This window comes from Sphingopyxis lindanitolerans, assembly GCF_002993885.1.
Classification (GTDB): domain Bacteria; phylum Pseudomonadota; class Alphaproteobacteria; order Sphingomonadales; family Sphingomonadaceae; genus Sphingopyxis; species Sphingopyxis lindanitolerans.
Genome location: NZ_CM009578.1, coordinates 2,502,009 through 2,559,679, shown reverse-complemented (window position 1 = coordinate 2,559,679; position 57,671 = coordinate 2,502,009). Strand labels below are relative to the sequence as shown.

Below are 57,671 nucleotides of genomic sequence, written 5' to 3'. Positions count from 1 at the left end.
CGCAGTGTCTTCGTGACGGACAGTTCGCGGATCAGCCGATCGTCGAGCTTCGACCAATATTCGACGCGATCGGTCAGCCTGTCATCGTTGACGACAATCAACAGGTCATAATCCGACTGATAGCCCTTCGCGGTATGCGGCTCGTCAACCCATCCGCCGCGCGCATAGCTGCCGTAGAGGATGATCTTCGAAATCCGCCCCTTGCGCTTCCAGTCCTGGGTCGCGAGCGCCAGCGCATCCTCGAATTCTTCGAAGACGATCTGGACGATCCGTTCGAGTTCGCGCTGTTTGTGCGGGGGGAGATGATCGAGACTGCTGCGCATTGCGGACACCCTAACAAGGTGGCGACACCCTTGCACGCCGAGATTGAACCAGCCGCGAGGATGCCGCCGACCGCGGTCAATCTGCCGGATTCCACAGCAGCGCATAGACGTCGGGATTGTCCTGCCCGGCCGCCCGGCCAAGATTGGCATAGATGCGCCGCGGCCCGAACTCAGGCGCTTCGAGGGTCAGCGAGACATAGAGTTTGCCCGACGCCTCGCTGCGACGGAGCCACCCCGCGCCGCATTCGACGCCGCCCGACCAGACGCGATAATCGGGCTGCACCTCGCCGTTCTTGCTCGGGTTGGGGCGGATTTCGATGGGGACGCGGATCGAGATCGTCGCGAGCTGACCCACAAAGCCCTTTTCGTTCGTTCCGCTGACAAGACCGATTGCGGCCATGATATTGCTCCTGCGAAGCCCGGGGCCATCCCCGGGGCACCGGCGGCCAGGGAATGGCGTCAGGCCCGCGCACGCACCCGAAGGGCCGGAGCGACAGCGGAGGACGGCGCCGCACCGGCTTTTTGCGCGCGAAGCGCCCGCGAGGAGGCCGCCTGCGGCCGGGGAAAAAGGCGACGCGGCGCCGTTGCGCGCGCGGGCGCGCCATCCACCTCGCCGGATCTGCACCGGCTGGCTCCGTGCGAGCCGGAATGGAGATGAACAGCAAGGATTTGCTCACCGGATCACGCTATGGGTCGGGCATGAGACCGACGATCACCGCCGCCTTCCTTCTCTTGGCCCTCCCTGCCTCGGCGCAGCAGGTCAGCGGCCCGGCCCGCGCTGCCGACGGAGATTCGCTCGACCTCAGCGGAATATCGGTGCGGCTCTTCGGCGTCGATGCGCCCGAGTTGGCGCAGAGCTGCGAACGCGGCGGCGCCTCCTGGGCTTGCGGGAAACAGGCGGCGTCGAAGCTCGCGAGCCTCGTCCCTGGAACGTCGGTCATGTGCGAGCAGAAGGATATCGACGATTATGGCCGGATCGTCGCCACATGCCGCGCGGGTTCGATCGATCTCGGCGGTGCGATGGTCGACGCGGGCCTTGCCGTCGCCCTGCCCCATTTCAGCGACCGCTATGTCGCTGCCGAGGCACGCGCCCGCGCCGCCGGTCTCGGCGTGTGGACCGGCAAGTTCCAGATGCCAGCGGACTATCGCGCCGCGCATCCGAGGCCGGGGCAGCGGACACCGGGCCTTTCGCGCGATGCGGCGCGAGCGCGTGCGCCGGACCGCGCGCCATCTCCCGCTCCTTCGGGCGTCTATTTCCGCAATTGTAAGGAGGCCTGGGCAGCGGGCGCTGCCCCGCTGCGGCGAGGCCAGCCCGGTTACCGGTCCGAAATGGACGGCGATGGCGACGGCATTGCGTGCGAGCCCTATCGCGGCCGCTAGCACGTCACCTCCTTTTCAGGGCAACCACAAGGGGCGCTGCTGCCAATTCGCCGGGAACCCCATCGATCCAAAGTCCCCTTCGGGTTGGGTCGCGAGATGCGCTGCGATGTCGGCGATCCAGGTCGAGCCCGGCGCCACGGTGCGGACGACATGTCCGATCATGCAAATCGCATTATAGATCTTGGCCGGAGCCTGTGTCGCATTCTGATCGATCGTAGCCTGTAGCGATTTCGGTTTCTGCGCGAGTTTCGGCGGCGCGAGGAAGCCGCGGTTCCAGAGCCGGCCGTGGTGCGCGCAGATGTTCCGGATATCGGTCACATGGCGGACAAGCGGCACGAGAACCGTTTCGGGGAGGCCGAGCGGCACCGCGATGCGGTTGCGGAGCGCCCGGTCGGCGAGGCTCGAATACCAGCGTGAAAGATGGCCGAACGACATCATTTCGGCGACCATCCAGACCGGCGGCAACGCCGGCACATCGTAGTTTTGACGGTAATGTTTGATGTAGGTCTCGTTCGAGCGCCCGACTTCGCCGGCAAGTTTCGAGAGGCGGAGATGATAGTCCTTGCGATCGCTGTAGAGACTGGCGTCGAGATAGCTGTGGCCATCACCGAGTTCCGCGAGATGATAGGCCCAGCTTCCCCGTAGCGCGACCTCGACATGTTCGGTTCCGCGCATCAGCAGGCGCCGGAGCAGGCGATCGAAATCATAAAGGGCGGTGACGCGTTCGAAAGTCGTGCCGGGGAAAAAGCGCGGCCCCTGATGGACTTTGGGATGTTCGAAATAGAGCCAATAAGCGCTGAGACGATAATAGCTCACATGGCGAAGCCAGGCCTCGGCGGCAGGCTCGTCGGCAATTTCCATTCCGTTCGCACGAAGATGGGCGATTTGCTGCGCGTAGGTGAGGGTGGGCTTGTTATAGGATCGTGACATGAAGCCTGTTCATGCGTCAGCGGAGCCCAAAATAAAAGACCCGCCCAGTGTGCATGTCCTTGCGAACAGAGGCCGGGCGGGTGCGATTGATGCCCACATAGGGTACGGGTGCGAACAAATCAATAACAAGCGTTGCAGCGCAACACGAAATAGGACCGGCCGAGCAGGCCGGCAAAGACAAGGATCGTCGTGGCAAATCGAGGTCGAGGCGTCAAATCGAGGTCCTCAGCCAAAAAGACTCATTCTGGACCCAATTGCGTGGCGCGGGCTTGCCCTGACGTTACGTCCGGCTATGCTGGCCGGGCACCGGGCCAGAAGGCGCGCGGTGCCGGAACGTAAGAATTCTGCTCGGGCCTTTATGATATTCCCATCCGTTGCCGGGTGGCCGACGCGTATGTCCAAGCCTTCGGGCTAAAGGCGGCGGCGCATATTTTTCCGAGTATGTTCTTACCTCCCGGCATCCCGTTTTCCGGTCCGACCGGTAGGCGACGGACATGGATTTCGAGGACGAACAGAAGCGCGCGCAGGCCTTGAGCGGCAGCGACCCGATGCCGCCGTCCGACTGGACGGGCTTTGGCCAGACCGCCAGCATGGAAGCGATCTACACTGCGCATCAGCCTGCGCTGACGCGCTTTCTGCGCCGCCGCGCGCCGAAGCAAGATCTCGGCGATCTCGTCCAGGAATGCTTCCGCCGCCTTGCCATGGCGAAGGGCGGGAAGCTGGCCCTGATCGAAAAGCCCGGAGCCTATCTCGTCAGCACCGCACGCAACCTGCTCACCGATCGCGCGCGCGCCGATACTGCGCGCCTGACATCGCAGCACCATAGCTTCGAGGATGAGGATATCGCCGGCCCCGACCCCCATGCAGCGCTCGAAGCGCGCGACACGATGCGGCGCGTCGGCGAGGCGATTGAGAAATTAAAGCCCCAAACTGGTTCTATATTCGTGATGCATCGGTTCGATGGCCTAAGCTATGAGGAAATCGCGACAGCGAAAGGAATCAGCGTGAAGGGCGTCGAATGGCATATCGCACAGGCGATGATCGCAATCCGCAAGGCGCGGGCCGACATTAAGTGAGCGACCGCGACACGGAGGCCGCGCATTGGTTTGCGCGGATGCGCACGCCCGGCGCCGAGGCGGACCGGGCAGAGTTCGATGCCTGGCATGCCGATCCCGAAAATGCCGAGGCTTATGCGAACGCCAAAGAGGATTGGCTCATCACTGGCGGCGTGGCGGAAGAACATCTCGCCGCGCACCGCCAAGTGCCGTCAAAGGCGACACCCCCGTCCCGCGCGCACTGGGCGCTCGCCGCCGCGCTGGTCCTCGCAATATCGCTCGCCTTTGCCTGGGTGCTGCTCGGCAATGGCGGCGCCGAGCCGATCGTCGCTGACAATGCGACCGGCGAGCTCGTGCTCGAGGACGGCACCCGCGTCGCGCTGACGGACGGCGCCCGCGTCGAGGCGGAGTTCACGTCGGGCGAACGGCGCGTTCACCTTGTCGGCGGCCGTGCCCGGTTCACCGTCGCCCATGACAGCGCGCGGCCGTTCCGTGTTGAAGCCGCGGGAAGTGAAACCACCGCCCTCGGGACGATCTTCGAGATCGATCTGACGGGGCGGCGGCCAGTCGTCCATCTTGTCGAGGGCTCGGTCGAGGTGCGCGCCACTGCGAAGCCCGAAGCCCCGCTCCGCCTCCGTCCCGGCCAGCGCGCGGCGATCGAGAAGGACGCGCCCATGCTCATCGAGACCAAGCCGGCCGGCGAGGCCGTCATCATGACCAATCCCGTCGGTAAAGCCGGCGGGCCGCAACTTCTCGTCGCCGACGGCCTGCCGCTCGGTGCCGTGATCGAGCGCGCCAATCGCGTGAGCGGCAAGAAGATCGGGCTCGCCGACACGGCCATCGCCGGGCGGCTGGTCAGCGGACGCTTCGATGTTTCGGAGGCGCGATCACTCGCACGCCAGCTCGCGGCCGCGCTCGACCTCGATGTGAAAGAGCAAGCGGGCAGCTATGTCCTGATGCCGAAAATAGCCCACTAGGAGTTTTCCGACCCGATCCGTCTTGCCCCCTCAGACGGCCATGCAGGCCGCTGGGAGGATGGGATGAACAAGAATTTGCTGGCCGCTTTTCTGGCCACGGGATGCGCGGTCGGTGCGCTTTGTCCGGTCGCCGCGCATGCGCAGACCGAGCAGCGCGACTATGACATCGCGGCGCAGCCGCTCGGGGACGCGCTGCGAGAATATTCGGACGTGTCGGGGCGACAGATCATTTTCGCGACCGACCTGGTCAAGGGGCGGCGTTCGACATCGGTGCGCGGACGAATGTCGTCGGATCGTGCCTTATCGCGACTACTGACAGGATCTGGTCTTCAGCCGGAACTCGTCGATGGCGCGCTCGTGCTTCGGGTGGGAAACGCCCCTGTACCAGCGAGCGACGGCTCGACTGAAGCGTCCGAAGACAGCGCCATCATTGTCACGGGTACACGGATCCGGGGAGCCGGCCCGACCGGATCGCCGGTCCTCACGCTCGACCGCAGCGAGATCGAGAAGAGCGGCACGGGATCGGTCCAACAGTTGCTGCAGGCGCTGCCGCAATCGTTCGGCGGCGGTCCGAATGAAACGACGCTCGGCGCCACGACACGCAACGGCTCGGGAACCGACGGCACCTTCGCGTCGAGCATCAACCTTCGTGGCCTCGGACCATCGTCAACGCTGGTCTTGATCGACGGCGCCCGCCCGGCGCTCGGCGGCCTCGGCGGCGTGTTCGCCGATTTATCGCTGATCCCCTTGAGTGCGATCGAACGGATCGAAGTCCTTACCGACGGTGCCTCCGCCATCTACGGGGCGGATGCCGTCGCGGGTGTCGTGAACATCCGACTTCGCAACAGCTTCAAAGGGGCTGAGACAAGCGTCCGGATCGGCACCGCGGACGGGGACATGGGCGAACGGCAATTCGGGCAGATCTTCGGGACGCGCTGGGACGGCGGTCATGTGACCCTCGCCTACCAGTTCAGCGAACGCGACGCACTTGCCGCGGCGGACCGGCGCTTCGCTACCGAAGATCTTCGGCCGTTCGGCGGGCCCGACTATCGCTCGCTCTTCGCGGCTCCCGGGACGATCACGGCCGCCAACGGCCAGACGTTCGCCATTCCACCGGGGCAGGACGGCACCGCGCTGACGCCTGCGGACCTGATCGCAGGCACGCGCAATCCGGGCGACCGGCGCGCGGCGAGCGATCTGTTGCCGCGCCAGCGCGTTCACAGCCTCTATCTCGCCGGCGAGCTTGATCTGACCAGCAGCCTCACCCTCCGCACCAGCATCCTCGCGGCGCAGCGCGACTATCGCAAGGTCGCGCTCAACCAATATCTGAGCGCCGCGCGGGTGCCGGTCACCAACCCCTATTACGTCGACCCGATCGGAACCAACCAGCCGGTCACCGTCAATTACAATTTCGCCAACGATCTCGGAGCGCCGATCGACGCCGGGCGCGTGCGCGGTATCAGCGCTGCGGCCGGGCTTGAGCAGGCGCTCGGGCGCTGGCGGGTGCAACTCGGCGGCGCCTATGGCCGGCAGAAAAGTCGGTCGGACAGCATCAACATTCCGAACCGGACGCGACTGACTGCTGCGCTGACCGAGACCAACCCGGCGACCGCGTTCAACATCTTCGGCGATGGCACCGCGAACAATCCCGCCACGATCGCGGCGATCCGAGGCAGCATTGGCTCGCGCGACGATTTTGAAAGCTGGTCGGCGGCGCTTCGCGCCGACGGACCGCTGCTGCGGCTGCCGGGCGGCGATGTCAGGCTGGCGCTCGGCGCCGAATATCGTCGCGAACGCTATTTCAATCTGACAATCAACGATCTGAGCCGTGCGGCGCCGAGCATGACGCCGCTGACCGGCTTGCCAGGACCCCGCCATGTCCGCTCGGCCTATGCGGAACTGTTCGTGCCGCTGTTCGGCCAAGACAATGCAGTCCCCGGATTCCACCGGCTCGACCTTTCGATTGCCGGCCGCGTCGAAGACTATAGCGATGTCGGCCGCACGACCAATCCGAAGGTCGGTGTCCGCTGGGAGCCGCTTCGGGGATTCGCGCTGCGCGGTAGCTATGGCACCTCGTTCCGCGCCCCGGCTTTCGACGAGCTGATCGGCCCGACGGTCTCGAACTATACGACGTTCCAGCTGCCCGATCCCATGTCGCCGACCGGGACCGCCAATGTCATCGGTTTGTTCGGCTATGGTCCCGGCATCAAGCCCGAGCGCGCGACGACTTGGACCGCGGGTGTCGATATCGCGCCGGCCGCGCTGCCCGGCTTCAAGGCCGCCGTCACTTATTATGACGTCGACTATCGCGATCGCATCGGATCGGTGACCGAGGATTATCTGCGCTTCCTGACGCGGCGCGATCTCTTCGGCGGAATTGTGAACGACAATCCCTCGCCCGAGCTCCTCGCTTATTATTTCGCCTTCCCGACCTTCACCAACCCGCTCGGGCTCGCTCCCGGCGACGTCGATGCGATCGTCGACGGCCAGGTGCGGAACCTGTCGTCGGTGCGGCAGTCCGGGATCGACTTCGACATCGGCTATGCGCCGGGGCTCGCGGGCGGCACGATCGACGTCGGGCTGGCGGGAAGCCATATCTTCCGGATCGACCGGCGGCTCACCCCTGGAACGCCCGCCATTGATGTCGTGGGCACCTTCGCCAACCCTTCCAAATGGCGCCTTCGCGGACGAGCCGGCTGGTCGAAGAATGGCTTCGCGGCGACCGCCTTCGTCAATTATATCGGCGGCTACCTCAACCAGATTCCGACCGTCGCCGCGCGCGTTCCGTCCTGGACGACCGTCGACCTCAGCCTGTCGCAGCGCTTCGGCAGCGACGAGAACGAGCGCGGCCTGCAGCTCGCGATCAGCGCGCTCAACATCTTCGACCGCGACCCGCCATATGTTGAGTCCCGCACCAACAATTCGGCGCTCGCCTATGATCCCGAAAAGGCGAGCCCGGTCGGACGTTCGATCGCGGTGCAGGCGACGATCCGATGGTGAAGAAGCTTGTCTGGGCGGCGTCGCTCCTTGCGGCCGCGTCGCCGGCGCTTGCCCAGACCAGTCCCCGCGAGCTAGTCGAGATGACCGATTTCTCGGGGCTCGCGGCCTCTCCCGACGGGCGCTGGCTGCTTTACCGCCGCGAGCGCCCGTCGACTGTGAGCGGGCGCATCGAGACCGGCTGGTATATCGTGGCGGGCGATGGGACTTCTCCGCCGCGCTTTCTTGGCGATGGCGGTCCAGCGAGCTGGAACGGCACCGGCCTCGTCGAACCGGGCGCGGCCCAATGGGCGCCCGATAGCGAGCGCTTCTATGTCCGGGCGATGATCAGAGGCGCGGCGGGATTGTGGGAAGGCCGCCCCGATGGCGCCTTCGCACCCTATCTGATCGGCGACGCGGATATCGAACGCTTCGCGGTCAGCGCCGCCGGCTCCCTCATCTATGAAACCGGCCCGTCGCGCGCGGCGATCGAACGCGCCGAGGAGGCCGAACGCGACGATGGCATTCTCGTCGACGGGCGCGTTGACCTCGCCCAGACGCTGTTCCGCGGCGCGATAATCGCAGGCCGACCGGCGAGCCAACGGCTCAACGGCGACTGGTTCGACCGCGAAGCTTTGCTCGCCAAGATGCCGCGCCGGGTCCAAGCACGCCTTATCGCAACCGGCGAGGATCGCCTCGCCACCGCCGAAGAGGCTGCGCTGCTGACAGCAGCGCAGTCGGCGTTACCCCAAGCGGCAGAGCACGCGGCCGTGGCTCAAAGCATCTGTGCCACGGCCGCACGCTGCGACAGCGATAGCGGCACCAGATTGTGGACCCACGTCGCGCTCGGCGACGGGCGCTTCGGCCTTATGACGCGCGACCGGCGCATCCGCCAGAATGCGCTGCTCTGGGATCCCGCGATAGGTCTTCGACCTTTGCTGACGACCGAGGGCCTGCTCGGCGGCGGCGGCGAAAATGCGCCCTGCGCCGGAACGCGCGCGGCACTTTTCTGCGTGGCGGAAAGCGCGGCGACGCCGCCGCATCTCCTGCGCATCGCGCTTGCCGACGGCGCAACACAAATCCTCGACAAGCCGAACGATGTTCCCGACCGCGACGATCTTCTCACCGAGGCGGTCGAGTGGCGGGTGGGCGGCAGCCGTGCGTCGGGCTGGCTCGTCCGCCCGAAGATCCCCGGACGGCTGCCGCTCTTCATCACTTACTATCGCTGCGCGGGCTATTTGCGCGGAGGCCTCGGTAATGAGTGGCCGCTGCGCGCCCTCGCACGAAGCGGCATCGCGGCGTTGTGCATCAACCAGCTGCCGACATCCAATGCGACCGGCGAGGCGCGTTACGACCTCGGGCTCGCCGCGGTGCGCGCCGCGATTGCCGAGCTCGATCGCCGCGGGTTCGCCGACCCCGGGCGTGTTGGCATGGGCGGTCTCAGTTTCGGGAGCGAGGTCGCGATGTGGGCCGCGACGCACAGCAAGCTTCTCAAAGCGGTGTCGATCGCTTCGGTCCAAGCCGAGCCAGCCTATTATTGGTTCAACGCGGGGATCGGCCGCGATTTCTTCCGCCAGAATCTAGAGAAGGTTTGGGGGCTGGGTCCACCCGACACCGATCTTGCGGACTGGCGTCGCCGCTCGCCGTCGCTTCAGGTCGACCGCATCGACGCTCCGGTTCTGATGCAGCTCCCCGAGCAGGAGGCGCGGCAATCGCCCGAACTGCAGGCAAGGCTCACCGCGGCGGGCAAGGGCGAACTGCATGTCTTCCCCTTCGCACCGCACATCAAGGTCGAGCCGCGACAGAAGCGGGCCGTCTATCAGCGCAACCTCGACTGGTTTCGCTACTGGCTGCAGGGCGATATCGACCCCGACCCGAACAAGGCCGATCAATATGCCCGCTGGGCGAGGCTCGCCGGCACGCGCCCGAAGCCTTCGATCGACGCGATCCAGAGTTCGATATCGGCGAGCTCGAGCAACCGGAAATAATCATAATCGCCCGCGAGGCGCTCGCGCGCGAGATAGGCTTCGATCCGTTCGCGATCAAGCAGCCCCTCGCGGGCGAGCTGGCCTTCGAGCAGGATGGGGCGCAGTCTGGCGCGCTGCTCAATGAAGGCTCTGGCGCAGAGCGTCTCGAGGCGCCCCTTGTTGCGGCGCCAGACGACAAATTCAGGGAGGCGCGATGCGAAGGCTTGGCGTGCGACGGCGCGGTCGCTACCGCCCGCCACCCACTGCCAGCCCGGTATCGACAGGCAAAGCTCAACCACCGGCTGCGACAGCAGCGGCGCGACGACATCGCGGCCATACCAGCGCCCCGGCCGATCGAGAAAATCAAGAATGCGCTGGATCGACTGGACGTGCCGGATCTTGCCGGGAGGGATGCGCTCGCCCCCATGGTCCCAGACGTGCGGCAAGGGGACGTCGGGCAACGCCGAATGACAGGCATAATCATCGTCGCGCGGCCAACCGGCGGCTGGTGGCCGGCGCCATTGACGATACACCGAGCGCGCCGCGTGCCAGATGGTCACGTCGCACAGCCGCGCGCAATCGCGCAGCGCGGTAGCGGGCCGCCGGATTGGCTCGTGAATCTTGAGCGCATCGATCACCGGAAGGATCGAGCGGGTGATGGCGAAGACATTGTCGCCGCCGATCCCGGTGAAGATGCTCGCGCCGGGCAGCTGCGCCGTCGCGGCGCCGAGCGCCGCATCGATTCCGGCAAGCACGCCATATGTCGCCGGGCGTGGCGATAAGAACCGCGGGCCCGCAGCGAGATCGAGCTCGCTGTCATCGTGAAGATATTCGGCAAGCGCGGCGCCGCAGCGCTCGGCCACCGCGCGAGCATAGCGTCGTTCGTCACCGTCCGGGCTGGAAGTGGCAATCGTCGCCGCGGCGAACCCATGACCTTCCGCGGCAAGCGCTGCGGCGACGATCGAACTGTCGAGGCCGCCGGACAATTCGAGCATGATCTGCTTTCGCTCGCTCGCCCAGGTCGAGACGCATTTCCGGATCGTGCTATTGAGCAGCGGCACGGCATCGCGGTCGTAGATTCCCTTGCGCGTGTGCGGCCATGGCGACCAGGTCGGCCTGACCTGAGTCACATGGCCGTCGAAGGCGAGGCGCGTACCGGGCAGCAATTCTTCTACCCCCGCGAGCCCCGTCCGCGCGGTGCGACGATTGCTGTAGGCGAGCAGATGGCGGAGGAAATCAACATCCAAGCCGACCTTGATTTCGAGCCCGCGCACCAGTTCGAGATGCGAAAAGAACAGCAGTCCGCCGTGTGTGCGAAAATAGTAGAGCGGCAGACCGGTGAGCGGGGCACGACTGATTTCGACCGGCTTTCCGGGTTCCGCAGAGAATTTGAGGTAACTGCCCCAGTCAACGCTGAACGAACCATCCGAGAAATAATCGCCGAGAATGACGCTCGACGCCCGCGCGCGTGATCTCTTAAGTCCCGCGCCGGCATAAAGGGTGAGACCGTCGAATTTGTCGATTTGGTCGAGGCCATGTTCGGTCACGGCCTGTAACACCGCGGACTCAAGCCCCGGCGCGCCCGCTATCCCCAAGATGCCGCGGTCCATCATATGGCGAGCAACGGGCGAAAATTGCTCGCCTCCTCGGCGGTTCCCGTCAGAACGGCCGAATGCGACTGGAGCCAGCAATGGGCGGCAAAGGGTTGGGAGCGCACGCCGAAGACGAGGGTCGGCGCAAAGCCTTTGCGAAGTGACAGCCGATAGAGCGCGAGCGCATCGACCAGACAGCGCGGCGGGATCGGAACCCACCGGCGCGCGTCGGCATAAGCCGATGCCAGCGCGGCGAGCGCCATGTCGTCGGCGTCCCCCGCCGCTGCCCGCTTCGCCGCCGTAAATCCGTCGAGGGTGGCGGCAAGACGTTCGGGAAGAAGCGCCTTGCGCGCCCAATAGAGCGAACGCGCCGCCGCTGTGATGAACGGGAGGCCCGTCCGTGGGATAGGTGCCGCGGCCAGATCCGTTTCGGGCACTTCCATTTCGATCGGGGCAATCGCCGTAGGAGTTTCGCTGCGTGCAAAGAGCCCGGTGCCGATCAGGCTCTCCATCGCGTCGCTGTCATTTGGCTCGCGTGCGCAAAGCCGCTCGAACGCCGCGCGTCGTTCGCCGCAAAGCTGAAGATAGCGGTCGGTTCGAACGTCGAGAAAAATGAGGTCGCCGCCGGCGAGACAGAAGCCAACGCCTGGTGCCAGTGTCCATCCCATAGATATCCCTCCTCGATGCGGGTGCCGGCGCGAACGCCGACACCCGAACCGACGGTTCAGTCGAGGCTGATGCCGTTCTGCAGGTCCTTGCCGCCGATTTCGACGGGCGGACCGAAGTCGCCGGCGGTTTCGGTGCTCACCGAGCCCAGTTCGACGATGTCATTGGTTTCGCGGTTCATGTCGCTACCTCCAAAAATGCCGCGGGATTGCGGCGGCACGATCTTACGCCCTTGAAAAAAATAGAATTTATGTGCTTTCACGATACGAAGAATATCATTCGATTGTTTGCGACCGGGGCCGGAGCTCGGCGGCGACCCGTCCCGCGCGAGCTACGCGCCGGCGGTGAAAAGCCGCACTTTTCCTGCGAAGATCGGCCCAGCGTTCTTGCAGAAAGGCCGTCTCCATCGAGGCGATTTCCTCGCTTGCAACGGGGTCGGTGCGCGCCTCTGCCGCGCGGAAAAACTCGCTTCGGTCGATCATATTGGCGATTGCGAAGCGAATCTCGCGATTGCCGTTGAGGAGAGCGACGGCACGGTACAGCCGGGCGACTCGCGCCGGATAGTCCTCAATTTCCATTGTCGGAAGCATTGCCGCGGTCTCGGACTTTTGAAGTGCCGGATCGCGAAGCGCGAGCGCGAGAAGTGCTCCGGACCAACGATAAAGATCGCAAAGATCGGACTCGGCGAAGATCGGCTGGCGAAAGCCTTCCTGGTGCCAGCTATCGACAATGCGCTCACCCGACAGGCGGTGGAGCGCCTCGCGCACTGGGGTCGGACTCGCCGCGAGCCGCTTGGCAAGGTGGAAGGGATCGAGGCGCGTGCCGGGCGGATAGGCGCCGCCGACAATTCTCGCCTTGAGGTCGAGATAGACCCGCTCCATTGTCGAGCCCGCGTTCATGCCGCAAGGTCCTCGCCACCGTCTCGTTGACCGGCCACATAATCTGCAAGCAACGCGTCCTGATCGGGACGAAGAGCATCGATTGCGGCCAGAGGTTCGGTCGGATAGCCGCCGAACAGGACCGAGGGGCATTGGCCCTCGAAATTACCGAGATTGGGCCGGTGCTGGACATAGCCCGCGAGCGCCGCGAGATCTGCCGGGAATTGCTTCGCCACCTCGGGGGGATAAGCGAGCCATTGATTCTCGTAGGGCTTCAGCCAGCCAAGACAGTAGCTGACGATAATGCCGCGCCGAACCGCGCTGCTCCGGTTTTCACCCGCGCCGTGAAGGGTCGAGCCGAGAAAGACGATCGCACCGCCCGGCTCCGCCTCCGCGACGATCGGAGGCTCGGCCGGCTCTTCGACGAGCGCCTCAAGCCCGTGGCTCCGCGGCCAGATCAGTGTCGCCCCGTTCGATTCGGTGAATTCGGTCAGCGGCCACATGACATTGACGAGATATTCTACCTCGCCGAGGGACCCCTGCCACATGTCCTGATCGCGATGCGGAAATTGCGCCAGCGCGCCTGGATGGAGCTCGATCGCCTGGGCGAGGTTGAGCTGGATCCGCTCGCACCAATTGCCGAGCGCGAGTTCGGCGAGATCGAGGATCGCTTTGTGCATCACGAGCTCTCCAATAAGCGGCGAGCGGATGAGCAAGCGCCCGAAGCGCTTCGTGCGCTCGCCGTAAAAGCTGCCTTCGCAAAAGGGCGTCGCGGCGAACCGTGGTTCGAGGTCGTGCGCTACACCGTTGATCAGCGACGCGGGTGCTGCCCCGCGCAGGATGGTATAGCCATGCCGGAGCAGCTCACGTCCGGCGGTCGAATGGGGGGCGGGCCGTCCCGCCAGGTCCGTATGAACCAACATCCCAGCCTCCTCACGCTGCGCGCGCCGCGGAGACCGCGACCGCCTTGCTGATGATGCCCGCCGCCGCGAGCCGCGAGATTGTCGAACCGTCGATGTCGATGCGCAGCGCCACGAGCGCCGCGCCGCTGTGCAACTGTGGCGGGCCGAGCGGGCGGCAATCCCAACCGAAGCCCTCGACCTGACGGAACCAGGCAAGTTCGGCGACACCGGTAAAAGTCCGGATTCCATTGGCGAGCGCGAATTCAGCGAGACCGACTAGAAGGGAATCACGCGCTATCCTCCGCTGCCGCGCGCCAATCCCCGGCGAAAGGCAGAAGCGCGTGATTTCCAGGACGTCCGCGCCCCGCGGCACCGGTCCATCGACGAGCTCGGGGAACAGGCTGTCGAGAAGCGCCGGCCGCGTGGTGAGAAGCAGCCGCGCCGAGGCAAGATGCTCGCCATCGGCATCGGTCACGATGAGATAGGTGGCATCGACATCGTCGAAATGATCGAGTTCGAACCGGCCCGCGAGCGCCGGAATATCCCATTTGAGAAGGTCGATGAAGACGCGCTTTCGCGCCTCGAACATCGAGCGAAGGGCCCGATGTTCGCTCGCGCGGTTTTGGTGATCGATGATACGCAACATGGACGCCTCCTTTCAAAGAGGCGATCCAATTGAACCGCTTTTTTCGGTCGCACCATAGCATGATAGGGGGGTGCGGCGTTTTTTTAACGGCGAGCGATGTCGACGAAACTGATGTCGCCATCGTAAAGCGCCCGCACCGCAAGCATGGTGCCACCGTTGACGCCATAGCGCTGCCGGGCGTTGCGCAAATGCTCGCGCACGGTGTCGGGCGAGAGTTCGAGATGGCGTCCGATCCGCCAGATCGGATTGCCTTGGGCGGCCCGGATCAGACATTGCCGCTGCCGGCTGGTCAGGCGCGGACCAATATGCATGCGGTCGGGATTGGCGATGCTGTCCGCCGCTTCGAAGGCAGCGCCGCCGATCATGCGGGCAAATTGCAGCGCATCCGGTTCGGCAGCACATCCCGGCCGCCATGCAAAGGACACCGAGCCATGGGCGTCACCCGGAATATGCGCCGGCACCGTTAGCCCGTCGCCGATGCCATGGCGCTCGGCCTCAGCGAGGATGGTCTCGTCGCCCGGGCGCGGTGCGTCGTAGCGACGCATATCGTGCCAGAGAAAGCCAGCTCTGCTGCGCTGGCTCGCCCGGTGCACCGGATCCGATGGCCCCAGTCGGTTCTGATCGAACCAATAGGCCCATTCCTCCGGATAATTGTGAACACGCACGCCCTTGTCGGGCGCGGCGAGAAAATCCAGATGGTGACTGAGCGCGAACCAGGCGCAGCCCATCAAGGCGCAGGCCTCGCGCAGCAGATCGGCAAGCTCGGCTCGGGTCTTTGCACGCGCGAATTCAAGCTCGAAGGCGTGGGCGGCGTCGATCGTCGGCATTACGAACCATGGCGCGCCGACCGCCGTTTCCGAACCAGCCGATCCGCGTGCCCCTCGTAAGGGCCGGCAAGCCCCGCCCTCTTACAAGGCCGGCCGCCGACGGCGTGACCGCCGCTGGTCCAGGCGATCTTGGGAGGATCTCAAAATGGCGGCTAAGCGCATATATTCCTACTATATTCGAGAGATAGAACCAGATTGAGGCTAATTCTCAAAGCGGCTCGCAGCGCGGCTTCAGCTCGATCTGTTCCGAAAATCCCAGGTCGGAATTCCCATCTTGCGCGCCTTGTCGGCGAAATTGTCCTGAATGCCGGTGCCGGGAAAGATGATGACCCCCACCGGCAGTGCGTCGAGTATCCGGTCGTTCCGCTTGAACGGCGCCGCCTTTCCGTGGCGGTTCCAGTCGGGCCGAAAGGCGACCTGAACCACGCCCCGGCTTTCGGCCCAGCATGCCGCTGCACGCTCGGCGCCCGTCGGCGTCGCGCCATGCAGCAAGATCATGTCGGGATGGCGATTTCGCGCCCGGTCGAGACTATCCCAGACCGCGCGGTGATCCGCATCTGTACCGCCAGTGAAAGCGATGCGCGTGCCCTCGGGTATGAGTGACGCCGCTTTCTGCCGAAGGCGGGCGTCGAGAAAGTCGCGGCTATCGATCAAGGTGGCCGTCAGCGCCTTTTGATTGGCCCGCGAGCCAGTGCGCGGCATCCAGGCTTTGCGCAGCAACGCGCGATAATGGTCGGAAGCGGCTTCGCGGAAAAATTCCATCGCGTCGCGCCGCTCGATCAGCGAAATGCCTTCGCGGATCGCGCGTTCCAGCTCGACCGAGCGGATTTCGCTTCCATCCTGTTCGCGCTGCAGTCGACGCTGCAGTTGCTCATTGTCGTCGAGTTTCCGATCGGCCTGGGTGCCGGCGCGGTGGAAGATATTGACGAGGTTCCAGAGCAAATCGTCCAAATCGGGCTCGATGCGCGTGTGCTGCAGGCATCCCGCCAGCGCATCGAATATGTCGGCGATCGCACCGGATGCTAGCCGCGCGTCAGGCAATGGACGGGGATCGGGCTCGTCCTCGAAGGGTCGATGTCCAAAAAGCTGCATCTCCTGAAGAAGCATATGGGTCGGCCCGGTTTCGGCCTGGCAATCGTCAAAGCTGTCGCTTGCATCGGTCATCTGATGTCTCCGCTCGTTGCGCCGCGCTCTCGCGGCCTTCGCGGCGACATGGGCGGCAGGCGCTGCGGGACCGCACCACGGCGCGGGAGCGCCGGGGCCGGAGCGACAGCGGAGGATGGCGGCCGAAGGCTATTTTGCTTCGCGATGCAAAGGGACCAAGGGTCCCGGCGGAAAATAGCCGCGCGGTTGCCATTGCGGCGCCCGGGGCGCCTGCCGCAGTCGCCCTCTCGAAGGCCGGGACGCGGCCGCTGGGCGGATGAAGCGTCGGTGCGGCGCTGCCAATGCCTGCCTGTTCCGGCCCCACGAATGTCGTCAGAATTGCTCAATTCGGTCGGTTCGACACAGCTGCGCTTTGATAGCGTTCCTGACCCGGTCGTGCCCAAATGTGGTCAGATCGGCATTGAAGTCGCCAAGTTCGGAATCAAGGGGAAGCAGCTCGATGTCTGTGCCACTTGCGCGCTCGGCAAGCGTCTCGAAGGCAATCCGGCCAGCGTCATCGTTATCACGCGCAATGTAGAGGCGTCTCAGTCCATCCGGAAATGCGATCGCTGCGAGATGCGCTGCCGACAGGCCCGCGATCATCGGCATTGCCGGCAGGACCTCGCGGACAGAGAGCAATGTTTCCAGCCCCTCGCCAAATACCATCATCGGAGCGGCCCGCCCGAATCGGACGCCAGACCCGAGCAGATGCCCCATGGCGCGGCGCGGATAGGCGACGGGTGCCTTGCCGCCTGCGGGGTCGAGCCAGGTACGGTGGACTCCGGTGATCGCGCCGGCGTCATCGGTGACGGCTGCGATAATCGCAGGCCAGGCAGGCCGGCAATTGGCGGCATCGTCCTCGGAGACGCGGTAATAGCAGTTCGGGTGAAACCGAAGCGCGTCGGCGCAGGCAGCGTCCAGGAGGCGTCGGCCAAGAAAGTAGGCTTGACCGAGACTGCCAGCGACAGGTTTCGACCCGGCCCAGAGCCGCCGGGCGGCTTGGGGCGTTCCAGCCGGATGCTTGCGCGGCGCGGGGTTTCTGGCTGCAGGCGGTTCCATGGGCAGGCTCAGGAAGCGCCGTGCCTCTTCTAGCGTTTCGCGAAAGCTGGCATGTCCGCAGCTCGCTGCGATGATGTCGAGGAGGTCGCCATGGTCCCCGCTTTCGGCGTCGGTCCATTTGCCGGCCGATAGCGCTCCGTCGTGATGGGAGGGAAGCCGCACATAGAGGCTGCGACCGCGCTCATTATGGATATTGCCGACCATCCAATAATGGCCTTCGCGCCGGCCGTTGCCGAGGTAGCGTCGACAGACGGCTTCGGCATTTTCGCCGAGACGGCGAACGATATCGACAGTGGAACTGGACATGCGGGGCTCCTTTGCATCGCGGCCCGCGCGCCGGCTCTCCTTGGAACGACGTATAGCGGGCCGTCCCAGCAGCCCCTGCCGTGACGAGCATCGAATGTTCGTTGCGAGACCTGAAAATTCAAGGCTGGGGCAGAAAAAAGGGAAGTCCAGCACGCGGCCGAACTTCCCGAAAGGTTTTCAGGGGACGGGGCCTATTCGGCTGCCACGGCGTCGATGGCTTCGCCATCGTGACCGTCGGTATCAGCCGCCTCGTCGTCATTTGCCGGATCTTGATCCGCCGCAATTGCCGGTTCCGGCGTGCGGAGCGGCTTGGCGAGCCACCCCTTGCCCTGCAGGAGCTCTTCGGCAGCGCTTGCCATCTCGGGCTTCTTCATGCCGCCGAGACGAACCGCGACGTCCGCTCCGCAGGCTTCGTCAACCGCCGCGAGGATTTGCGGCTTGGTCACGCGGCCGAGATAATTGGCGACAGTCGCCGTCCAACCTGCCGCCACCATGTCGAGGTTCGCCGCCCGCGCGAGGATATGCGAGTGCTCGATGCGGTTCGCGACCGCGCGCGCCGAGACGCGACCCTGATTATGTTGGGTCGCCGGCTCCCACACCGCATCGATGCCGAACGACACACAGTGCGCGAAAATCGCGGCCTGCTCATCGGCATTGAAGGCCGTCAGTGCCGTCCAGAGTTCGGTCGTGTCGTCGGGCAGCCGCGTCGACCAGCTTTCGTGCCGCTCATGGATTGCCTTTGCCGACGCCGTATCGTTGAGGCCTGTCCCATAGCCGATCAGCCGATTGCTGCGCATTGCGATGCCAAGACAGCTCCCCGACGTCGCGTAAGTGTAGAAGGTCTCGAGAACCAGCGCGTGCAGCATCGCAGCGAAAGCGACCAGCGGGCTCGACGCCACGGCATCGCGGAGCGCAAGCGTCCGGTGTGCCGTCAAGTCGGTGACGAGCCTGTCCGGCAGCGGGCGAAGGAGATCGTCGGGATGGTCTTCGTCGGCACTGCCTTCTGCCGAACCAGCTTCTTCGTCCTCGCCCCCGCGATCCTGATCGCTCTCGCCTTCTTCGGCGGCCACCTCGGCATCGTCGGTCACCTCGGCGGGCTCGTCCTCGGGCCGAACGAAACCGCGTTCGACATGAAGCGATCCGTCCACATCGATGCTGACGAAAGCGCCTGCGATGGCAACCTCGGCGGCATCGTAGATGAGCGGCTTCGACACGAGCGGCGCGATCTCCTCATCGATCGCCTGGATGCGGGCGGCGACTTCATCGGGGATTTCGTCTTCACCGGCCCACTGATCTTCGAGCCGGTCGGCTTCCTCGCGGAGCGCCTCGAGCCGCGTCTCGTCGTCCTCGCTCGAAGCAGGCTCCTCGCCATCGAGCGGACGGAGCCCGAAGGTGTGCCCGTAGGGAAAGTCGACCGCGGCCTCGACCCACTTCCAGCCCTCCGCCGCAATCGCCGCAAGCTCTGTTTCAAACTTTTCGGTCTGCAAGCGATCGAGCAGTGCGACATCCTCGAGCCAGCCGCCGTCATCGGATTCGAAGAGATCGCGCAGGACATGACCGCCCGCCGCGAGATAGGCTTCGAGCGTCACGAAGCGCACCCGCTTGTCCGACGCGCGCACCTTGTCTTCGGTGAGGCGAGCGCGAATGAACCAGGGCTGCTGATTGTGACTCGTCTGGAGCATGTCCCAGACCTGTTCCTGCCGCGCATGATCGCTCGCAACCGAGAAGGCCATCAACTGATCGAGGGTCATGCCGTCTTCGGCATAGATGTCGTGCAGCTTCGGCGACACGTCGGCGAGCTTGAGCCGCTGCTTCACGACTGCCGGTGTGACCATGAAGGTCGCCGCGACGGTTTCGATGTCGCTGCCCTGTTCCACGAGCTTCTGCATGGCGCGAAATTGGTCGAGCGGGTGCAAAGGCTCGCGATGGACATTCTCGGCCAGCGAATCTTCTTCGGCCGACACGGCGTCATCGTCGCGCACGATACAGGGCACCGGTTCCGTCTTGGCCATGCGGCGCTGCTTCACGAGTTGCTGCAGCGCCCGGAAGCGGCGCCCGCCGGCAGGGACTTCGTAGCGCCCCGTCTCGTTGCCCTCATCGTCGCGCTGCGCCCGAACTGTCAGGCTCTGGAGCAGGCCGCGCCGTTCGATGTCACTCGCAAGGCCGTCGATCGACACGCCGGCCTTGACGCGCCGCACATTGGCCTGGCTCAGCATGAGGGCACTGAACGGGATGTCCCGCGCGCCACTGAGCGTGATCTTCGCATGTTTCGTCATGATTCGTCTCCATGACGGGCCGCCGCGAGACTCTCTCCCGGCTTTCAACCCGCCATGGCTCCGGCGCAGCCCTCTTCCTCGGGGGAAGCGGACCGCGCTCGGCTGACAAAAGCGGAAGAATCAGGCTACAGCCGCAAACCGATCTACCGCCGCGTGAATAGGCTGCGCCTTCCCCATCCAGGGTTCTGGCCGGATGCACCGGACCCAGTCGGCGAACGAAGGAATGAAGCCGAGATCTTCGCGGACATGTTGCTCGCCGATCAGCCGGACGGGGACGATACGCCCACTGGAAATATGGATTGCCGGTCCGAAGAACCGCTCGAGCATGAAGATGCCCTCCGCATGATGGCGGAGTGCTCGATGGCGGAAGTCAGCAGTGATGAGTTTGGATGGCTCATCGAACCACTGGTGCAGCGAAAGATAGTCTTCCGCTTCCCCACCCCATTTTTTCACGCTCGATAGGGCGTGATGATAGCAATGTCCCATGACGACCTCCGTCAGAATTCGTGGCTGAAGTTTTCGCTCGTCTCGTAGCGCTCATTATAATCGAGCGTGACCGTCCCCGCCGACACGTCAAAGAGGAACTGGCCAAAAGCGCCTTCATTGTTTTCCCAGCCACTGTGGGTGGACGCGAGGTATGCGTATGCGATCGCTTCGATCGCTTCGGTGAGCGAAGTGCGAACCGCCAACTGGGCCTCCTCACCGAATTGAATCTTCTGAAGCTCAACAAGTTCGTCCGGAAGCGCGCATTCCTGATCGTCAGCGAGAAATGCGGTCACCTCCTCAATTTGCCCACTGTCTCCGTATCCGTCGAAGCGGACGATGATCTTCGCGATGTCACAAGCCTTGAGTGCAGAGAAAAGCGCCGCCTTATTGACGGGTTGCAGTTCTGCTGCTCGCACTTCAAACGATTGGTAGCGCTCTAGAAATTCAAGCGCCTCGGGACGCGGCGTAAGGGCTGTCGAGGGCTTTTCATCGGTCATGACTCGTCTCCATGACGGGCCGCCGCGAGACTCTCTCCCGGCTTTCAACCCGCCATGGTTCCGGCGCAGCCCTCTTCCTCAAGGGAAGCGGACCACGCCGGACGAAGAGTCGACGCCGGATCAGCGCACCGACGCGAGCAGTTTTGCTCCCTTTCCTTCAAGCTCCAGCCGCGCGTCCTGATGCGGGCGGTCACGGGCCACAGCGTTGATGCCCTGCACGAAATCGAAAATCGACGAAGGGGGATGCCCTTCTTCCTGAAGGACGGTGGCGATGATCTTTTCGGTCTCGCCTTTCGAGAAACCCCGCTTGCGCAGGAAATTCTGTCGCTCGTCGGCATCGCGTGCAACGATGGCAGCCCGAGACGCTTTGATTCCGTCCAGGAATGAACCTGGCGATGACGACGCGAAGCGCTCAAGAGCTGGCGCAGCCTCCTGCGCGAATCGTCCCGCGGCGAACTTGCTGTGGCGGATGCTGATTTCCTCAAAGCCTTCCGCGCCCCAGATATTCCGGTTCATGCAAACAGCCCGAAGGTAGAAGGTCGCCATGCCGAGCGTTTTCGACCCAACTTCGCTGTTCCAGCAGTAGAAGCCGCGAAAGAAGAGATCGGGATCCCCGTTGGGCAGTCGCCCCGCCTCGATCGGGTTCATATCGTCGACGAGAAAGAGAAACACGTCGCGGTCGCTCGCATAGAGCGTCGTCGTGTCCTTTGTGACCTCGACCAATGGATTGTGCCGCATCGTCGACCAGTCGAGCATGCCCGGCACTTTCCAGCGCGTGTCGCCCGTTCCATTGCCCGCGATCTTCATAACCGCCGACACCAGCTCATGGTCCCAGATGCGCCCATAATCCGGGCCGGTGACGGCACGCAGTTCGGTGCGGCCGTCGCCCGTCTCGAGGGTTTTCACCAACTCGCCGCGATGCGCGAGCAACCCGTGCTGCATGTTGATCCCCGCCAGGGCCGCAGGCAGCTGGCGCAAATAGCCCGATGGTGCGCCCACAAGGCTGCAGAGCTGGCCGAAGGACCAATGGGTCGGCGCCACAGGCGCGTCGTGGTCAGGAAGCACGAGAGCGAGGCGCTCCGGATTGTCGGTGGCAGCCTCTACGCGGATCGCGCGCGTCTCGACTGTCCGGGCCGTTGCGGCCTCGGCACGCGCGCGGACGACGTCAAAAAGCTCGTTCAAGGAAAGGTAGCGCTCGTCCTCGGGGCGCGAGAACCATTCGGATGAAACGCGGCCAATGCGCTGACCGCGCGAAATATCGATCTTGTAGCCCGGCGCGTGATCGGCGGGCGCCGCTTGGATAGGGTGGGTCATGGCAAATCTCCGCGACGAGCGCCCGGAGCCTCTCTCCAAGCCCTTGCCCGTCACGGGTTTCCCCGTTCCCCTCTCACTCTATGGGCCAGCTGGCGTAGCGCGCCGGGCCCTCGGGCTGGCGCGGCGCATGCCGCGCGCGAGACAAGCTGGCCACCCTAAAGCTGCCGCGCCTATCCGTATCTGCGATATTTTTTGGAGACATTGTGGAGACAAAGCGGCGTATCATTGCCCGTGTCACCACAAAATGCGCTGACCGCGCGACACTAAGTGACTGATTTTCTGTGGAAAACTGGAGCGGGCGAAGGGATTCGAACCCTCGACCCCAACCTTGGCAAGGTTGTGCTCTACCCCTGAGCTACGCCCGCTCTGGCGGCTGGAAACGGGTGGCTCCCAGCGGGTGAGGCGGGCGATTAGCACCGGCTTTCGGAGTCGGCAAGCCCTGTTTGCGATTTTGTGCGAAGGGTTGGCATTGGCGCGCCAAATCCCACATAAGCGGATCAAGAGTCTTTTCCAGCTGCCGCCGGAAGCGGCATTCGCCCGCAACGATAAAACGATAAAATGATAAGGAGCATCACCGCCGTGGCCACTCTCGGTCTGAACCCGCAAGAGAAAGAAGCCGTCGACGCCTTTCGCCGCGATGTCGTCGACCCGTCGATGACCAAGCTCGTCATCCTCGATTTCTGGGCCGAATGGTGCGGGCCGTGCAAGCAGCTCGGCCCGGTGCTCGAAAAGGTCGCCGAGGATTATGCCGACAAGGGCGTCGTCCTCGTCAAGGTCGACGTCGATGCGAACGGCTTCATCGCCAGCCAGTTCCAGGTCCAGTCGATCCCGACCGTCTATGCGATCTTTCAGGGCCAGCCGGTCGCCAACCTGACCAACGCCCGGACCGAAAGCCAGATCAAGACGATGCTCGACCAATTGCTTGCGCAATTGCCGATCGAGAGCGAAGCGAGCACCCGCGCGGTCGAGATCGCGCCGCTGATCGAAATGGGCGAGGCCGTGCTGGCGGAGGGTGACGGGCCGCGCGCCGCGGGCATTTTTTCGCAGATCGTCGAGATGGCACCCGACAACGCCGCAGCGCACGGCGGTATGATTCGCGCGCTGCTGCTCGCGGGCGAGGCCGAAGCCGCCCAGGCAGCGCTCGACGCGGTGCCCGCCGAGGTCGCGAGCGATCCCGCGATCGCGCAGGCGAGAAGCGCGCTGGCGCTGGCCGCCGACGCACCCGATGCGGGCGAACTCGCTGGCTTCGAGGCCGCGGTCGCGGCGAACCCTGACGACCATCGGGCGCGCTTCGACCTCGCCGCCGCGCAGATCGGTGCCGGACAGCGCGATGCCGCCGCCGACAATCTGCTCCATATCGTCGCCGCCGACCGCGAATGGGACGAAGGCGCCGCGCGCGCCAAGCTGTTGTCGCTGTTCGAAGCGGTTGGGCTCGAAGACCCGTGGGTCGCGGCGCAGCGCCGCCGCCTGTCGCTGATCCTGTTCGGCTGACGCGCCATGACCGAAGCCGCACCCTTGACCATCCAGCGGATCGCGATCTTTCCGTTGCCCGGCGCGGTGCTGTTTCCGGGGCTGCACCTGCCGCTCCACATCTTCGAGCCGCGCTACAAGGCGATGGTGCAGGAGGTGCTCGCCCGCGACCGCCAGATCGGGATGATCCAGCCGCGCCAGATTCCCGGCGAAGAATTCGTCGAGCCACCGGCGCTTTATGAGGTCGGCTGCGTCGGGCGCATCGTCGATGTCGAGGCGCTCGACGAAGGGCGTTTCAACCTGGTGCTCGAAGGGGTCGCGCGCTTTCGCGTCCGCCGCGAACTCGACGTCACGACAGCCTTTCGCCAGGTCGAGGCCGAGATCGAGACCGAAGCCGAAGCGGACGCCGTGCTGGCGAGCATCGAGCGCGCGAGCCTCGAGCGCGAGGCGAAGCGCTTCGCGGCGCGGCAGGGCTATGTCGTCGACTGGGATTCGGTCGGCCAGCTCGACGATGCGACATTGGTCAACGGCATCGCGCAGGTCGCACCGTTCGACGCGGCGGCCAAGCAGGCGCTGCTCGAAGCGAGCCCGATCGACGCGCGCGCCGAACTGGTCGTCCAGATGATGCAATTCTTCGGCCGCTTCGACGGCGACGACGGCCGCGCGACGTTGCAATAATAGCTGGTGGCACCAGCCGCTTCGGGCGTCAGCCGGACAGTCAATGTGGCTTGGCGCCCACCATGCGCGCCATGTCGGCGAAGGCGCGGCGAACGATGTGGCGGTCGGCCTCGCCGAGCCGTTCGATCAGCACTTCGGTGTGGGTGAGCTGGCGGCGAACCAGCGCGCCCTCCTCGCTCACCCTTGCCGCGATCCGCCCCGGCGTCGCCGCCCCGCGCGGTGTCCGCAACAGCGCCTTTTCGCGGCGCGCCACCCAGTCGGCGACGAGCCGGTCGGCGACGAGGCCCGCCAGGCCATCGGCCGCCGCCCGCTCGGTCGTTTCCTCGGCGGCGGGATCGACGAGGCCTTCGGCGATGCCCTCGTCCACCAGCGCCTCGAACGACAGGATCGCGCCCACCGCACGGCGACCCGCGCAGCGCTGGTCGCCGTGGAGCCGCAGGCGCAGCGCCTGCAGTTCGGCGCGGATCTGCCAATTGACATAGGTGGTGAAGCGCGCCCGCGCGGGGTCGTAGCGCTCGGCCGCGCGATGGAGCGCGATCGCACACGCCTGCGCGGCGTCCTCGGCGACATCGGCGAGGCCATAGCTCCGCGTGAAATAGCGGACGCGCGGCGCGGCAAGCGCGGCGAGATGCGCAAAGGCGCGATCGACGCGCGACCGCGCGCGCGGCCCCGGCATGGCGTCGAGCGCGGTGCGCGCCTGGATCAATTCGGTAACGGCCGCTTCGAGGGCGTCGCTTTTCGCCGACATGGTCTTTTCCCCATCCTGCGCGGATCAAGCCACCCGCAGAACAAGAAATAGGACGCGATGGTTAGCGGCGACGTGCCGGGAGCCTAGGTATAAATACGCAATCGTCGCCCCTGCGCAGGCGGGGGCGACGGATAGGGGTTCAGATTTCGGTGCCCGCGAGAAGGCGCGGCAGATCGCCTGCCTCGCCGCGCGCTTCGTCCATGAAGAAGCGCTTGAGCAGCGGTAGGCGCTGGACCGCGCCAAGCCCGGCGCGGCGGACGGCGGCGGCGGTACGCCCCGGAATGCCGAACAGCCGCGTGAGACCGTCGGTCGCGAGGCTGACCATCAGATTGTCGAGCCCGCGCCAACGCTGGGAGCGCGCGAGCAGCGCCGCATCGCCGAGATCGAGCCCGAGCCGCGCCCCCTCAACCAGCACTTCGGTCAGCGCCGCGACGTCGCGCAGGCCAAGGTTGAGCCCTTGTCCGGCGATCGGGTGGATGCCGTGCGCGGCGTCGCCGACGAGTATGATGCGGTCGGCGACGATGGTCGCGCTGTGATGAAAACCGAGCGGATAGGTCATGCGCGGCGCGACGAGTTCCATGGCGCCGAGCAGGCCGCCCGCACGCTTTTCGAGTTCGGCGGTGAAGCCGCGGTCGCCGAGCCTGGCAAAGCCCGGCCCATCCTTTTCCGATACCGTCCAGACGAAAGCCGAGCGGTGCCGCCCCTGTTCGTCGTCGATGAGCGGAAGCAGCGCGAAGGGCCCCGCAGGAAAGAAGATTTCGTGCGCGACCTGGCCGTGCGGCTTTTCATGGGCGACCGCGCCGATCATCGCGTGATGGTGATAGGACCAGTTCGCGATGCTGAACCCCGCCGCATCGCGCGTCGGCGAGCGCCGCCCTTCGGCGACGATCAGCAGCGGCGCCGCAAGCCGCGTCCCGTCGGCGAGCGTCAGCGTCACGCCATGCGCGCCGACGTCGCGATCGATGACCTTGGCCGGCATGAACAACCGCACCAGCGGCGCATCGGCGATGGCGGCGGCGAGCGCGAGGCGGAGGCGGCGATTTTCGACCATGGTGCCGAGCGGGGGCGCATCGTCGGCGGTGACGAAATCGAGCTCGCCCGCTCCCCCATTTTGCTGTGGCCCGCCGTCGCTGACCTTGATCGCGCGGATCGGACAGCCGTGGCCTGCCAGCCGATCGGCGATCCCGATCACTTCGAACATCCGCCACACCGCGCTCGCGATCGCCGACGCGCGGCCATCGAAGCCCGGCGCGATCGTCGCGACCGGATCGGCGGGGTCGACGATCTGGCTCGACAGGCCATGGCGGGCCAGAGCGAGCGCCAGCGCCTGCCCGACGAGGCCGCCGCCGGAGATCAACACATCGCTGCGCAGAGGTTCGGTCATGGGCCTCGTCCTAGACCGCAGGGCGGGGAATGGGAAGCGGCGCGACGGCGTGCTCTCGCTTTTGGTTCACGCGGAGACGCGGAGACGCGGAGGTGACTTGTGCTCCCGCGAAGGCGGGAGCCCATCTCCAGCCGGTGCTATCTCGAACCGCCCGAAGATGGCCGCCGTGACACGCAGAAAGCGATGAAGCCGCCAATCTCCCGCCCTGCGCTTGACGGCGAGTCCGGCGCATGTGCATATCGCCGTGGTTAATCGATAGGGACCCGTTTCAGCATGGCCAGCCGCAAGCCCGTCGCCGCAAAGGCCGATTGGCGCACGATTTTCCGCCAGAGTATCGCCCGCTCGCTCGTGATCGCGGCGGCGGCGGCGCTCGCCCTTTTCACCCTGTTCCTGACGCTCGCCTTTGCGACCTACGACAGCACCGACGCGGCGCTCAACACCGCGGCGAACGGCCATGCCGCGAACTGGATGGGCGCGCCCGGCGCCTGGTTCGCCGACCTCGGCCTGTCGATCGGCGGCGCGCCGGTCGTGCTGTTGCTGCCCCTGTTCGCGATCATGGCCTGGCGATTGTGGATCGGCGAGCCGCAGCGCTGGTGGCTGCGCCAGCTCAGCTATTGCTTCGTCGGCATCCTGCTCGTCGGGCTCGGCGCCGAATTATGGGCGCCCGCGAGCGGCGCGCCGATGCCCGCCGGCTGGGGCGGGATCATCGCGCTCGTCGTCGGCGGCGCGATCACGCCGCTGTTCGCCTTGGCCGGCGAACCCGGCGCGGCGCTCGCGCGCTTTGCCGCGATCCTGCTGTTCGTCGTCCTTGGCCTGTGGCTCGCCTTTCGCTCGCTGCGGCTCGAAAAGGGCTGGGCCTCGCGGCTGAAGCTGCCGGCGCCCGAAAACGGCCGCGTCGTCGAACCGGCGAAGGCGGCCGATCCCGCTGTCAAGGGCCCCAATCTGATGGAGCGCGTGATCCGCCCGCGCCCGCGCGCCGAGCCGAGCGACCGCGCGCCGCCCGAGATCGCCGATCCGGCCGAGCGCAGCGCGCCGTCAAAACCAAAGCCCAAGCCGCAGACCGAGATGTTCACCAACTATCAGCTTCCTTCGATCGACCTTCTGTCCCCCGCGCCCGCGAACCGGCCGGGGCAGATCGACAAGGCGGCGCTCGAACGCAATGCCCGGCTGCTCGAATCGGTGCTCGAGGATTTCCAGGTCAAGGGCGTCGTCACCGCGGTGCGCCCCGGCCCGGTCGTCACCATGTACGAACTCGAACCCGCGCCGGGCACCAAGGCAAGCCGGGTTTCGAACCTCGCCGACGATATCGCGCGCAACATGTCGGCGCTGTCGGCGCGCATCGCCCCGATCCCGGGCCGCACCGTCATCGGCATCGAGCTTCCCAACGCGCACCGCGAGGCGGTGGTGCTGCACGAAATCATCGGCAGCGCGCTGTTCCAGGATCAGAATGGCGCGCTTCCCATCATCCTGGGCAAGAATATCAGCGGCGACGCGATGATCGCCGACCTGGCGCCGATGCCGCACCTGCTGATCGCGGGCACCACCGGGTCGGGCAAGTCGGTCGGTTTGAACGCGATGATCCTGTCGCTCCTCTATCGCCTTGGTCCCGACCAGGTGAAGATGATCATGATCGATCCCAAGATGCTGGAACTCAGCGTCTATGACGATATTCCGCACTTGCTGGCGCCCGTCGTGACCGAGCCCAAGAAGGCGATCCGCGCGCTCAAATGGGCGGTCGAGCAGATGGAGGATCGCTATCGGATGATGTCGTCGCTGTCGGTGCGCAACCTGGCGAGCTATAACGACAAGGTCCGCGCCGCGCTCGCCAAGGGCAAATCGCTCGGGCGGCGCGTCCAGACCGGCTACGACCCCGACACCGGCCAGCCGGTCTATGAGGAGGAAGCGCTCGACTATCAGCCGCTGCCGCAAATCGTCATCGTCGTCGACGAACTCGCCGACCTGATGATGACCGCGGGCAAGGAAGTCGAATTCCTGATCCAGCGGCTCGCGCAAAAGGCGCGCGCGGCGGGCATCCACCTGATCCTCGCGACCCAGCGCCCGTCGGTCGACGTCATCACCGGCGTCATCAAGGCGAATTTGCCGACGCGGATCAGTTTCAACGTCACCTCGAAGATCGACAGCCGGACCATCCTGGGCGAAGCGGGCGCCGAGCAATTGCTCGGCAAGGGCGACATGCTCTATGTGCCCGGCGGCAAGCAGATCACGCGCATCCACGGCCCCTTCGTCTCCGACGACGAAGTCCGCGCGGTCGCCGACCATTGGCGCGGACAGGGTCGCCCCGACTATGTCGAAAGCGTCACCGAGGACCCCGAAGATGGCGGCTTTGCGATGGAAGGCGCCCCGGCCGGCGGCGACAGCGCCGAAGACCGCATGTACGCCAAGGCCTGCCAGATCGTCACCGAGAGTCAGAAAGCCTCGACAAGCTGGCTCCAGCGCCAATTGCGGATCGGCTACAACAGCGCGGCGCGCCTGATCGAGCGGATGGAAGAAGAAGGGCTGGTCAGCCCGCCCAACCATGTCGGGCGCCGCGACGTGCTGACCGACCAATATGGCCAGCCGCGATAGGGGGATTGCAGCATTACCTTCCTTTAATCGTCATCCCGGCGAAGGCCGGGATCTCACCCTCGCATCATGACGCAGGGGCGAGATCCCGGCTTTCGCCGGGATGACGGAGAGATGAAACGGCAGTTCAGGGCGCGTTCAATGCCAGGGCCCCACGATTTGGCCGGACAAACAGATTGAGAGCGACATGATCTTCAAGATTATTCCCCCTATAGCCGCACTGGCGCTCGCCCCCCTTGCCGCTGCCGGGCTGGCCGTCGCGGCGCCCGCCATTGCCCAGTCGGCGAGCACGCTGGCGTCGGTGCAGGCGCACCTCAAGTCGACGAGTTCGATGACCGCCGACTTCGTCCAGACCGACCGCAACGGCCAGCGGCTGACCGGCAAGCTGACGCTGAAACGCCCCGGCAAGATCCGCTTTCAATATCAGAAGGACGTTCCGCTGCTGATCGTCGGCGACGGCAGCCGCCTGACCATGATCGACTATCAGGTGAAGCAGGTGCAAAGCTGGCCGGTGAAGAATTCGCCGCTCGGCGCGCTGCTCGATCCCGACCGCGACCTGTCGAAATATGCCAAGATACTGCCCACCGGCAGCGGCGACGTGCTGAGCGTCGAGGTCAAGGATCCCAAACGCCCCGAATATGGCACGATCACCATGGTGTTCGTCCGCGACGGGTCGGCGCCGGCGGGCCTGCGCCTGCGCGGCTGGGTGGCGCTCGATTCGCAGAACAACCGGACCCGGATCGACCTGTCGAACCAGAAATTCAACGTCGCGGTCGCCGATTCCGCGTTCCGATGGACCGACCCGCGCCCGCGCCATCGCAAGTGATCGCGGCCGCATCGACGAACGGCCTTGCAGAGCCGACGAACGGCGGCGGAGCGGCGTTTGTTCAGCTTGGCGACAGGGAAAGGCGACTATTTCAACTCTCGAAGACGCCAACGGTCTCCGGTTTTTGGGTTTCCCCCTGTTGCCCCATCCGGATGGCCCGGTGTCTTCATTCAAGAGCGTGACGAACGCTGACCTTGAACCCCCGTTCCACCGCCCCTGGAACGGGGGTTTATGATTCTGGGCGGCGCCATTGCGAACCGCACCCGGCCTCGATAGAGCCGACGGCATGACAAGCATCGCGTCCTGGAACATCAATAGCGTCCGCGCCCGAATCGGCATCGTCGAAAAATTCCTGCGCGAGGAGGCTCCCGACGTCCTGTGTCTCCAGGAGACGAAGGTCGAATGCGGCCTGTTTCCGAAGGGCATGTTCGAGCAACTCGGCTATACCCATATCGTCACCAACGGCCAGCGCATGCATCATGGCGTCGCGATCGTCAGCAGGTTGCCGCTGGCCGACGCCCGCAAATATGACTGGCAGGCAAACGGCGAGGCGCGGCATATCGGCGTCACTTTGCCGTCGGGCGTCCGGCTCGACAATGTCTATATTCCCGCGGGCGGCGACATCCCCGACCGCCGCCTCAACCCCAAATTCGGCCAGAAGCTCGATTTCTTCGGGCGGATGACCGACTGGTCGCGCGCGCTGGTCGATACGCCGACGATCCTGACCGGCGACTTCAACGTCGCGCCGCTCGCAAGCGACGTGTGGAACCACAAGGCCCTGCTCGACGTCGTCAGCCATACCCCGCTCGAAGTCGAAACGCTGGCGCGGCTTCAGGCGGCGTCGGACTGGGTCGATCTTGGCCGTCATTTCGTCGCCGCGCCGACACCGCTCTATACCTGGTGGAGCTACCGCGCGAAGGACTGGGAAGCGTCGAACCGCGGCCGCCGGCTCGATCATATGTGGGCGACCCCCCAGCTGGCGCCGAAAGCGGTATCGCATCGGGTGGTGCAGCCGGCGCGGAGCTGGGAGCGGCCATCGGACCATATTCCGCTGGTGACGGAGTTCGCCTTTTGAGCGATGCGGGCGCCCGAAGGGCGGCGCGCGCGACCGACGCGCTCCGCCGGGGATGGCCCCTGCGGATCGGCGGCGGCGACGGCACGATCGACCTGATCGCGGTCGAAAGCGCACGCGATGCCGCGCTGGCGGAATTCGGCAGCGACGACGTGCTGCTGTCGGGCGAACGCGCGGTGACGCTGAAGCTCACCAACCAGCGCGCCGCCGCGACGCCGGGGCCGGTGCGGCTGGCCGGTGCGGCCGATACGGTCGCCGCGGCACTGGCGATCGCCGACCCGGCGCTCGACCTGGCCCATCCGCTGAAAGGCCCGTTCCGCACCATGCCGACCGGCGGCGATGCGGCGGCATTGGCGGCGATGACGATGGCGCGGCACGCGGGGTTGCTGCCCGCCTTCTTCGTGCGCGAAGCGTCGGGCGAGGCAGAAACCAAAGTCAGCGCCGACGATGTCGCCGCGCTGCTCGACCCGGCGCGACTCGAAATAGCCGCCCGCGCGCGCCTGCCGGTCGAAGCGAGCGAAAGCGCCGAGATCATCGCCTTTCGCAGCCCCGAGGAAGCGTCGGACCATGTCGCGCTGATCATCGGCAAGCGCGACGGCCAGCCGCCGGTGGTGCGGCTGCACAGCGAATGCCTGACCGGCGACGTGCTCGGCAGCCTCAAATGCGATTGCGGGCCGCAACTCCACGCCGCGCTCCACGCGATGGCCGACGCACCGTGGGGGGTGCTGCTTTATCTGCGGCAGGAGGGGCGCGGGATCGGGCTGGTCAACAAGCTGCGTGCCTATGCGTTGCAGGATCAGGGCTATGACACGGTCGACGCCAATTTGCGGCTCGGCTTTCCGGTCGAGGCGCGCGATTTCGCGATCGCCGGACGAATGCTGGAACTGCTGAGCATTCCGCGCATCCGGTTGATGACCAACAATCCGGAAAAGGTCGCGCGGCTGGAAAAGGAAGGCGTCGAGGTGGTCGAACGGTTGCCGCTCGCGCTGCCGACGAACAAATATAACGAGCAATATCTGGCGACGAAACGCGACCGGACGGGGCATCAATTATAATCGTCGCCCCCGCCTTCGCGGGGGCGACGATTTGTTCAATGCGTGTTGCTCAATGCACGAACCGCGCCACGACATCCCTGTAGCTGCGACTGACCTTTACCTGCGCGCCCGAGCCGAGGACGAGGAAGCATTCGCCATTGGTGTGCGGCTTGACCTGCTTGACCTGGCTGAGGTTGACGATCGTCGAGCGATGGACGCGCTGGAAGTTCCTGGGATCGAGGCGCTTTTCCAGATCCTTCATCGTCTCGCGCAGGATCAGGCTGTTGTCGGCGGTATAGATGCACATATAGTCGCCCGCAGCGTCGATGCGTTCGATGCTGTCGACGTCGACGCGGAAGATCTGGCCGCGATCCTTGATGTTGATCATCTTTTCGTAGCGGTCGGCGGCGGGCGCTTCGGCGGCGGTTTCGGCGTCATATTCCTCGACGGCGTCGGGGGCGACTTCGGCGAGCACGATCTTGAGCCGCTCGACCTCGGCCGCGCCGCGCTTTTCGGCAAGGCGCTGACGCACGCGATCGAGCGCATCGGCGAGCCGTTCGGGCTCGACCGGCTTGACCAGATAATCGACCGCCTGCGCCTCGAACGCGCGAATCGCATGGTCCGAATAGGCGGTGACGAAGACGACGAGCGGCGGCTCGACCTCCATCAAACCCTGGATCACCGAAAAACCGTCGAACCCCGGCATCTGGATGTCGAGGAAAACGAGGTCGGGTTTGTGGGTCTTGATCTTTCTGATGGCCTCGCGGCCATTGAGGGCGGTGTCGACGATTTCGACATCCGGATGCGCGTCGAGCCGCAGTTGCAGGCCCTGGGTCGCCAATTTTTCATCATCCACCAGGATGGTTCTGATCGTCATGTGCGTTCGGTTCCAATCGTCACTTGTCCGTCGGGCTGGAACGGAATCTCGATAGTCACCGTGAAGCCGCCCTGGGCGCCCAACTGCACCTCGAACCGCTGCTGGTCGCCATAAGCCTGCGCCAGACGGTCCCTGATATTGGCTAAACCCACACCAGTCGATTCCGTTGCAGCGCCCGTGGTGGAATCACCGCTTCTCTCTGACAATCCCGACCCGGTATCGGACACGGTGATCCGGACGTTTTGACCGGCAAGCTGAGCCGACAGCGTGATATCGGCGCCATCCTCCTGCGGCGTGACGGCATATTTGATCGCATTCTCGATCAAAGGCTGGAGCAGCAGCGAGGGCAGCCGCGCCCGCTGCGCGGCGGGATCGATGTGGAAATGCGGCCGCAACCGGTCCTCAAAGCGCATCTTCTCGATATCGAGGTAAAGCTTGAGCGTCTCGACCTCCTGCGCCAGCGTCACCTGCGCGGTCGGCTCGTTGGCGAGCGTGTAGCGAAGGAAGGCCGACAGGCGCGAGAGCATGGCGTTCGCAGGTTCCGACTGTTTGAGCAGCACAAGCGTCGAAATGCTGTTCAGCGTGTTGAACAGGAAGTGCGGATTGAGCTGGTAGCGCAACATCGCGAGCTGCGCCGAAGCCGCCTGCGCCTCGAGCCGCAGCATGCGGTCATTCTGTTCCTCAAGCTGGAGGAAATAGTTGATCGCGAAATAGAGCGCCGACCAGGCGCCGAGCGAGGTCGCGTCGATATAGAAGCTGCCCAGCAGCAGCCCGGTAAAACCCAGCTCGCTCGACGGATTCTGTATCTGCGAAACCCAGGCATCGATGAACGCCCACAGCGCCGTCGCCAGCCCCGCCAAACCAAAGCTGACCCCCCACATCAGGATGGGGCGCCGACTGATCAAGGTGCGGTAACAGACCGACAGGATCAGCGTCAGCGAAAAGCCGGTGATCGCCGAGATCAGCATCGGGATCAGGAAGGTCAATGATTGGCCGTTGGCCAGCCCCGACACACCGCGCAGGCCAAGCCATGCGGCCCAGCCCAGAAACTGGAGATTCCAGAACGCGCGCACCTTGTCGCTGAAAAAGGGACCGGGCGAGGAAAAGCCGAACAGCGGGATCGATGCCGGCTGGGATGCGGGCTGGCTCGCCATGGTCAGCCTCCGGAAAGCGAAATGCGAAGCGTGCGCGCGGCGCCGGGGGTCATTCGGCCGCGACCGGAGCCATTCGTACGCGCGCCTGTCCGAGCGGCTGCAGTTCCGAGCGATGTTTCCACACCAGTTCGCCATAGCTGAGCGTCCGCCCGTCGTGCGCGGTGATCGTCACCGGGCCGATCGGCTGCTCGTCGCGCGTATCGACGAGCACCGGGGTCGATGCCACGCCGGCCCCCCATTTTTCGCCCCACTGGCGCAGCGCGATCATCGCGGGAAGCAGCTCGACGCCCTTTTGGGTGAGCTGATAGAGTATCTTGCGCCGATCCTCGGCCATCACTTCGCGCTCCATGATGCCATGATCGACGAGTTTCGACAGCCGGTTCGACAGGATGTTGCGCGCGATGCTGAGCTCCTGCTGGAACTCCTCGAAATGATGGACGCCATTGAAGGCGGCGCGAAGGATCATGAACGACCATCGCTCGCCCATCGCCTCAAGCGCGAGCGGCAGCGCGCAATGATTGCCGAAAATGTCGTTCAACGGTTCGCGTAATTTTCCCATGAGCCCAACCCTAGCTCATTATCCGCTTCAACGCCAAAATTTTTGTAACCCGGCACCCCGGTGCAAGCAGCACGCGGGGCGGTTCAGCCGGGCATCATCGCCGCGAGCCGATCCTCCAATATGCCAAGCTGATGGGCGCGCGTCAGCTCGCCCGGCACCGACCCCCGGCTTGCCATGCCCTGCTCGGCCAGAAGGGTCAGGAAATTCGCGATATCCGCTTCATTGGTCGTCGCGATCCCCAGCTTGTGCCGGGCGATGATCCGGCCGGAATCGGAATCATCATTGGCGAGCGCGATGATCGGTCGCCCCGAGCCGACATATTCGAAGAGCTTGCCGGGCAGCAGCGTATCCTCCCACGGATCGGTGCCGACCACCAGGACCGTCGCGTCGGCCTCGGCCTGCGCCCGCAGCGCCTCGGCGCGCGGCACCTTGCCGCGGTCGGCGATCGCGAGGCCGGGGAACTCGGCGGCGAGCTGGTGCACGATCTCGGGCTCCGAGCCATAGAAATCGATCGCGACCGGGCGGCCCAGCCCCTGCGCCGCACGCAGAAGCGGCGTCACGTCGCGCCGCTCGCCATACAGGATGCCGGTATAGACCAATTGGAGCCGGGGCGGCGTGCCGAGGTGGCGACCGGCGACCTCGCTCCCCTTGTCGACGCCGTTCGTCACCGTCAAAATCCTGTCCGACAGATCCGGATAAACGGTGCGGTAATAATCGCTCATCCCTTCGCTGACCGCGACGATCAGGTCGGCGGACGACAGCATCCTTCGTTCATGGCCGGGTTCGAACGGCGCATAAAAGGGGGCGGTCCATTTATAGGGATTGCGGGCCCAGATGTCGCGATTGTCGGCGACGAAGAGCGCGCCGGTGCGCCGCGCGACGGCGCGGGCGGCGGCGTGGACCGAAAAGGGCAGCGCGGTCGACAGCACGACATCGGGTCGCGGCCCGTCCCGCAGCAGCGCGAAGGCGCGCCGCTTCATGGCGTGCGCGACCGGCCAATAATGGTCGGGCCACGACATAAGGCGCAGCGCGGTGCTCAATCGCTGTGCACCAACGGTCCGTTCGCCCCTGAAGCTCGACCACCGCGTCAGCCAGCTATCGGGCACATGATGGACGGCGAAACCCGTCATGTCGGCGGCGAAGGTCTGGGGAACAGCCGATGCGGCACCGGCGACGACGGTTACCCGCCAGCCGCGGTCGGCGAAATGGCGAGCGATCGCGACCGGCCGCGAGGCCCCGACCGCATTGGCGGGCGGAAACCAGTAGCTGACGATCAGCAGATGCTTCCCGGCATCCGGGCACGGGGCTTCCCCGGCGCGGAACGGCATCGAATCAAGAGCATCGGTCCCCATTACGCCGGTCCTAGAGCGCGCGGCGGGCGCTTCCAATCGACTTTATCAAAGTTGCGGGTCGATCGCCGCGGGCGCACGCAAATTTCGCATTGCATTTACCGTGTCAGCGGCGACATTGGAGATAATGCTCAGGCAATATGAACTCGTCGAGCGTGTCCGCGCTTACGACCCCGACGTCGACGAGGCGCTCCTCAACCGCGCCTATGTCTTCACCGTGCAAAAACATGGCAGCCAGAAGCGCGCCTCGGGCGACCCCTATTTCAGCCATCCGGTCGAGGTCGCGGGAATTTTGACCGACCTCCACCTCGATAGCGAGACGATCGTCACCGCGCTGCTCCACGACACGCTCGAGGATACGCTGACCACACCCGAGGAGATCGAGCGCCTGTTCGGCGCCGACGTCGGCCGTCTCGTCGATGGCGTGACCAAATTGAGCAAGATCGAGGCGCAGACAGAAAATGAGCGCGCGGCCGAGAATCTGCGCAAATTCCTGCTCGCCATGTCGGGCGACATCCGCGTGCTGCTCGTCAAGCTCGCCGACCGGCTGCACAATATGCGGACGCTGCATTTCATCAAGAACCCCGACAAGCGCCGCCGCATCGCCAAGGAGACGATGGATATTTATGCCCCGCTCGCCGAGCGGATCGGCATGTATGAATATATGCGCGAGATGCAGTTGCTCGCGTTCGGCGAGCTCGAGCCCGAGGCCTATGCGACGATCACCGGCCGCCTTGCCAAGCTGACCGCCGGGGGCAAGGACAAGGTCGCCGAGATCAGCCGCGATTTCAAGGAATTGCTCGCGAAGCACGGGATCGAGGCCGACGTGTCGGGGCGCGAAAAGCACCCCTATTCGATCTGGCGCAAGATGCAGGAGCGCCACGTCAGCTTCGAGCAGGTGACCGACATCATCGCCTTTCGCATCGTCACCCCGACCGATGCCGAATGCTATGCCGCGCTGGGGCTGATCCACGGCAAGTGGAAGATGGTCCCCGGCCGCTTCAAGGATTATATCTCGACGCCGAAGCGCAACGGCTACAAGTCGCTGCACACGACGATCATGCACCAGCAGAATATGCGGATCGAAATCCAGATCCGCAGCCTGGGCATGCACCAGCAGTCCGAGTTCGGGCTCGCCGCGCATTGGGCCTATAAACAGGGCGGCGCGGCGCCCGACGGGCAAGCAGGGTGGATCCGTGACCTGCTCGAAATCCTCGAACAGACGCACGATCCCGACGAGTTCCTCGAAAATACGCGCATCGCCATGTATCAGGACCGCATCTTCGCCTTTACCCCGAAGGGAAGCCTGCACCAATTGCCCAAGGGCGCGACTCCGGTCGACTTTGCCTATGCCGTCCACACCGGGCTGGGCGACCGCACCGTCGGGGCAAAGGTCAACGGCCGGCTGGTGCCGCTGCGCACCCAACTCGTCAATGGCGACACGGTCGAGATCTTATCGTCGGACAAGCAGACCCCGCAGCCCGCGTGGCTGGGCTTCGCCGTCACCGGCAAGGCGCGCGCCGCGATCCGCCGTCACGTCCGATCGAAGGAAAAAGTCGAACTCGCCGCGCTCGGGCGCAAAATGTATGACGAGATCGCGCGGCGTCTTCCCAACAAGGTCGGCGACAAGGCGCGCGCCGCGGCGCTGACGCGGCTGAAGCTGGAGGACGACAGCGCGCTCTATGTCGCGATCGCCAAGCAGCGCGTGTCGGACAATGCGCTGCTCGAAGCGCTGGTCCCCGGCATCACCGCCGACATGAAGACCAAGCCCGGCAAGCTGGTCCAGGGCGCCGCGGTGTCGATCGCGGGGCTGACACCGGGGGTCGCCTATCAACTCGCCGACTGCTGCCATCCGGTGCCCGGTGACCGCATCGTCGGCCTGTCGCGCCCCGGCGAAGGGATCGAGGTGCATGTCATCGATTGCCCGAGCCTTGCCGACGGGGTCGATGCCGACTGGATCGATCTTCGCTGGCAGGAGGATAGCGAAGGCGGCAATGCGCGCCTCTGCGTCGTCATCCTCAACGAACCGGGGACGCTCGCCGAAATGTCGGGCATCCTCGCCGCCAATTCGGCGAATATCACCAATTTGCGGCTGTCGAACCGCGAAGGCGATTTCCACACCTATGACGTCGTCGTCGAAGTGCGCGACGTCCAGCATGTGATGCGGATATTGTCGGCGCTGCGCGCGTCGGACAGCGTGGTGCAGGCGGAGCGGTTGTAGGCGGGCAACTCGGTCAGCTTGGGGGTGGGAAGCGGACGTGCCTCACTTTGCCATCCCGGCCTCACTTCGTCATCCCGGGCTTGATCCGGGGTGACGATGATGGACAGACCGCTTCCAGTCGATTGCAGTCCTTAAACCTCGTCATGCTGAACTCGTTTCAGCATCCATGGCCTGAATTCTCGTCCAGCGCCGCGCTGAATGAGACGTCCGGCCATGGACCCTGAAACAAGTTCAGGGTGTCGATGTAAGGTAGGTCAGCTTCGGGCCGTTAGCTGCCTTCGCCTTCAGTTCGGATAGGCCAACGGCGGGCGCCATGCGTTCTGGTCGACCGCGTCGCTGACCTTGTAGACCAGCCCCTTGCTGGTCAGGAACAATTTCTCCATCTCGCTGCGCGTGAAGGGGCGCGAGCCGACGCGGCCGAAGATCGCGATCTGCCCCCCCGTCTCGTCGACCGCGCGGTCGCGGTCGAGACCCTTCGACAGCGCGAGCGCCGGCGACGGGGTCTTGGCCCAGGCGATCAGTTCGGGGGTCGGCTTCGGTGAGAAACCATAAAGGCCCGGATTGTCGGGGCTGGTCAGTTGCAGCACCTTGATCCCATTCCGCCCGTCGGCCACATAGGCGAAGAGCGAGGCGTTGGTCGATCCGACAATCACATCCTCGGCATCATTGAGCGCGCCGCCAAAGGTCAGCCCCGGCCAGACGATCGGCGCCGCGGGGCGCGTCACATCGACGATGACGAGCCCGTCCTGCTTTGCCGCGACATACATATAGGTGCGCGCGACATAGATTTTCCGCGCATTGGCGAGCCGCACGGTCCCGCTCGGCACCGGCACCGGCCGGTCCATGTGGGTGATGTCGAAGAGGCTGACCCCCTCGGCATCGGTGACCCACAGATAACGGAACTGCACCGCGCTCGCGCGCGCGTCGGTCAGCGGCAATTGCGCGGTCACCTTTGGTTCGAGCGGGGTCGACAGATCGACCACGACCAGCCCGGCGTCGGTGGTGATATAGGCATAATTGCCCGCGAGCGTGACGTGGCGCGCGCCGGCGAGGACATTGTCGGGGTTCCAGGTCAGCGCCCGCGTCAGCCGGTTGTTGCGAAATTCGCCGTCGGCCAACGTGTCGATGTCGACGAGGATCAGGCCTTCGACGCTGTCGGTAATCACCGCGTAGCGATAGAGCGGGTGCAGCGCCTGTTCGTGGTTCTCGGGGAAATTCTTTCGGATATTGTCGTTGCGCGCCATGCTGATCGGCTGGTTGGTGCCGATCGCCATGCAGGTGGCGTTGGCCGATTTGACATGAGTGTCGTGCCCGAGCGGCGAGAAGGGGGCGCGGATGATGCGTTCGGAGAAGCCCTTGTTGCCGACCGCCGCGACGTCATAGACGCGGAAACCGCCCTTGCCCTCGGCCACGAACATATATTCGCCGCGCTGCTGGAGACAGTTCACCCGGCCGCTCGTCCCCTGGACGATGTTGCGGAATTCCTCGAGCGCCTGGCTTTCGCCCGACAATTTCTTGTCGAAGGCCTTGCCGCGCACCCAATTTTTGAGCTCGCGGCCATTTTTGTTGACGTGCAGATCCCAATAGTCGGGATAGGCATATTTCTGCAGATAGCTGCCGATCACCGCCTGCGGCTCTTCCCATTCGGTGACGCGCGTCGCCTGGAAGCTGTCCTCCTGTCCCGACCACACGTTGAGGCCGACGAAATTGACGAAATTGGTGCCCATCAGCATCAACTGCGACATGATCGCATTATTGTCGTCGGCCACCGACAAATGGCAGTCGGTGCAGTGCTTGGTTTCCTGGCGGCGCACCGTATGCGGGAAGTGCGGCGCGAAGGCCTGGCTCGAAAAGCCCGCGGACGAAATCGGCGGCTGCTGCACATAGATGCGTTCGCGGTTGATATTCGTCGATGACAATATCAGCGCCGAGGAAGATCGGACCGGGGTGATGATGCCGCGCGGATTGCCGTCGGCGTCGGGCTCGCCAGGCTTGGTAAGCATGTGCCGGCCGAGCTGGAACATCTCGTCGCGCGCCACCTGCGGGTTGTAGGTCGCGAAGTTGCGCGATTCCTCGCCCTCGAAATGATGCGACCGCGTCTTCCAGTTCGCCTCGATCGGCAAATGGCAGCCGCCGCAGCTCGTCGTCCACGACAAATGGCAGGTGAAGCAGGTCATGCGGTCGTCGCCATGGGCGCGATCCGCCTTCGCGACGCCCGGCCCCCACGCGAATTGGCCATCCTCGGCGCCGCTGCGCGACATCAGCTTCGCGCGCGCCGCCTTGGCGTTGAAATGCGGCCCGGGCGTCACCGACTGCTTGACCAGGCTGACCTGCCATTCGAGTTTCGGATCGACGATCGATCGCTGGATCAACCCGGTGATCTCGCCATCGTCATCATATTGGAACTCGAAGCGCCGCCGCCCGTCCATATTGCGCAAAAGCGCGAGGTTGGTGCCCTGCGGCCGCGCCGCGACGTTCGAGGTCAGCAGGTTCGGATAGGCATCGGCAGTGCCGTGGCAGTCCTTGCAGCTGATCTCGATCGCATTCGCGACCTCGCCCTGGATATAGCCATTGCCGTGGCTGTCCTGCGCGAAATGGCAGTCGGCGCACTGCATGCCCTTTTCGGCATGGATGTCCATCATATGGACCGTCTTGCCGGGGTTGATGCCGGGGGGCACGAACTTGCCCTCGACCCCCGGCTTGCCGGGATCGGCGCTCGCCAGGCAAAGCCCGCGCTCCTTCGCGTCCTCATAATGGTCGCAGCTCTTGCGCCATTTCTCGGGATCCTTGGGATCGATGATATGCGCGGTGTCGGTGCCATAGGTCGACATATTGCCGTCGGCGTCGAGCAGATTGCCGTTGCGGTCGCGCTTGAAGATGCCGCGGAAGTTCCAGCCATGCCCATGATAATCGGCGAACTGGGTGTTCTGGTTCGTGTCGTTGATGTCATAGACGTCGCGCAGGAATTCGACATCGGACCACAAGCCGCGCGGGCTCGCCCCCTCGGGGTTGCGTTCGAGCGCCTTATGGACCTCGGCGGCGGTCGGATAATGTTGTTGCTTATAGGTTTTTTGATACTCCTCGTCGCTCATCCCCGGCGGGCGCGGCGCGGTGTTGTTCGGCCCCGGCCACATCTGCGGCGCGTCGGATTCATAATCCCACATCGTGTAGCCGAGGTAGGAATTCAGGAAGATGTTCGGCTGGTGCATGTGGCAGGTCATGCACTGCGAGGTCGGGATCGCGCGGGTGAAGGCGTGGCCGATCGGATGCCCCGATTCGAGCCTTTCCCTGACCGGTTTCACCTGCGGTCCGGCCGCCGCCGCGGCGGGATCGACGAGCGCGCCATGCTCGCTGGCATCGGGCGCGTGGCTTCCGGCGGCGCCGTGGCCGCCGTCGTGTCCGTCCGCATCGGGCTTCCACTTGCGCTCTGCAATCGTCGGGTCGACCGTCGCGGTCTCGCCGTCGCGGCCATATTGGGCATAGATCAGGCTGTGCCGCGGCTCGCGGTCGTTGGCGTAGATGACATGGCACCCGGCGCAGCCCGAATGGCGATAGTCGCCCGGCTGGTCGTTGGTGCCCATGAACCACATATAGGGGTCGTTGAGACGGGTCTTGTGGAGGTTGAGGATCGCGATCGCGACGCGCAGCCCGGTGCCCGGACCGCGGTTCGACTGTTTGAGGTCGGGGCGCCCCGGCTCTTCGAGCCGCTGGATGCTGCCGGTCGGGTTGGGCAGGCCGATTTCGGAAAATTGCGTGCTGACGTTGCGCCCGCCGCGTTCGAACACCCGGAACACATCGCTGGGCGGGGTCACGTTCCAGCGCGGCAGCGGATAGACTTTGGCGAGCGCGCCGCGCTTTTTCTCGGCATCGGTCAATATCTTGTCGAAGCCGAAGGCCGGATCGCACGCCTGCTTATATTGCTCGGCGGTCAGGCGCGACGAGGGGGAGAGCAGGCAAGCCGCCTTGCCGTCGCGCGTATAGGCCTCGCCGAAGATCGAATTCTTGAACGGGACGATGCCATTGTTATAGGCGCCACCCGCCCAGAACATCGCCGCCGTCGACATCAGCGAGCGCTCGGCCGCCTCGATCACCTCGAGGTGGCAGGCGCCGCACGCCTCACGCGCGACGCGATAGTCGCTCGGGTTGACGAAGCGGACATATTCGGGCGCTTCCTTGTTGAGCAATGTATAGCTTCGCTTGGGATTCGCGGGACTGTCGCCCCACGCGCCGGGCAGCGTCGGCTGCGGGTGCGCGACCTTTTTTGCGGCAAGATTATAGGCACTGTCATAGCCGAGTTCGGGCTTGCCGAACGCCGCGGGCGAGGTCGAATCGCCGCCGTGGCAATCGGTACAGCCGAGCCGGACGGCGGGCGATTTGTGCATCGTCGGCAGGTCGGTGCGGACGTGGCAGCTATAGCAGCCCGCCGATTTCACCTGCATGTCCGCCTCGCTCTGCTCCTTGGGCGCGGGCGGAGTGAAGCGATAGGTCACCTGGACCGGCTTTTCCTCTTCGGAGGCGCGGACGCCCTGTGCGCCGAACGCCGCCATCATCAGGACAAAAGCGAGAAGGGCGAAGAGCTTGCGCGCCATGGTCTAAAAACTCACGATCAGATTGGCGAGGATCGAGACATAGGCCTTGTCGCGTTCCTGGTTGTCGAACAAATCCTTGAACCCCTTGCCGGGCAGGAGGACGGCGGCGCTGAGCCGCCCGACGATATTCTGCGTCGCCTTGGGCCGCCAGATGCTGGCGATCGACAGATCCCAGCCGATGTCCTTGGGAATCGAGCCTTCGACGCGCAGATTCTGGAGCGTCGTCGTATTGTCGAACCATAGATGGTTGGCGTTGACGCTGACGCGCATCTGCGGCGACAGGTCGAAATCGCCGCCGAGCCCGATGAAGACGGTGCCGGGATTGTTGAAGTTCGACTGCCCCTCTTCCTTCGACGAGCGCAGCGAATTCAAGATGCCGTTGCGGCCGTTGATCGAGATCACGCGCCCGCCGCCCGCGAAGGGGATCGTCTGGCGAATCCAGTAGCTGGTGTCGGCGCCGCCGAAGATCGGATTTTCAAAGATCGCGTCGAACCCGCCCTCGACATTATTATAAGGATCGCGGTCGCCGCTGGCGTAGAGCCCCGACAGGCGAAAGCGCATCCAGTCGTGATCATAGCTGAGTTCGGCGGCAGCGAAGCCGGCGCGAATCTTAGCCGGTTTGCTGGTGAAGAGGCTGTTCCGATCCTCGCCCAGCGCGGCATAGAAGCTGGCGGTGACGTTGATCCGCCCGATCCGCCCGTCGGCGCTATAGCCGAGATAGGTGACATCATATTCGCGCCCGCGCAGGTCGCCGAGCAGCGCCGGCCGCACCGGAAAGCCGTTGTGGTCGATCTGCACGTCGTTCTTTTCGCGGTTCATATTATAGGTCACGCTGACCTGGCTGGTCAGCCCGACGAACGGGAAATCCTGGCGATAGAGATTGCCGGTGAAGATGAAATCGTCGCGCGGGGTCTGGGTGATGTCGTTGAGGCCGCTGTTGGTGTCCTTTTCGAGCCGCCAGAAGGCCGCGAGATTATATTGGAAGCGATTGTCGTCGCGGTTGCCGAACAGGCGGACGCCAAGCTGGCTGTCGTTGAACAGGAAACCGCGAAAATCGCTCTGGAACGGTTGGATGCCGATGCGGATCGAGTGGAAGTCGTAGCGATCGCTGTCGTTGCCGAGATGCTTGTCGATGAAGGCTTCCTGCACGCCGATGAAATGATCGAAGCGATGGCTCTTCTTCGACGGGCGCACGTCGAGGACGCGCCGTTCGGGCACGTCGACATAATTGGCGTTATAGGCGAGGGTCAGGCGATATTCGACGTCGGGCGGCTTGAAGGCGGTGTTGCCCTTGATCAGCGCGAACCCGCCGATCAGCGTCTGCGACAGCACGAAGCTGCGATTCTTGCCGAAAACGTCGATGCTGCCCGGCCGCGATGTCGTCTGGACGCCGACCGGGATCGGGAAAGTGCGCGGTTCGAACACCGTGTCCGAAATCGCGTTGAGGACGAAGAACCAGTCGTCGCCGTTGATCGGCAGCCATTTGACCTTGCTGCGGTCGATCGGCCGATCACCCTTCAGCGTATTCTGGTGATAGGGGTCGAACCAGCGTTCCTTGACCACCCCCAGGCTTTCGATCAGGCGCCAACGGTCGGGTATCGGAAGCTGATCCTCCATCCCCGGAAAGGCCTGCGGCGGCGGCGGACGGAGCGCGCCGACATTGTCCTGCGTCAATTGATCGGGAAGATCGGGGGTATAGCCCGGACGGCGGCGGCCCTCGATGATCTGGGTGACGAGATCGTCGTTGACCATCAACTGCCAGTCGACCGGCGGCGGCGGCGGGGTGAGTTCCTCGACCGGCGGCTGGTCGGCGGACGACGCCGCGACGCTTTGGTCGGTCGCGGGCGGATCGGCGGCGGGCGGCGGTGGCGGCGCTTCGGCGGCGGGCGCACCCTGCGCCGCGAGAGTCGCGATAATCGGCCAGAGGCTGACTTCGACGCTCATCTATAGCCCGTCGCAGACATTCTGCTTCGCCGTGTCGAGGAAGGGGGCGAAGGGGCAATTGACGTAGCGCAGGCGCACCTTTGTATTGTCCGACAGCGTTACGACGACCGTATCGGTGCGGATCTTCTTCGGCGCATTGCCGATGGCGCTGGCGCCGCTGAAGCGCGCACCGCCATTGTGCGCGCCGAGGAAGCTGATCATGTCGTCCTGATCGATGCCGTCGCCCGACACGCCGATACCGCCGACGAGCTGGTTGCCGCGATAGATGGGCACCGATCCGGGGAAGATCTGGATGCCGTTCTGCAACCGGTTCTGCCCCGGCGCGACGTCGGGCAAGGTCGTGCAGCGCGCCGGGGTGTCGGGATTCGCGCCCTGCAGAAAGCCGACATGCTGGCCGATATTACCAATGATCAACGCCGATTGCAGCCCAGTCGAGAAGGGGTTGAACTGCGCGATCGGGCGCGAGAAGGGGCCGTTGGGCCGCCCGACCTCGCCATCGGGGAAATAGGGCCGCGACAGATTGCCACCCGCACGATCGGGAAAGGCGAGTGTGCCGGTGAGCACGGTCGGATCGTTCAGGAAGCTGCGCACCGCGGTGACGAACTGGCGGATGTCGGCGCTCGCGTTGGCGCTGAGCTCCGCCCCCGCCTGCGCGTTCGAGAAAAATGCGGCGGTGCGCGCTTTCTGCAAGGACACGTCGGAGCCGAAGATCGGCGCGTCGGGCGCGCGGACGATGCCGAGCGGGGCGCCGAAGGTATCGACGACGCTGATCGTCACCTCGGCGCGGCTGTCGAGCGGCTTGCGGATCTGCGCGCGCGCGCGGCTCATCACCGTGAAGGCTTCCTCGAGCAGCGCGCGCACTTCGGCTGCGGTGAGCGGCGCGCTGTTCGCCGCGCCGTCGGTGCCCGCGCGGATCGGATAACGGTTCGTCCCGCTGCCGTCGGTGAAGATGAAGGCGTCGCGGTTCGTGAATTCGGCCGCGGTCGCGGGGCGGATGCCCGACGCTTCGCTGCCATAGACGGTGCCCGCGCTGATCGCGGCATTGGCATAGCCGGTGACCGCGACGAGATTGCCCAGGGCGCCGTTCAGCGAGGCAAAGCTGGCGCCGCCGCTCGACTTCAGCCCCGCGGCGGTCGCGTCCGAATAGCGCAGGCTCGTCCCGTCGACGCTGATCTTGTCGGCGACGATCGCCGACGGCGGCGCGAACCCGCGCGTCCCGGCAAGCGCGATGAATTCCTCGGCATCGTCGTCGACATCGAGGATGTTGGTGTCGAGGCCATAGACCCCGTCGCCCATCACCCCGACCGCCCCGACGAGGACGCCATTCTTGTAGAGCGGCAGGCCGCCGGGATCGGCAGCGAGGCCGAGCGGCGAGCGTTTCGGCCCGATCATCGCCGCCGCGCCGACCGCGCCGAACCGCGACGAGAAATCGCTGCACGGAAGCTGGCTGAACTGCACCCCGAACAGCGGGCCGCTTTCAAGGCCGACGGTGGTCGGCGCGGGCGGGAAATGCTGCTGGACGATCTGGCTCGCGGTGCGGGTCGAAAAGGCGTTGCCGCCGCTCGAGAGATACGCGCCGGTGATCGCCTTGGCGATCGCGCCGCCCTCGGCGGGGAAGGTGACATTCTGCGCGTCCATGTTGACGCCATTGGGTGCCGGCGCGGTCGTCGCGGTCGCGCGCGCGCCGGTCATGCGGAACACGGCGAGGACATTGCCGACGCGATCGGTCACCGCGATCACCGACGGCAGGCTGCGCGCCTGCGCCTCCGAAATCGCGTTGGCGAGCACGGTCTGGACATCGGCGACGCTCAGCGATTCGGCGGCGGGCGGCGTATAGAGCCCGCCCGTCGGGGTCGGTGTGGGGGTCGGAACCGGCGTCGGCGTCGGCGTCGGCGTTCCGCCGCCCCCGCCCCCGCCGCACGACGCGAGGAGCAGCGAACCGGCCGCGGCAAAGGCCGCCGAGCGGAAGAGATGGGATGTGCTTTGCATATCGCTTACCGCAGCGCCCGGATCGCGCGCACCGCGCTGCCGAACGAAGCCTGGAAATCACTGGGCTTATAGGCGTTGGGATCCTTGACCGAGGTATAAGCGCGGTCGATGTCGGCGCGGATTCCCGCCGCGGCGCCGACGGTGACCCGGCCCGACGAAACCATCGCGTTGAGCAAGGTGTCGATCCCCATCACCGCCTGCTGCGAGCCCGAATAGTCGGTGAAGCGATCGGTGGTCGCCTTTGCCGCGACCGCGTCGACCAGCGTGAAGGCGTCGGCGCCCGAAAAGCCGCGCGACGCGAAGGCGCTCTTGAGCGCCGACACCGTCTGGCCGAGCTGCGCCGCCGCCGCGACGGCGCTCGCGCGGTCAATCGTCATCGCCTTGTGGAAGGCCGCGGTGCGCGCCGCGAGCTGGTCGGCAAGCGCGGGCGCGGCAACGCGCGCGGCTGCCGACAGCATGATCAGATTCTCGTCATTATAGGGCGGCATGCCTTCGGGAAGCGCGGCGCGCCCCGGATTGTCGACGCTGGTCTTCACCGGTTTCGCCTGGTCGTAGATGCGGCGATGGCAGCTATGGCAGTCGAGGAAATAAAATTCGGGGAACATCCCCTCGGTCCCGCGCCGCGACTGAAAGAGCGACAGGCTGCGTTCGAGCGCGGTCGCCTGTCCCACCGCCCACATCTGGACATGGTCGGTGCGCGCGCCGCTCGCGCCGAATTTGCGCCAGCCATAGTCGGCGTCTTCGTGATGATGCGCCTGGAGCGAGGAGAAGAGGTCGAGCTCGAACGAGATGCGCGGGTGCCCCGCCGCCATGATGCGGTGGGTGACGAACTGCCCCTCGCCCGCCGCGCCGAAATGGCAATCGACGCACACGGCGGCGCGCACCACCGGATCCTCGAGCTTGCGGAGGCCCGCGCGCAGGTTCGCCAGATGCTTTTCGCGCATCTCGCGGTCGGGATCGGCGGTGGTGGTGACCCCTGCATAATGGCTCGCGATCCAGCCGCCCGCCGGACCGTGGCACGATTCGCAGCCGACCCCGTCCTCGACCGGGGCGCCGCGCGCCGTCCCCGCCGTGCTGTGGCAGCCGAGGCACATCGGCGCCTTTGCCGGATCTCCGATGCCGAGATTGCGCGCGATGAACTGGCTGCGGCTGCCCTGAAGCACCGCCCAGGCGCGGCTGTGCGCGCCGCCGGGGGTCGAAGGCTCCTGCCATTTCATCAGCTCGTCCTGGCGGACGACGGTGCCGTCACCCTCCATCCGGCCGTGGCAGGTCGATCCGGCGCAGGAGGCGACCCCGGTATAATGGGCGCCGCCCTCGCCCTGCGAACGCGCGGGCGGGGCGGAGACGATCGCCGCGACGACCAGCGCGAGCAAAAGAAGCGCGAACGCGCCCATGGCCGCCCATGGTCGCTCGCCGCGCCTCACTTTCGCGTCGGTCGTCATGCCCTGTGTCCCCTTTCCCGCCTGACGCCTTTGCGCCTAGACCGTCATCATACAACCCCGAATGCGAGCATCGCGTCGGCAACTTTCTTGAAACCCGCGATATTCGCGCCCTTCACATAGTCGATATAACCATCGCCGCGATCGCCATAGGTCAGGCAGCTTTTGTGGATACCGTCCATGATGTCCTTGAGCATCTGTTGCAACTCGCCTTCGCTCCACGCGCGGCGACCGCTGTTCTGGCTCATCTCGAGGCCCGACACGGCGACGCCGCCGGCATTGGCGGCCTTGCCCGGCGCGAACATGATCTTCGCGTCGCGGAAGTGATGCGCGCCTTCGAGGTTGGTCGGCATGTTGGCGCCCTCGCTGACCGCGATGCAGCCGTTCTTGACGAGCGCCCGGGCATCGTCGCCGAGCAGTTCATTCTGCGTCGCGCACGGCAGCGCGACGTCGCACGGGACATTCCACGGCGTCTTGCCCGCGGTGAAGGTCGCGCCCTTATACTCGGCGCAATAATCCTCGATCCGGCCGCGGCGGTGCGTTTTGTGCGCCTTCACCCAGTCGATCTTTTCCTGGGTGATGCCGTCGGGATCATGGATGAAGCCCGCCGAATCGGACAGCGTCAGCACCTTGCCGCCAAGCTGGACGATCTTTTCCGCAGCGTGCGTCGCGACATTGCCCGAGCCCGAGATGACCGCGCTCTTGCCGACGAGATCCTGCCCCTTGGCGGCGAGCATGTTGGCGAGGAAATAGACCGCGCCATAGCCGGTCGCCTCGGTGCGGATCAGCGAGCCGCCCCATTCGAGGCCCTTGCCGGTCAGCACCCCGGTAAATTCGTTGGTGATGCGCTTGTACTGACCGAACATATAGCCGATCTCGCGCCCGCCGACGCCGATGTCGCCCGCGGGCACGTCGATGTCGGCGCCGATGTGGCGATAGAGTTCGGTCATGAAGCTTTGGCAAAAGCGCATGATCTCGCGCACGCTCTTGCCCTTGGGGTTGAAGTTCGAGCCGCCCTTGCCGCCGCCCATCGGCAAGCCGGTGAGCGCGTTCTTGAACGTCTGTTCGAACGCCAGGAATTTGAGGACGCTTTCGGTCACCGAGGGGTGAAAACGGATGCCGCCCTTGTAAGGGCCGATGGCATTGTTGTTCTGGACGCGCCAGCCGCGCTGGACGCGAATATTGCCGCTGTCATCCTCCCAGCACACGCGGAAGGAGACGACCCGGTCGGGCTCGGCGATGCGCCGCAATATCTGCTGCGCGTGATATTCCTCCTTGTCGGCGATGAAGTCGAAAATGTCCTCGGACACTTCCTGCACCGCCTGGACGAACTCGGGTTGCCCCGGGTTGCGCCGTTTTACGCCTTCCATGAACGTCGAAAAGTCGACGTGATCCGAAACTGCCATGCACCCCTCCCCTATATGTCTGGGAAAATCGGTGCGACCCACTGACGATTTTATCGTTGACCGACCTTGCCGAGGAAAGGCTACACCATCGCGAAGCAAAGGCAAGACGCGAGCGCGTGGCGATCCTATTTTTTGGTGCGCCGCACAATGGACAAAGGCGAGGACAAAGATGAACGAGAGCAAGAAGATGGCGGGGGGCATGAATGGAGCCAACCGGGCGATATTGATCGCCGCCTTCGTGTTGCTGGCAGGGGCCGTCGGCTATGCAATCTGGCGCGATTCCGCCCCTTCCGCGCCCGCCGCGCCATCCACCGCGTCTGCGTCCCCCGACGATCAGCTCGCCGCGCTCGAAGCGCGGACCCAGCGCGAACCGAACAGCGCCGGGGCGTGGACGGCGCTCGGCGCGGCGCGGTTCGACATGAGCGATTATGCCGGCGCCGCCGCCGCTTATGAGAAAGCGACGGCGCTTTCGCCCGAGTCGGCGGGGCTGTGGTCGGCGCTCGGCGAGGCGCGTGTGATGGCGAGCGCGCGCGATCCGATGCCCGCCGCGGCGCTTGAAGCCTTCGACAAGGCGATCAAGCTCGACGCCAAGGACCCGCGCGCGCGCTATTTCCTCGCGGTCAAAAAGGATCTTGGCGGCGACCACAAGGGTGCGATCGAGGACTGGTTCGCGCTGCTCGCCGACACCCCGCAGGGGGCGCCGTGGGAAGCCGACCTTCGCCGCACGATCGAGCAGGTCGGCGCGATCCACAAGATCGACGTCGCGATGCGACTGACCAACACCCAGGCGCGGCCGCTGACGCCCGCGGAGATGCCGGTCGCCGCGCGCGCCATCCCCGGCCCGAGCCGCGCCGACATGGAAGCCGCCTCGCAGCTTCCCAAGGGGCAGCAGGACGCGATGATCGAGGGCATGGTGAGCGGACTGGAGGCCAAGCTGAAAGCCGACCCGGCGAATGTCGATCGCTGGATCATGCTGATGCGCAGCCGCATGACGCTGGGCGAGACGGCGAAAGCCGCGCAGGCGCTGAAAGACGGCATCGCGGCCAATCCGGGCGCGGCGACACGGCTGAAGGCGCAGGCGCAAATGCTGGGGGTGCCGGGAGCTTAGGAAATACTCCATGGTCCCCGCGAAAGCAGGGACACATCCCCCTCTTCATGCACGGCCGCCGCCGAAAGGCCAGAATTGGGACTGTAATTGCACATTGGCGCGCGATCGGGAAACGGCTATAATGGCCGCGCTGCGGGGGGAACCATAAAAATAGGGTCGCCGCGGCATAAGCCGCGAGACGCTTCGGGCGTATCGCTCGGGACAGCCGTCCACTCTGTATCGGGCCTCGTGGTTGTGGATGCCTGCCGCTTCGGCGGCGGGTTTCTTTCTACCCCGCCATCAGCGCCGCATTGCCGCCCGCCGCGGTGATGTCGGTCGAGACCGACTTTTCCTCGGCAAAGCGATGCAGATAATGCGGGCCGCCGGCCTTTGGCCCGGTTCCCGACAGGCCGCGCCCGCCAAAGGGTTGCGAGCCGACGATCGCGCCGATCTGGTTGCGGTTGACATAGACATTGCCGACCGCGGCGCGCGCCGCGATATGCGCCGCAACGCCGTCGATGCGCGTGTGGACGCCGAGCGTCAGGCCATAGCCCGAGGCGTTGATCGCATCGATCAGCGCGTCGAGCTCGCCGCCCTTCCACGTCGCGACATGGAGCACGGGGCCGAAAATCTCGCGCTTCAGATCGGTGACATGGTCGAGGCGGATCATCACCGGCGGCACGAAATGGCCGCCTGCCGGGAGGGTCGTGCGCGACGCCTCGGCGATCACCCGGCCCGCGGCGCGCGCCTCGGCGACATAGGCGGCAATATGGGCCTGCGCCTCGTCGTCGATGATCGGACCGACGTCGGTCGCGAGCAGCGCGGGGTCGCCGACGTTGAGTTCGGCCATCGCGCCCGCGACCATCTCGATCATCGTATCCGCCACATCCTCCTGCACGCAGAGCAGACGGAGCGCCGAGCAGCGTTGCCCCGCCGACTGGAAGGCGCTGGCGACCGCATCGCGCGCGACCTGTTCGGGAAGCGCGGTCGAATCGACGATCATCGCATTGGCGCCGCCGGTTTCGGCGATCAGCGTCGCGATCGGGCCGTCGCGCCCGGCGAGGCCGCGGTTGATCATCCGCGCGACCTCGGTCGATCCGGTAAAGGCGACCCCGATGATGTCGGCGTGTCCGGTGAGCGCCGCGCCGACCGTCTCGCCGCGGCCGGGGAGATAGTGAAGCACGTCGCCGGGGACGCCCGCTTCGAGCAAGAGCTCGACCGCGGCATGGGCGATGAGCGGGGTCTGCTCGGCGGGCTTCGCGAGCACGGCGTTGCCCGCGGCGAGCGCCGCCGACACCTGGCCGAGGAAGATAGCGAGCGGGAAGTTCCACGGGCTGATGCAGACGAAGACGCCCTTGCCTTCGAGGATCAGCTCGTTGCGTTCGCCGGTCGGACCGGGGAGCGCGACTGGCCAGGTGAAATCGGCGCGCGCCTGCGCGGCGTAATAGCGCAGGAAATCGGCCGCCTCGCGCACCTCGGCGATCGCGTCGGCCAGGCTCTTGCCCGCCTCGTCGATCGCCAGCCCAAGGAAGAAGGCGTCGCGTTCCTCGAGCAGGTCGGCGGCGCGTTCGAGGCGTTCGGCGCGAAAGGCGCCCCCGGCGAGGCTCCAGTCGCCCTGCGCGCGGCGCGCGGCCGCGACGGCGGCTGCGACGGCCCGGCTATCGGCCTCGATCACCTGGCCGACGATGGCGCCGGTCGCGGGGTTTTGAACGGGTTCGGCCGCGCCGCCCTGCGCTGCGCCGCCGACGATCGGCGCGGCGACCAGATCGGTGCGGCGCGCCTTGGCGATCGCGGCGGCTAGCGCTTCGGGCACGCCGGGGTCGCCCAGATCATAGCCGCGCGAATTGCGGCGCGCGGGCTCGAAAAGGGCGAGGCCAGTCGCGATGTTGGAAGGGGTGCTCGCAATGCTGCGCGGATCGACCGCCAATTCCTCGGCCGTCACGTCGGGGTCGGAGAATTGATGGACGAAGCTGCTGTTCGCGCCGTTTTCGAGCAGGCGGCGGACGAGATAGGCGAGGAGATCGCGGTGCGTGCCCACCGGCGCATAGACGCGCACCGGACGCGGCGGCGGCGACAGCGCGACGATCGCGTCGTGCGCGCCCTCGCCCATGCCGTGGAGCCGTTGCAGTTCGTAATCGGCGCCCGCGAACAGCTCGGCGACGAAGGCCAGCGTCATCGCATTGTGGCTGGCGAAGGCAGGGAAGATCGCGTCCTGACAGCCCCGCAATATTTCGGCGCACGCCATATAATTGAGGTCGGTATGGTTCTTCGCGGTGAACACCGGGAAATCGCCGAGCCCCAGCGTCTGCGCGCGCTTGATCTCGGTATCCCAATAGGCGCCCTTGACGAGTCGCATCGACAGCTTGACGCCGCGTGCCCGCGCCCGGGCGGCGACCCAGCGGATCACCTCGGGGGCGCGTTTCTGATAGGATTGGATGACGATGCCGAGCCCGGTCCAGCCATCGGCGATCCCGGCGTCGATCAGCGCGCCATAGACATCCATATGCGGTTCGAGCCGGTCGCTTTCCTCGGCATCGATCATCAGCGGGATGTTGACGTCGCGCGCGGCGCGCGCCAGCTCGATCACGCGCGGGATCAGTTCCTCGCGGACGCGCTGCCCTTGCAGATAGTCGTAGCGCGGATGAAGCGCCGACAGCTTGATCGAAATGCCGTGGTTGACGAAGGGGTCGCCGGGCCTTGCCTTGCGGCCGATGCGCGCGATCGCGTTCGCATAGCTGGCGTAATAGCGCGCCGCATCGTCGGCGGTGCGCGCCGCTTCGCCCAGCATGTCGAAGCTCGCAAGTTCGCTCGCGTCCTTGTCAGCGCGCTTGACCGCGGCGTCGATGGTCTCACCCATCACGAATTGCTGGCCGAGCATCTTCATCGCCGCGAGCGCCGCCTGGCGGATCAGCGGCTCGCCCGAGCGGCGGATCATCGATTTGAGCAAAGTGAGCGGGTTCGCCCTGCTGCCCAATGCACCGAGCATCAGCGTCGCCGAACCGAGCGACAGCCCGCGCGCCGAGAGCGCGACGATCAGCGGGCTGTCCTCATCCTCGCCCTCGTTCCAATGGCGCCCGGCGATCTTGTCGCGGATCAGCGCGTTGGCGGTCGCGCTGTCGGGGACGCGGAGCAGCGCCTCGGCGAGACACATCAGCACGACGCCCTCCTCGGTCGACAGACGATAGCGGTTCATGAGCTGCGCGACGAGCGTCTCGCGGTCGCCCTCGGCCTTTGCCTTGCGGATCAGTGCGAGCCCGCGCTGCGTCGTCGCCGCGACGGTGGCGGGCGAGCGGGCGAGGTCGGCGCGCAGGTCGGCGACGATATCGGCCTCGGAGCGGCGAGCGAGAGCACGGAGGGCGGCGCGGTCGGTGGGCTGGATCATGCCGATGGCATAGCATATCGCCAATAGGCGATCAGCCTTCATACTGACAGTCGTATTTATGTTTTGACCAAATTTCTATACTGATTTAGGCGAAAGATATGAAAAATACTCCCTTCATGGTCGAATTGGATGAGTTCGATCGCAAGATCCTCGCCATTTTGGGGCGCGACGGGCGGATCACCTATACCGAGTTGGCGCAGCGCGTCGGACTGTCGAAGACGCCGTGCCAGCAGCGCGTCAAACGGCTGGTCGAGAGCGGACTGATCATCGGCTTTCGCGCAATCGTCGATCCGGCGAAGGTCGGGCTCGACCATGTCGCCTTTACCGAAGTGAAATTGTCCGACACGCGCGAAGAGGCGCTGCGGCGATTCAACAGCGCGGTGCGGCAAATCCCCGAGGTCGAGGAATGCCACATGATCGCGAGCAGCTTCGACTATCTGCTCAAGGTCCGCACCCCCGACATCCGCCGTTACCGCATCGTGCTCGGCGAAAAAATCTCGAGCCTGCCGCATGTCGCGAGCACCTCGACCTTCGTCGCGATGGAGACGATCCTCGAGTCGGCGCGCTAGGACGGATCGACATTTGGTTCTGGCGGGCTGCAAATGGCAATCTTCCGCGCTTCCGGTGCTCACGTGCATGGAGCACGCTGCGCTCCGGGTCACGCAAGACCACCATTTTCGCTCCGCCATCTCCTAATGTCGATCCGTCCTAGGCCAACATCTCGCGCACATAATCGACCGAGCCGCGCGCATCGCCGAGCCGCGCAGCGCCGAGCAGGCGGTTCCAGTATGTTTCCGACCCGTCGGCGAGCCGCCATTCGTGGAGGCGGCGGGTATAGAGCTGGAGGTCATATTCCGCGCTGATCCCGATCGCGCCGTGGATGGCATGCGCGGTCGCGGCGAGGCGGGGGGCGGCGGTGCTGGTGATCGACTTGGCGGTCGCGGCGGCGGCGAGGCTTGGCGGCAGGCCGCCCGCGCAGCCGAGCTGCGCCGCGATGCGGCACGCAACCATATCCTCGGCCATCACCGCCATCTGTTGCTGGAGCGCCTGCTGTTTTCCGATCGGCTTGCCGAACTGGACGCGCTCGTTCGCATAGGCGGCGGTCATCGTCGTGAGCCGGTCGGCAGCGCCCGCGATCAGCGCGGCGCGCAGGATCGCGGCGACGGCGCGAAGGCCGCCGGGCGGCGCGGCACCAACGCTGACCCCCCCAGGCGCATCCCAGCGCATGCGCGCGGCGAGACTGCCCGGCACCCCTGTCGGCTCGCCATCGGCTTCGACCAGATAAAGCTGGCTCCCGCTTTCGAGCAGGACGTGGTGCGCGACGCCGCCGAAGGGCACGACGATCGCGGTTCCGGGGTCCGCGACCGCCAGGGCGATCGGGCCAGCAGGCGCGGCGGGCGCAGCAGGCGCGGCGGCCAGCAGCGTCCGCGCCAGCATCGTTTCGCCGACCGGCAGCGGCACGGCGTGGCGGCCGAGCGCCTGCCACAGCGGGCCGATTTCGGACAAGGGCAATCCTGCCCCACCGCAATCTTCGGGAACTAGCGCGTCGAGGAAGCCCGATTCGGCGATGCCGTCCCACAGCGCCGCAGCGCTGCCCCCGGCTTCGATCGCACGCACCGTCGCGGGCGGCGACAGCGCTTCGAGCATCCGTTCGAAAGGTTCGAGAAATTCGTTCATCACCCCAACCCCTACCGCAGGCCCATGCCGCGCGCGATGATGCCGCGCAGGATTTCGCGCGTTCCGCCGCGCAGCGAGAAACTCGGCGCCACATGGGTGACGTAGAGCAAGGCACGATACAGGTCGGCGGCGACCGCCTCGTCCGGGTGCGACGCGAGATCGTCGCCGATCAGCACGGGAAGCTGCTGTTCGAACGCGGTGCCGAGATCCTTGACCAGCGACGCCTCGGTCACCGGGCTTTCGCCCGCCGCGAGCCGCGCGGTGCAGGCGATCGACATCGCGCGCAGCACGCCGAGCCGCGCGGTGGCATCGCCGACGAGCGCCCGCGTCGCGGCATCGTCGCGGCCCACGCCACGCAGATGCGCGATCCAGGCATCGAGCAGCACGACGCTCGAATAGATGCGCTCGGGACCGCTACGCTCGAAGGCGAGTTCGGCGGTGACCTGTTTCCATCCTTCGCCCTCTTCGCCGATCAGCGCGTCGGCGGGCAGGTCGACATCCTCGAAGAAGACTTCGGCGAAATGTTCGTCGCCGGCCAGGTCGCGGATCGGGCGGATGGTGACGCCGGGGACCTTCAGGTCGATGATGAGTTGCGACAGGCCGGCGTGGCGGTCGTCGGGGCCGCCCGAGGTGCGCAGGAGCGCGATCATATAGTCGCAGTGCGGCGCGCCAGAGGTCCAGATTTTCTGCCCGTTGACGCGCCAGCCGGTTTCGGTGCGGTCGGCGCGGGTCCGGACGCTCGCAAGATCGGAGCCCGATCCGGGTTCGCTCATCCCGATGCAGAAGAAAATCTCGCCGCGCGCGATGCGGGGGAGATAGGATTGGCGCTGCGCTTCATTGCCGAAATTGAGGATCAGCGGCGCGCTCTGCCGGTCGGCGATCCAGTGCGCCGCGACCGGCGCGCCGAGGCCAAGCAATTCCTCGACGACGACAAAACGGGCGAACGGCCCGCGCTCGTGCCCACCATAGCGCTTGGGGAGCGTCAGGCCGAGGAACCCCGCTTCGCCGAGGCGGCGACTGAACGCGGGATCATAGCCCTGCCACGATCGCGCGCGCTCGTCGGTGTCTGCCGCCGATGCGGCGGTGGCCGCGAGCGCGCGAATCGCCGGCCGGATCGCCTCGTCGGCGGGCGGCAGGCTGGCGAGACTGAGCGTATCGAACACCGGCGTCCTCTCCTACATATCGTGCGACATCGCCGCTATTGCGCCAGGCGCGCCACGACAAGCTGCTTTTTGTGCGAGCGCCAAGGCGCCGAAGGATTGACCCGCGCCGCGCGAAACGGCAAAGGCCGGTCATCGCGCGGGTGTAGCTCAATGGCAGAGCAGAAGCTTCCCAAGCTTACGACGAGGGTTCGATTCCCTTCACCCGCTCCATTTTGCTGCCCACGCGCAGTCGCTGATGGTTGAAAAAACCCTGAAAATCCGCTAGTTTTTGAGCATTCACTGGCTTCCGGTGATTGTCCATGATCGCGTGTAGCTGAACGATTCGGGGGCATATCCGGGGGCCTTTCCAAAGCCCCTGGTTTGCGAGGCCCCCAAATGGCGCTCACCGACACCGCGATCCGCAAAGCGAAGCCAAAAGATAAGCCTTATAAGGTCTCGGATTCGGGCGGCCTTTATCTTTTGGTCAATCCGACCGGCAGCAAACTTTGGCGCGTTAAATATCGCCTGCATGGAGTGGAGCGTAAACTGGCCCTCGGCGCTTATCCTGCGATTACGCTCGCGGAGGCGCGAGCGGCTAGAGAAGATGCAAAGAAGCAGCTCGCCCATGCCGTCGATCCCAACACTGCCAAGCGGCAGGCTCGGATCGCTGCGAGCATCAGCGCGGGCAACAGCTTCTCGGCGGTGGCTGAAGAGCTGATAGCGAAGCGCGAGAATGTGGATCGGCGTGCAAAAAGGACCCCGTTAGCGGGGTGATCGGCGTCTAAAAGGGACCCCTCATTTCGATGGTTTAAGCAGCCGGCTGGATAATCAGGCGGCGAGATCGGGATGTTGGTTTTGGAG

General features: G+C 65.4%; 45 protein-coding genes and 2 tRNA genes (1 of these 47 only partly in view). 16 read left to right on the top strand and 31 right to left on the bottom strand.

What is annotated here, in order from left to right:
• Together CVO77_RS12300 and CVO77_RS12295 are read right to left on the bottom strand one after the other, a co-directional pair.
• A protein-coding gene (locus CVO77_RS12300; RefSeq protein WP_105999313.1) for a HEPN domain-containing protein crosses the window boundary here: on the bottom strand, positions 1 to 323 show its 5' end (the start). The gene continues 607 nt to the left of window position 1, outside the view; the window shows 323 of its 930 coding nt (coding positions 1–323); the start codon lies at positions 321 to 323; its stop codon lies off the left edge, out of view.
• 76 nt (positions 324 to 399) lie between these two features.
• A complete protein-coding gene (locus CVO77_RS12295) occupies positions 400 to 723 on the bottom strand; it encodes a DUF736 domain-containing protein (RefSeq protein ID WP_105999312.1) in 324 nt (107 codons plus the stop codon).
• A 299-nt stretch (positions 724 to 1,022) separates the two neighbouring features.
• Here CVO77_RS12295 and CVO77_RS12290 point away from each other — a divergent pair, with 299 nt between their 5' ends.
• Complete coding sequence (locus CVO77_RS12290) at positions 1,023 to 1,703, top strand: thermonuclease family protein (RefSeq protein ID WP_106000808.1); 681 nt, start codon at positions 1,023 to 1,025, stop codon at positions 1,701 to 1,703.
• A 15-nt stretch (positions 1,704 to 1,718) separates the two neighbouring features.
• Here CVO77_RS12290 and CVO77_RS12285 read toward each other — a convergent pair whose 3' ends face one another.
• Positions 1,719 to 2,633 carry an Abi family protein gene (locus CVO77_RS12285; RefSeq protein WP_105999311.1) on the bottom strand — a complete coding sequence of 305 codons (915 nt, stop codon included), beginning with the start codon at positions 2,631 to 2,633 and terminating at the stop codon, positions 1,719 to 1,721.
• A 494-nt stretch (positions 2,634 to 3,127) separates the two neighbouring features.
• Between CVO77_RS12285 and CVO77_RS12280 the strand changes: the two genes are divergently transcribed.
• The 4 genes from CVO77_RS12280 to CVO77_RS12265 all read left to right on the top strand — a co-directional run bounded on the left by CVO77_RS12280 (position 3,128) and on the right by CVO77_RS12265 (position 9,629).
• Complete coding sequence (locus tag CVO77_RS12280) at positions 3,128 to 3,709, top strand: RNA polymerase sigma factor (protein ID WP_105999310.1); 582 nt, start codon at positions 3,128 to 3,130, stop codon at positions 3,707 to 3,709.
• Complete coding sequence (locus tag CVO77_RS12275; protein ID WP_105999309.1) at positions 3,706 to 4,665, top strand: FecR family protein; 960 nt, start codon at positions 3,706 to 3,708, stop codon at positions 4,663 to 4,665. The genes CVO77_RS12280 and CVO77_RS12275 overlap by 4 nt, the downstream gene beginning before the upstream one ends.
• Positions 4,666 to 4,728: 63 nt before the next feature.
• The gene (locus tag CVO77_RS12270) at positions 4,729 to 7,665 is read left to right on the top strand and encodes a TonB-dependent receptor (RefSeq protein ID WP_105999308.1); all 2,937 of its coding nucleotides are present in this window, start codon (positions 4,729 to 4,731) and stop codon (positions 7,663 to 7,665) included.
• A complete protein-coding gene (locus CVO77_RS12265) occupies positions 7,659 to 9,629 on the top strand; it encodes an Atxe2 family lasso peptide isopeptidase (RefSeq protein WP_105999307.1) in 1,971 nt (656 codons plus the stop codon). Before CVO77_RS12270 ends, CVO77_RS12265 begins: the two co-directional genes overlap by 7 nt.
• On the opposite strand, the gene CVO77_RS12260 is transcribed toward CVO77_RS12265, so the two are convergent.
• The 14 genes from CVO77_RS12260 to CVO77_RS12200 all read right to left on the bottom strand — a co-directional run bounded on the left by CVO77_RS12260 (position 9,530) and on the right by CVO77_RS12200 (position 22,565).
• Positions 9,530 to 11,167: an asparagine synthase-related protein gene (locus tag CVO77_RS12260; RefSeq protein WP_158258059.1), complete on the bottom strand. Its 1,638-nt coding sequence runs from the start codon at positions 11,165 to 11,167 to the stop codon at positions 9,530 to 9,532. The genes CVO77_RS12265 and CVO77_RS12260 overlap by 100 nt on opposite strands.
• A gap of 50 nt (positions 11,168 to 11,217) precedes the next feature.
• Positions 11,218 to 11,868, bottom strand: coding sequence for a lasso peptide biosynthesis B2 protein (locus CVO77_RS12255; protein WP_105999305.1), 651 nt, complete (start codon positions 11,866 to 11,868; stop codon positions 11,218 to 11,220).
• Between the two features lie 56 nt (positions 11,869 to 11,924).
• Positions 11,925 to 12,047, bottom strand: coding sequence for a benenodin family lasso peptide (locus tag CVO77_RS21025; RefSeq protein WP_146130861.1), 123 nt, complete (start codon positions 12,045 to 12,047; stop codon positions 11,925 to 11,927).
• 94 nt (positions 12,048 to 12,141) lie between these two features.
• Positions 12,142 to 12,747, bottom strand: a complete 606-nt coding sequence (locus tag CVO77_RS12250; RefSeq protein WP_242446188.1) for a GntR family transcriptional regulator — start codon at positions 12,745 to 12,747, stop codon at positions 12,142 to 12,144.
• A gap of 14 nt (positions 12,748 to 12,761) precedes the next feature.
• Positions 12,762 to 13,667, bottom strand: a complete 906-nt coding sequence (locus CVO77_RS12245) for a phytanoyl-CoA dioxygenase family protein (RefSeq protein ID WP_105999303.1) — start codon at positions 13,665 to 13,667, stop codon at positions 12,762 to 12,764.
• Between the two features lie 10 nt (positions 13,668 to 13,677).
• Positions 13,678 to 14,292 (bottom strand): acyl-homoserine-lactone synthase, encoded by a 615-nt coding sequence (locus CVO77_RS12240; RefSeq protein WP_105999302.1) that lies wholly within the window; start codon positions 14,290 to 14,292, stop codon positions 13,678 to 13,680.
• 83 nt (positions 14,293 to 14,375) lie between these two features.
• A complete protein-coding gene (locus CVO77_RS12235; RefSeq protein ID WP_105999301.1) occupies positions 14,376 to 15,119 on the bottom strand; it encodes a helix-turn-helix transcriptional regulator in 744 nt (247 codons plus the stop codon).
• 231 nt (positions 15,120 to 15,350) lie between these two features.
• The gene (locus CVO77_RS12230; protein WP_105999300.1) at positions 15,351 to 16,283 is read right to left on the bottom strand and encodes a DUF2493 domain-containing protein; all 933 of its coding nucleotides are present in this window, start codon (positions 16,281 to 16,283) and stop codon (positions 15,351 to 15,353) included.
• A gap of 312 nt (positions 16,284 to 16,595) precedes the next feature.
• Positions 16,596 to 17,627, bottom strand: a complete 1,032-nt coding sequence (locus CVO77_RS12225; protein ID WP_105999299.1) for a DUF7146 domain-containing protein — start codon at positions 17,625 to 17,627, stop codon at positions 16,596 to 16,598.
• A gap of 191 nt (positions 17,628 to 17,818) precedes the next feature.
• A complete protein-coding gene (locus CVO77_RS12220) occupies positions 17,819 to 19,903 on the bottom strand; it encodes a ParB/RepB/Spo0J family partition protein (RefSeq protein ID WP_105999298.1) in 2,085 nt (694 codons plus the stop codon).
• A 120-nt stretch (positions 19,904 to 20,023) separates the two neighbouring features.
• Complete coding sequence (locus tag CVO77_RS12215; RefSeq protein WP_105999297.1) at positions 20,024 to 20,389, bottom strand: DUF6915 family protein; 366 nt, start codon at positions 20,387 to 20,389, stop codon at positions 20,024 to 20,026.
• Positions 20,390 to 20,400: 11 nt separating this feature from the next.
• Positions 20,401 to 20,886 (bottom strand): DUF6878 family protein, encoded by a 486-nt coding sequence (locus tag CVO77_RS12210; RefSeq protein ID WP_197709627.1) that lies wholly within the window; start codon positions 20,884 to 20,886, stop codon positions 20,401 to 20,403.
• 120 nt (positions 20,887 to 21,006) lie between these two features.
• Positions 21,007 to 22,200, bottom strand: a complete 1,194-nt coding sequence (locus tag CVO77_RS12205) for a DUF932 domain-containing protein (RefSeq protein WP_105999296.1) — start codon at positions 22,198 to 22,200, stop codon at positions 21,007 to 21,009.
• Positions 22,201 to 22,490: 290 nt separating this feature from the next.
• Positions 22,491 to 22,565 (bottom strand) — tRNA-Gly (locus CVO77_RS12200).
• Positions 22,566 to 22,779: 214 nt separating this feature from the next.
• On the opposite strand from CVO77_RS12200, the gene CVO77_RS12195 reads away from it, so the two are divergent.
• Positions 22,780 to 23,691 (top strand): tetratricopeptide repeat protein, encoded by a 912-nt coding sequence (locus CVO77_RS12195; protein WP_106000806.1) that lies wholly within the window; start codon positions 22,780 to 22,782, stop codon positions 23,689 to 23,691.
• A gap of 6 nt (positions 23,692 to 23,697) precedes the next feature.
• Positions 23,698 to 24,348, top strand: a complete 651-nt coding sequence (locus tag CVO77_RS12190) for an LON peptidase substrate-binding domain-containing protein (RefSeq protein WP_105999295.1) — start codon at positions 23,698 to 23,700, stop codon at positions 24,346 to 24,348.
• A gap of 40 nt (positions 24,349 to 24,388) precedes the next feature.
• On the opposite strand, the gene CVO77_RS12185 is transcribed toward CVO77_RS12190, so the two are convergent.
• Positions 24,389 to 25,096, bottom strand: a complete 708-nt coding sequence (locus tag CVO77_RS12185) for a sigma factor (RefSeq protein WP_105999294.1) — start codon at positions 25,094 to 25,096, stop codon at positions 24,389 to 24,391.
• Positions 25,097 to 25,235: 139 nt separating this feature from the next.
• Positions 25,236 to 26,480: an FAD-dependent monooxygenase gene (locus tag CVO77_RS12180; RefSeq protein WP_105999293.1), complete on the bottom strand. Its 1,245-nt coding sequence runs from the start codon at positions 26,478 to 26,480 to the stop codon at positions 25,236 to 25,238.
• Positions 26,481 to 26,753: 273 nt separating this feature from the next.
• On the opposite strand from CVO77_RS12180, the gene CVO77_RS12175 reads away from it, so the two are divergent.
• The 4 genes from CVO77_RS12175 to ribA all read left to right on the top strand — a co-directional run bounded on the left by CVO77_RS12175 (position 26,754) and on the right by ribA (position 32,016).
• Positions 26,754 to 29,066, top strand: coding sequence for an FtsK/SpoIIIE family DNA translocase (locus CVO77_RS12175; protein WP_105999292.1), 2,313 nt, complete (start codon positions 26,754 to 26,756; stop codon positions 29,064 to 29,066).
• Between the two features lie 184 nt (positions 29,067 to 29,250).
• A complete protein-coding gene (locus CVO77_RS12170; RefSeq protein ID WP_105999291.1) occupies positions 29,251 to 29,889 on the top strand; it encodes a LolA family protein in 639 nt (212 codons plus the stop codon).
• A 286-nt stretch (positions 29,890 to 30,175) separates the two neighbouring features.
• Positions 30,176 to 30,964 carry an exodeoxyribonuclease III gene (locus tag CVO77_RS12165; protein ID WP_105999290.1) on the top strand — a complete coding sequence of 263 codons (789 nt, stop codon included), beginning with the start codon at positions 30,176 to 30,178 and terminating at the stop codon, positions 30,962 to 30,964.
• The gene (ribA, locus tag CVO77_RS12160; protein WP_105999289.1) at positions 30,961 to 32,016 is read left to right on the top strand and encodes a GTP cyclohydrolase II; all 1,056 of its coding nucleotides are present in this window, start codon (positions 30,961 to 30,963) and stop codon (positions 32,014 to 32,016) included. The genes CVO77_RS12165 and ribA overlap by 4 nt, the downstream gene beginning before the upstream one ends.
• A gap of 49 nt (positions 32,017 to 32,065) precedes the next feature.
• On the opposite strand, the gene CVO77_RS12155 is transcribed toward ribA, so the two are convergent.
• The 4 genes from CVO77_RS12155 to CVO77_RS12140 form a co-directional block, all read right to left on the bottom strand.
• On the bottom strand, positions 32,066 to 32,872 hold the full coding sequence (locus CVO77_RS12155) for a LytR/AlgR family response regulator transcription factor (protein ID WP_105999288.1): 807 nt from the start codon (positions 32,870 to 32,872) through the stop codon (positions 32,066 to 32,068).
• Positions 32,869 to 34,026 (bottom strand): sensor histidine kinase, encoded by a 1,158-nt coding sequence (locus tag CVO77_RS12150; protein WP_105999287.1) that lies wholly within the window; start codon positions 34,024 to 34,026, stop codon positions 32,869 to 32,871. Before CVO77_RS12150 ends, CVO77_RS12155 begins: the two co-directional genes overlap by 4 nt.
• Before the next feature lie 49 nt (positions 34,027 to 34,075).
• On the bottom strand, positions 34,076 to 34,585 hold the full coding sequence (locus CVO77_RS12145; RefSeq protein ID WP_105999286.1) for a winged helix-turn-helix transcriptional regulator: 510 nt from the start codon (positions 34,583 to 34,585) through the stop codon (positions 34,076 to 34,078).
• Positions 34,586 to 34,668: 83 nt separating this feature from the next.
• Positions 34,669 to 35,937 carry a glycosyltransferase gene (locus tag CVO77_RS12140; RefSeq protein WP_105999285.1) on the bottom strand — a complete coding sequence of 423 codons (1,269 nt, stop codon included), beginning with the start codon at positions 35,935 to 35,937 and terminating at the stop codon, positions 34,669 to 34,671.
• 124 nt (positions 35,938 to 36,061) lie between these two features.
• Between CVO77_RS12140 and CVO77_RS12135 the strand changes: the two genes are divergently transcribed.
• Positions 36,062 to 38,155, top strand: a complete 2,094-nt coding sequence (locus tag CVO77_RS12135; RefSeq protein WP_105999284.1) for a RelA/SpoT family protein — start codon at positions 36,062 to 36,064, stop codon at positions 38,153 to 38,155.
• Positions 38,156 to 38,439: 284 nt separating this feature from the next.
• Here CVO77_RS12135 and CVO77_RS12130 read toward each other — a convergent pair whose 3' ends face one another.
• The 5 genes from CVO77_RS12130 to gdhA are packed head-to-tail and all read right to left on the bottom strand — an operon-like array spanning position 38,440 to position 49,522.
• Positions 38,440 to 42,744, bottom strand: coding sequence for a hypothetical protein (locus CVO77_RS12130; RefSeq protein WP_105999283.1), 4,305 nt, complete (start codon positions 42,742 to 42,744; stop codon positions 38,440 to 38,442).
• A 3-nt stretch (positions 42,745 to 42,747) separates the two neighbouring features.
• On the bottom strand, positions 42,748 to 44,688 hold the full coding sequence (locus CVO77_RS12125) for a hypothetical protein (protein ID WP_105999282.1): 1,941 nt from the start codon (positions 44,686 to 44,688) through the stop codon (positions 42,748 to 42,750).
• On the bottom strand, positions 44,689 to 46,677 hold the full coding sequence (locus CVO77_RS12120) for a heme-binding protein (protein ID WP_105999281.1): 1,989 nt from the start codon (positions 46,675 to 46,677) through the stop codon (positions 44,689 to 44,691).
• Between the two features lie 5 nt (positions 46,678 to 46,682).
• Positions 46,683 to 48,119, bottom strand: coding sequence for a multiheme c-type cytochrome (locus CVO77_RS12115; protein ID WP_105999280.1), 1,437 nt, complete (start codon positions 48,117 to 48,119; stop codon positions 46,683 to 46,685).
• Between the two features lie 47 nt (positions 48,120 to 48,166).
• Positions 48,167 to 49,522 (bottom strand): NADP-specific glutamate dehydrogenase, encoded by a 1,356-nt coding sequence (gene gdhA, locus CVO77_RS12110; RefSeq protein ID WP_105999279.1) that lies wholly within the window; start codon positions 49,520 to 49,522, stop codon positions 48,167 to 48,169.
• A gap of 169 nt (positions 49,523 to 49,691) precedes the next feature.
• On the opposite strand from gdhA, the gene CVO77_RS12105 reads away from it, so the two are divergent.
• A complete protein-coding gene (locus CVO77_RS12105) occupies positions 49,692 to 50,630 on the top strand; it encodes a tetratricopeptide repeat protein (protein ID WP_105999278.1) in 939 nt (312 codons plus the stop codon).
• Between the two features lie 268 nt (positions 50,631 to 50,898).
• Here CVO77_RS12105 and putA read toward each other — a convergent pair whose 3' ends face one another.
• On the bottom strand, positions 50,899 to 53,991 hold the full coding sequence (gene putA / locus CVO77_RS12100; protein ID WP_106000805.1) for a bifunctional proline dehydrogenase/L-glutamate gamma-semialdehyde dehydrogenase PutA: 3,093 nt from the start codon (positions 53,989 to 53,991) through the stop codon (positions 50,899 to 50,901).
• Positions 53,992 to 54,089: 98 nt separating this feature from the next.
• Here putA and CVO77_RS12095 point away from each other — a divergent pair, with 98 nt between their 5' ends.
• Positions 54,090 to 54,560 (top strand): Lrp/AsnC family transcriptional regulator, encoded by a 471-nt coding sequence (locus CVO77_RS12095; RefSeq protein ID WP_192878822.1) that lies wholly within the window; start codon positions 54,090 to 54,092, stop codon positions 54,558 to 54,560.
• A 139-nt stretch (positions 54,561 to 54,699) separates the two neighbouring features.
• On the opposite strand, the gene CVO77_RS12090 is transcribed toward CVO77_RS12095, so the two are convergent.
• Entirely contained in the window at positions 54,700 to 55,668 is a 969-nt protein-coding gene (locus tag CVO77_RS12090) for an acyl-CoA dehydrogenase family protein (protein ID WP_105999276.1), read from the bottom strand.
• 11 nt (positions 55,669 to 55,679) lie between these two features.
• Positions 55,680 to 56,831, bottom strand: coding sequence for an acyl-CoA dehydrogenase family protein (locus CVO77_RS12085; RefSeq protein WP_105999275.1), 1,152 nt, complete (start codon positions 56,829 to 56,831; stop codon positions 55,680 to 55,682).
• 136 nt (positions 56,832 to 56,967) lie between these two features.
• On the opposite strand from CVO77_RS12085, the gene CVO77_RS12080 reads away from it, so the two are divergent.
• Positions 56,968 to 57,041: transfer RNA gene (locus CVO77_RS12080), tRNA-Gly, on the top strand.
• Positions 57,042 to 57,206: 165 nt separating this feature from the next.
• Complete coding sequence (locus CVO77_RS12075; protein WP_105999274.1) at positions 57,207 to 57,584, top strand: Arm DNA-binding domain-containing protein; 378 nt, start codon at positions 57,207 to 57,209, stop codon at positions 57,582 to 57,584.
• Positions 57,585 to 57,671 lie beyond the last annotated feature (87 nt).

Coding starts and splice junctions, on each gene's coding strand:
- CVO77_RS12295 (WP_105999312.1), bottom strand. CDS start 723: ATGGCCGCAATCGGTCTTGTCAGCGGAACGAACGAAAAGGGCTTTGTG.
- CVO77_RS12290 (WP_106000808.1), top strand. CDS start 1,023: ATGAGACCGACGATCACCGCCGCCTTCCTTCTCTTGGCCCTCCCTGCC.
- CVO77_RS12285 (WP_105999311.1), bottom strand. CDS start 2,633: ATGTCACGATCCTATAACAAGCCCACCCTCACCTACGCGCAGCAAATC.
- CVO77_RS12280 (WP_105999310.1), top strand. CDS start 3,128: ATGGATTTCGAGGACGAACAGAAGCGCGCGCAGGCCTTGAGCGGCAGC.
- CVO77_RS12270 (WP_105999308.1), top strand. CDS start 4,729: ATGAACAAGAATTTGCTGGCCGCTTTTCTGGCCACGGGATGCGCGGTC.
- CVO77_RS12265 (WP_105999307.1), top strand. CDS start 7,659: ATGGTGAAGAAGCTTGTCTGGGCGGCGTCGCTCCTTGCGGCCGCGTCG.
- CVO77_RS12255 (WP_105999305.1), bottom strand. CDS start 11,868: ATGGGATGGACACTGGCACCAGGCGTTGGCTTCTGTCTCGCCGGCGGC.
- CVO77_RS21025 (WP_146130861.1), bottom strand. CDS start 12,047: ATGAACCGCGAAACCAATGACATCGTCGAACTGGGCTCGGTGAGCACC.
- CVO77_RS12250 (WP_242446188.1), bottom strand. CDS start 12,747: ATGGAGCGGGTCTATCTCGACCTCAAGGCGAGAATTGTCGGCGGCGCC.
- CVO77_RS12245 (WP_105999303.1), bottom strand. CDS start 13,667: ATGTTGGTTCATACGGACCTGGCGGGACGGCCCGCCCCCCATTCGACC.
- CVO77_RS12240 (WP_105999302.1), bottom strand. CDS start 14,292: ATGTTGCGTATCATCGATCACCAAAACCGCGCGAGCGAACATCGGGCC.
- CVO77_RS12235 (WP_105999301.1), bottom strand. CDS start 15,119: ATGCCGACGATCGACGCCGCCCACGCCTTCGAGCTTGAATTCGCGCGT.
- CVO77_RS12230 (WP_105999300.1), bottom strand. CDS start 16,283: ATGACCGATGCAAGCGACAGCTTTGACGATTGCCAGGCCGAAACCGGG.
- CVO77_RS12225 (WP_105999299.1), bottom strand. CDS start 17,627: ATGTCCAGTTCCACTGTCGATATCGTTCGCCGTCTCGGCGAAAATGCC.
- CVO77_RS12220 (WP_105999298.1), bottom strand. CDS start 19,903: ATGACGAAACATGCGAAGATCACGCTCAGTGGCGCGCGGGACATCCCG.
- CVO77_RS12215 (WP_105999297.1), bottom strand. CDS start 20,389: ATGGGACATTGCTATCATCACGCCCTATCGAGCGTGAAAAAATGGGGT.
- CVO77_RS12210 (WP_197709627.1), bottom strand. CDS start 20,886: ATGACCGATGAAAAGCCCTCGACAGCCCTTACGCCGCGTCCCGAGGCG.
- CVO77_RS12205 (WP_105999296.1), bottom strand. CDS start 22,200: ATGACCCACCCTATCCAAGCGGCGCCCGCCGATCACGCGCCGGGCTAC.
- CVO77_RS12190 (WP_105999295.1), top strand. CDS start 23,698: ATGACCGAAGCCGCACCCTTGACCATCCAGCGGATCGCGATCTTTCCG.
- CVO77_RS12185 (WP_105999294.1), bottom strand. CDS start 25,096: ATGTCGGCGAAAAGCGACGCCCTCGAAGCGGCCGTTACCGAATTGATC.
- CVO77_RS12180 (WP_105999293.1), bottom strand. CDS start 26,480: ATGACCGAACCTCTGCGCAGCGATGTGTTGATCTCCGGCGGCGGCCTC.
- CVO77_RS12175 (WP_105999292.1), top strand. CDS start 26,754: ATGGCCAGCCGCAAGCCCGTCGCCGCAAAGGCCGATTGGCGCACGATT.
- CVO77_RS12170 (WP_105999291.1), top strand. CDS start 29,251: ATGATCTTCAAGATTATTCCCCCTATAGCCGCACTGGCGCTCGCCCCC.
- CVO77_RS12165 (WP_105999290.1), top strand. CDS start 30,176: ATGACAAGCATCGCGTCCTGGAACATCAATAGCGTCCGCGCCCGAATC.
- CVO77_RS12155 (WP_105999288.1), bottom strand. CDS start 32,872: ATGACGATCAGAACCATCCTGGTGGATGATGAAAAATTGGCGACCCAG.
- CVO77_RS12150 (WP_105999287.1), bottom strand. CDS start 34,026: ATGGCGAGCCAGCCCGCATCCCAGCCGGCATCGATCCCGCTGTTCGGC.
- CVO77_RS12145 (WP_105999286.1), bottom strand. CDS start 34,585: ATGGGAAAATTACGCGAACCGTTGAACGACATTTTCGGCAATCATTGC.
- CVO77_RS12140 (WP_105999285.1), bottom strand. CDS start 35,937: ATGGGGACCGATGCTCTTGATTCGATGCCGTTCCGCGCCGGGGAAGCC.
- CVO77_RS12135 (WP_105999284.1), top strand. CDS start 36,062: ATGCTCAGGCAATATGAACTCGTCGAGCGTGTCCGCGCTTACGACCCC.
- CVO77_RS12130 (WP_105999283.1), bottom strand. CDS start 42,744: ATGGCGCGCAAGCTCTTCGCCCTTCTCGCTTTTGTCCTGATGATGGCG.
- CVO77_RS12125 (WP_105999282.1), bottom strand. CDS start 44,688: ATGAGCGTCGAAGTCAGCCTCTGGCCGATTATCGCGACTCTCGCGGCG.
- CVO77_RS12120 (WP_105999281.1), bottom strand. CDS start 46,677: ATGCAAAGCACATCCCATCTCTTCCGCTCGGCGGCCTTTGCCGCGGCC.
- CVO77_RS12115 (WP_105999280.1), bottom strand. CDS start 48,119: ATGACGACCGACGCGAAAGTGAGGCGCGGCGAGCGACCATGGGCGGCC.
- gdhA (WP_105999279.1), bottom strand. CDS start 49,522: ATGGCAGTTTCGGATCACGTCGACTTTTCGACGTTCATGGAAGGCGTA.
- CVO77_RS12105 (WP_105999278.1), top strand. CDS start 49,692: ATGAACGAGAGCAAGAAGATGGCGGGGGGCATGAATGGAGCCAACCGG.
- putA (WP_106000805.1), bottom strand. CDS start 53,991: ATGATCCAGCCCACCGACCGCGCCGCCCTCCGTGCTCTCGCTCGCCGC.
- CVO77_RS12095 (WP_192878822.1), top strand. CDS start 54,090: ATGAAAAATACTCCCTTCATGGTCGAATTGGATGAGTTCGATCGCAAG.
- CVO77_RS12090 (WP_105999276.1), bottom strand. CDS start 55,668: ATGAACGAATTTCTCGAACCTTTCGAACGGATGCTCGAAGCGCTGTCG.
- CVO77_RS12075 (WP_105999274.1), top strand. CDS start 57,207: ATGGCGCTCACCGACACCGCGATCCGCAAAGCGAAGCCAAAAGATAAG.